The sequence below is a fragment of the Streptomyces sp. SAS_270 genome, assembly GCF_052543295.1.
On the sequence record NZ_JBMNDS010000016.1, the window covers coordinates 1 to 56621 of the forward strand.

Sequence of the window (56621 nt, forward strand, 5' to 3'; positions counted from 1 at the left end):
GGCCGGAACCATGAGGTTCCGGCCACCCCGGCGGTACGTTTCTGCAGAGGCCCCTGGGTCAGCCCTCGTCGTGCGAGACGGCGCGGCGCGCGTCCGCGTCCAGCACGCCCCAGCTGATCAGCTGCTCGGTGAGGACCGAGGGCGACTGGTCGTAGATGACCGCGAGTGTGCGCAGGTCGTCCTGGCGGATCGACAGCACCTTGCCGTTGTAGTCACCGCGCTGGGACTGGATCGTCGCCGCGTAGCGCTGGAGGGGGCCTGCCTTCTCGGCCGGCACATGGGCCAGCCGCTCAAGGTCCAGGACCAGCTTCGGCGGCGGCTCGGCGGCCCCGCCCGGCGTGGTGCCCGGCAGCAGTTCCTGTACGGGAACCCCATAGAAATCCGCCAGCTCGGCAAGTCGCTGTACGGTGACGGCGCGGTCGCCGCGCTCGTACGAACCGACCACGACCGCCTTCCAGCGTCCCTGGGACTTCTCCTCGACGCCGTGGAGGGAAAGGCCCTGCTGGGTGCGGATGGCCCGGAGCTTGGCCCCGAGCTGTTTGGCGTATTCGCTGGACATATAGCTCCCCGGACACTGGAACATTTGCGGCACAGCCGCGTGGCTGGTAACTCACTGTGAGGTTACGCAGCGTTACTCTTCCCCGTCAAGCCGAATGGTCCGGACCGACCCTTCCGTGGGAGTCGCGCGTGCCCTGGGACCAGGCGGGTGATCAGGGACGTTGTCGGGCTGGTACCGTGGATGGCGCAATTCCGACGTCCTTTAATGATCCGTCCCGTGAGGCGGAGAAGGAGGTCCGTTTTTTATGGACTCAGAGCAGGACAAGCAGCAGTACGAAGCCGATGCGCGGCCCGTTCTCGAAGGCCCCGACATCGCGCGGGTGCTGACCCGCATCGCCCACGAGATCGTCGAGCGCGCCAAGGGCGCCGACGACGTGGTGCTCCTCGGCATTCCGACCCGAGGCGTCTTCCTGGCCCGCAGGCTGGCCGACAAGCTCGAAGAGATCACCGACCGCAAGATCCCGGTCGGCTCCCTCGACATCACCATGTACCGCGACGACCTGCGCATGCACCCGCCGCGTGCGCTGGCCCGCACCGAGATCCCCGGTGACGGCATCGACGGCCGGCTGGTCGTCCTCGTCGACGACGTGCTCTTCTCGGGCCGCACCATCCGCGCCGCGCTCGACGCGCTCAACGACATCGGGCGCCCGCGCGCCGTGCAGCTCGCGGTCCTCGTCGACCGGGGCCACCGCGAACTGCCCATCCGCGCCGACTACGTCGGCAAGAACCTCCCCACGTCGTTGCGGGAGACGGTCAAGGTCCAGCTCGCCGAGGAGGACGGTCGCGACACCGTGCTGCTCGGTGCGAAGCGGACCTCCCCGGGCGAGCAGTAACCACCCGAAGGCGTACGTCTCCGCCGTACGCCCCTGCGCGCCCGTATGCCCGAAACCTCCCTGAACTGCCTTACGGAGCCTGACAGATGCAGCGTCATCTCATCTCGGCCGCCGACCTCACCCGCGACGACGCCGTCCTCATCCTCGACACCGCCGAGGAAATGGCCCGGGTCGCCGACCGGCCGATCAAGAAGCTGCCGACCCTGCGCGGCCGCACCGTCGTCAACCTCTTCTTCGAGGACTCCACCCGCACCCGGATCTCCTTCGAAGCCGCCGAGAAGCGCCTCTCCGCGGACGTCATCAACTTCACCGCCAAGGGCTCCTCGGTGTCGAAGGGCGAGTCCCTGAAGGACACCGCCCAGACCCTCGAAGCCATGGGCGTCGACGCCGTCGTCATCCGGCACGGCGCCTCCGGAGCCCCGTACCGGCTCGCCACCTCCGACTGGATCGACGCCGCCGTCATCAACGCGGGCGACGGCACCCACCAGCACCCCACGCAGGCCCTGCTCGACGCCTTCACCATGCGCCGCCGCCTCGTCGGCCGGGACGCCGGGATCGGCCAGGACCTCGACGGCAAGCGCATCACGATCGTCGGTGACGTGCTGCACAGCCGCGTCGCCCGCTCCAACGTCGACCTGCTGCACACCCTCGGCGCGCAGGTCACGCTCGTCGCCCCGCCCACCCTGGTGCCCGTCGGCGTCGAGTCCTGGCCCTGCGAGATCTCCTACGACCTCGACAGCACGCTCTCCAAGTCCGACGCGGTGATGATGCTGCGCGTGCAGCGCGAGCGGATGAACGCGGCGTTCTTCCCGACCGAGCGCGAGTACTCGCGGCGCTACGGCCTGGACGGCGACCGCATGGCGAAGATGCCCGAGCACGCCATCGTGATGCACCCCGGCCCGATGGTGCGCGGCATGGAGATCACCGCCGAGGTCGCCGACTCGGACCGCTGCACCGTCGTCGAGCAGGTCGCCAACGGCGTCTCGATCCGGATGGCCGTCCTGTACCTGCTGCTCGGTGGCAACGAGCCCGCCGTCACCCACACCCGTACCGAGGAGAAGTAAGAACATGAGCAAGATCCTTATCCGTGGTGCGAAGGTGCTCGGCGGCGAGCCGCAGGACGTCCTGATCGACGGCGGCACGATCGCCGAGGTGGGCGCCGGGCTGTCCGCCGAGGGCGCCGAGGTCGTCGAGGCCGACGGCAAGGTGCTCCTCCCGGGCCTCGTCGACCTGCACACGCATCTGCGCGAGCCGGGGCGCGAGGACTCCGAGACCGTGCTGACCGGCACGCGCGCCGCCGCGAGCGGCGGCTACACCGCCGTGTTCGCCATGGCCAACACCTTCCCCGTCGCCGACACCGCCGGCGTGGTCGAGCAGGTCTACCGGCTCGGCCAGGAGCACGGCTACTGCGACGTACAGCCCATCGGCGCCGTCACCGTCGGCCTGGAGGGCAGGAAGCTCGCCGAGCTGGGCGCCATGCACGAGTCGGCGGCCGGCGTCACGGTCTTCTCGGACGACGGCAAGTGCGTGGACGACGCCGTGATCATGCGCCGGGCGCTGGAGTACGTGAAGGCCTTCGGTGGCGTCGTCGCCCAGCACGCGCAGGAGCCGCGGCTGACGGAGGGCGCCCAGATGAACGAGGGCGTCGTCTCCGCCGAACTGGGACTCGGCGGCTGGCCCGCGGTGGCCGAGGAATCGATCATCGCCCGGGACGTCCTGCTCGCCGAGCACGTCGGCTCCCGCGTCCACATCTGTCACCTCTCGACCGCCGGATCCGTCGAGATCGTGCGCTGGGCCAAGTCCCGCGGCATCGACGTGACGGCCGAGGTCACCCCGCACCACCTCCTGCTCACCGACGAGCTGGTGCGCTCCTACAACCCGGTCTACAAGGTCAACCCGCCGCTGCGCACCGAGCGCGACGTCATGGCCCTGCGCGAGGCGCTCGCCGACGGCACCATCGACATCGTCGCCACCGACCACGCCCCGCACCCGCACGAGGACAAGGACTGCGAGTGGGCCGCCGCCGCCATGGGCATGGTGGGCCTCGAAACCGCGCTGTCCGTCGTCCAGCAGACGATGGTCGAGACCGGCCTGCTCGACTGGGCCGGCGTCGCCGACCGGATGTCCGTCAAGCCCGCGCGGATCGGCGGAGCCACGGGCCACGGCCGCCCCGTCTCGGTTGGTGAGCCCGCCAACCTCGTGCTGGTCGACACGGCATACCGTGGGGCCGTGGACCCCGCGGGCTTCGCCTCGCGCAGCCGCAACACCCCCTACGAGGGCCGTGAGCTGCCGGGCCGTGTCACGCACACGTGGCTGCGGGGCAAGGCCACGCTCGTCGACGGGAAGCTCGCGTGACATCACTGCATCTGACGTACCTCGCCGCGGAACAGAAGTCGGCGGAGGTGACGGACTGGTCGGCGCGCATCGGTTGGCTGGTCGGCCTCGCCCTGTTCATCGCGCTCGTCTACTGGCTGATGCGCGAGGGCTGGAAGTGGCGGGGCACGCTCCAGAGCGACCTGCCCGAGCTGCCCACCGCGCCGTCCGAGCCCGGTGCGGCGAAACTGACGATGAGCGGCCGCTACCACGGCTCCACCACCGCCGGGCAGTGGCTCGACCGCATCGTGGCGCACGGCCTGGGCACCCGCAGCCGGGCCGAGCTCACGCTGACGGACGCGGGTCTGGACGTCGTACGCCCCGGGGCGAGCGACTTCTTCATCCCGGCCGAGGCACTGCGCGAGGCCCTGCTCGGCAAGGGCATCGCCGGGAAGGTTCTCAGCGAGGGCGGCCTGCTGGTCGTCACCTGGGAGCACGGCGACAAGCTGATCGACTCCGGGTTCCGCTCCGACCGGGCGGCCGAGCACAACGAATGGGTCGACACCCTGAACAGCATGATCAACAAGGTCAACACGACGGAAGGCGCATGATGACGACCTCCACCAGGGGAGCCGTGAAGACTCCCGCCGTACTCGTCCTGGAGGACGGCCGGACCTTCCGCGGCCGCGCCTACGGGGCCGTGGGGGTGACCTTCGGCGAAGCGGTGTTCTCCACCGGCATGACCGGCTACCAGGAGACCCTCACCGACCCGTCGTACCACCGCCAGGTCGTCGTGATGACCGCCCCGCACGTCGGCAACACCGGCGTCAACGACGAGGACCCCGAGTCGCAGCGCATCTGGGTCGCCGGATACGTCGTACGCGACCCCGCGCGCGTGCCCTCCAACTGGCGCTCGCGCCGCTCCCTCGACGAGGAGCTGGCCAAGCAGGGCGTCGTCGGGATCTCCGGCATCGACACCCGCGCCCTCACCCGCCACCTGCGCGAGCGCGGCGCCATGCGCGTCGGCATCTTCTCCGGCAACGCGCTGCCCGACGAGGGCACCATGCTCGCCGAGGTGCGCCAGGCGCCCGAGATGAAGGGCGCGAACCTCGCCGCCGAGGTCGCCACCAAGGAGACGTACGTCGTCCCCGCGATCGGCGAGAAGAAGTTCACCGTCGCGGCCGTCGACCTGGGGATCAAGGGCATGACCCCGCACCGGATGGCCGAGCGCGGCATCGAGGTGCATGTGCTGCCCGCCACGGCGACCGTCGAGGACATCTACGCCGTCAACCCGGACGGCGTGTTCTTCTCCAACGGTCCCGGCGACCCGGCCACCGCCGACCACGCCGTCTCTGTCATGCAGGGGGTGCTGGAGCGCAGGACCCCGCTCTTCGGCATCTGCTTCGGCAACCAGATCCTCGGTCGCGCCCTGGGCTTCGGCACCTACAAGCTGAAGTACGGCCACCGCGGCATCAACCAGCCGGTGCAGGACCGTACGACCGGCAAGGTCGAGGTCACCGCGCACAACCACGGCTTCGCCGTCGACGCCCCGCTCGACAAGGTGTCCGAGACCCCCTACGGCCGCGCCGAGGTCTCCCACGTCTGCCTGAACGACCAGGTCGTCGAGGGCCTCCAGCTCCTCGACCAGCCGGCCTTCAGCGTCCAGTACCACCCCGAGGCGGCAGCGGGCCCGCACGACGCCGCCTACCTGTTCGACCGCTTCACGTCTTTGATGAGCACCGTCCCGATGGAGGGCCAGCGTGCCTAAGCGCACCGATATCCAGTCCGTCCTGGTCATCGGCTCCGGCCCGATCGTCATCGGCCAGGCCGCCGAGTTCGACTACTCCGGAACCCAGGCCTGCCGCATCCTGCGCGCCGAGGGCCTGAGGGTCATCCTGGTCAACTCCAACCCGGCGACGATCATGACCGACCCGGAGATCGCCGACGCGACCTACGTCGAGCCGATCACCCCGGAGTTCGTCGAGAAGATCATCGCCAAGGAGCGCCCCGACGCGCTGCTGCCCACCCTGGGCGGTCAGACCGCGCTCAACACCGCCATCTCCATGCACGAACAGGGTGTACTGGAGAAGTACGGCGTCGAGCTGATCGGCGCCAACGTCGAGGCGATCAACAAGGGCGAGGACCGCGACCTCTTCAAGGGCGTCGTCGAGGCCGTCCGCGCGAAGATCGGACACGGCGAGTCCGCCCGCTCGGTCATCTGCCACTCCATGGACGACGTCCTCGGGGGCGTCGAGACGCTCGGCGGGTACCCCGTCGTCGTCCGCCCCTCCTTCACCATGGGCGGCGCCGGTTCCGGCTTCGCGCACGACGAGGAGGAGCTGCGCCGCATCGCCGGACAGGGGCTCACGCTCTCCCCGACCACCGAGGTGCTCCTGGAGGAGTCCATCCTCGGCTGGAAGGAGTACGAGCTGGAGCTGATGCGCGACAAGAACGACAACGTCGTGGTCGTCTGCTCCATCGAGAACTTCGACCCGATGGGCGTCCACACCGGCGACTCCATCACCGTCGCGCCCTCGATGACGCTGACCGACCGCGAGTACCAGCGGCTGCGTGACATCGGCATCGCGATCATCCGCGAGGTCGGCGTCGACACCGGTGGCTGCAACATCCAGTTCGCGATCAACCCCGAAGACGGCCGCGTCATCGTCATCGAGATGAACCCGCGCGTGTCGCGCTCTTCGGCGCTCGCCTCGAAGGCAACCGGTTTCCCGATCGCCAAGATCGCCGCCAAGCTCGCCGTCGGCTACACCCTCGACGAGATCCCGAACGACATCACGGAGAAGACCCCGGCGTCGTTCGAGCCGACCCTCGACTACGTGGTCGTGAAGGCCCCGCGCTTCGCCTTCGAGAAGTTCCCCTCCGCCGACTCCACGCTGACCACGACCATGAAGTCGGTCGGCGAGGCCATGGCGATCGGCCGCAACTTCACCGAGGCGCTGCAGAAGGCGCTGCGCTCCCTGGAGAAGAAGGGCAGCCAGTTCACCTTCGTCGGCGAGCCCGGCGACAAGAAGCAGCTCCTCGAAGAGGCCGTCCGGCCGACCGACGGGCGCATCAACTCCGTCATGCAGGCCATCCGCGCGGGCGCCACGCCCGAGGAGGTCTTCGAGGCGACGAAGATCGACCCGTGGTTCGTCGACCAGCTGTTCCTGATCAAGGAGATCGCGGACGAGCTCGCCGCGGCAGAGCGGCTGGATGTCGAACTCCTCGCGGAGGCCAAGCGGCACGGCTTCTCCGACGTCCAGATCGCCGACATCCGCGGACTGCGCGAGGACGTCGTGCGCGAGGTCCGGCACGCGCTGGGCATCCGCCCGGTCTACAAGACGGTCGACACCTGCGCTGCGGAGTTCGCGGCGAAGACGCCGTACTTCTACTCGTCCTACGACGAGGAGACCGAGGTCGCCCCGCGCGAGAAGCCCGCGGTGATCATCCTGGGTTCCGGCCCGAACCGCATCGGCCAGGGCATCGAGTTCGACTACTCCTGCGTCCACGCCTCCTTCGCGCTGAGCGACGCGGGCTACGAGACCGTGATGGTCAACTGCAACCCGGAGACCGTCTCCACGGACTACGACACCTCCGACCGCCTGTACTTCGAGCCGCTCACGCTGGAGGACGTGCTCGAGATCGTCCACGCGGAGACGCTGGCCGGCCCCGTCGCGGGCGTGGTCGTCCAGCTCGGCGGCCAGACCCCGCTGGGCCTGTCGCAGGCGCTCAAGGACAACGGCGTACCGGTCGTGGGCACCTCTCCCGAGGCGATCCACGCCGCCGAGGACCGGGGCGCCTTCGGACAGGTGCTCGCTGAGGCGGGCCTCCCGGCCCCCAAGCACGGCACCGCGACCACCTTCGCGGGCGCCAAGGCCATCGCCGACGAGATCGGCTACCCGGTCCTCGTCCGGCCGTCGTACGTCCTCGGCGGCCGCGGCATGGAGATCGTGTACGACGAGTCCCGTCTGGAGTCGTACATCGCCGAGTCGACCGAGATCAGCCCCTCCCGGCCGGTCCTGGTCGACCGCTTCCTCGACGACGCCATCGAGATCGACGTCGACGCCCTCTACGACGGCGAGGAGCTCTTCCTCGGCGGCGTCATGGAGCACATCGAGGAGGCCGGCATCCACTCCGGCGACTCGGCGTGCGCGCTGCCGCCGATCACCCTCGGCGGGTTCGACATCAAGCGGCTGCGGGCCTCGACCGAGGCCATCGCGCGCGGTGTCGGCGTCCGCGGACTGATCAACATCCAGTTCGCACTGGCCGGGGACATCCTGTACGTCCTCGAAGCCAACCCGCGTGCCTCGCGCACCGTCCCCTTCACCTCGAAGGCGACCGCGGTGCCGCTGGCGAAGGCCGCCGCCCGCATCTCGCTCGGCACGACCATCGCAGAACTGCGCGCCGAGGGCCTGCTCCCGGCGAACGGCGACGGCGGCACCCTGCCGCTCGACGCGCCGATCTCCGTCAAGGAGGCCGTCATGCCGTGGTCGCGCTTCCGCGACATCCACGGGCGCGGCGTCGACACCGTCCTCGGCCCGGAGATGCGCTCCACCGGCGAGGTCATGGGCATCGACTCCGTGTTCGGCACGGCGTACGCCAAGTCGCAGGCGGGGGCGTACGGGCCGCTGCCGACCAAGGGCCGCGCCTTCATCTCGGTCGCCAACCGTGACAAGCGCTCGATGATCTTCCCGGCGCGCGAACTGGTCGCCCACGGGTTCGAGCTGCTCGCCACGTCCGGCACGGCCGAGGTGCTCAAGCGCAACGGCATCAACGCCACGGTCGTGCGCAAGCAGAGCGAGGGTGAGGGGCCGAACGGCGAGAAGACCATCGTCCAGCTCATCCACGACGGCGATGTCGACCTCATCGTCAACACGCCGTACGGCACGGGTGGCCGCCTCGACGGCTACGAGATCCGCACGGCGGCCGTCGCGCGGTCCGTGCCGTGCCTGACCACGGTCCAGGCGCTCGCCGCCGCCGTCCAGGGCATCGACGCGCTCAACCGCGGCGACGTGGGCGTGCGCTCACTGCAGGAACACGCCGAGCATCTGATCGCAGCCCGCGACTAGCAGCCCTGAGGGGGACACCGGAAACGGTGTCCCCCTCTTCATGAGGCCTCTTTTCATACGGCTTCTTTGAGGACATTGATCATGTACAAGCTCTTCTTCAACGTCGTCTTCAAGCGGATGGACCCGGAGCGGGCGCACCACCTCGCCTTCCGCTGGATCGGGCTCGCCGCCCGCGTCCCCGTGCTGCGGACGTTCGTCGCCGCCGCGCTCGCGCCGCGCCACAAGGAGCTGCGCACCGAGGCCTTCGGGCTGCGGATGCACGGCCCGTTCGGGCTCGCGGCCGGGTTCGACAAGAACGCCGTGGCGATCGACGGGATGTCGATGCTGGGCTTCGACCACATCGAGATCGGCACCGTCACGGGCGAGCCGCAGCCCGGCAACCCCAAGAAGCGCCTGTTCCGCCTCGTGGCGGACCGCGCGCTGATCAACCGCATGGGATTCAACAACGAGGGTTCGGAGGCCGTGGCGGCCCGCCTGGCGGCTCGTGAGGCGGTCTTCACGACCGTCGTGGGCGTCAACATCGGCAAGACCAAGGTCGTCCCCGAGGACGAGGCCGTCGGCGACTACGTGAAGTCGACCGAGCGCCTGGCCCGGCACGCCGACTACCTCGTGGTCAACGTCAGCTCGCCCAACACCCCCGGCCTGCGCAATCTCCAGGCCACCGAGGCGCTGCGCCCGCTGCTGAGCGCTGTTCGCGAGGCAGCCGACCGCGCCGTCACCGACCGCCGCGTCCCGCTCCTGGTCAAGATCGCGCCCGACCTCGCCGACGAGGACATCGACGCGGTCGCCGACCTCGCCGTCGAACTCGGCCTGGACGGGATCATCGCCACGAACACCACCATCGCGCGCGAGGGGCTCGGCCTGAAGTCCGCGCCCTCGCTGGTCAAGGAGACCGGCGGCCTCTCCGGCGCGCCGCTGAAATCCCGCTCCCTGGAGGTCCTGCGCCGCCTCTACGCGCGCGTGGGCGACCGGATCACCCTGGTGGGTGTCGGCGGCATCGAGAACGCCGAGGACGCCTGGCAGCGCATCCTCGCCGGCGCCACGCTGGTGCAGGGCTACAGCGCCTTCATCTACGAGGGCCCCTTCTGGGCCCGCGCCGTTCACAAGGGGCTCGCCGCGCGCCTGCGCACGAGCCCGTACGCCACCCTCGCCGACGCGGTCGGCGCCGATGTGAGGAAGCCGACGTCATGAGTGTTCTGGAATCCTTCGGCGCCCGGCTGCGCCGCTCCATGGACGAGCGCGGGCCCCTGTGCGTCGGCATCGACCCGCACGCCTCCCTGCTCGCCGACTGGGGCCTGAACGACGACATCGCGGGCCTGGAACGCTTCAGCCGCACGGTCGTCGAGGCCATGGCCGACCGGGTCGCCGTCCTCAAGCCGCAGAGCGCGTTCTTCGAGCGCTTCGGATCGCGGGGCATCGCCGTCCTGGAGAAGTCGGTCGAGGAGGCGCGGGCGGCCGGGGCCCTGGTCGTCATGGACGCCAAGCGCGGCGACATCGGCTCGACCATGGCCGCGTACGCGGAGACCTTCCTGCACAAGGACGCGCCGCTGTTCTCGGACGCGCTCACCGTGTCGCCGTACCTCGGCTACGGCTCGCTGAAGCCCGCCGTGGACCTGGCGCGCGAGAGCGGCGCGGGCCTGTTCGTGCTGGCGCTGACCTCCAACCCGGAGGGCGGCGAGGTGCAGCACGCGCTGCGCACGGACGGCCGCAACGTCGGGGCGACCATGCTGGGCCACCTCGCCGCCGAAAACGCGGGAGAGACGCCCCTGGGGTCCTTCGGCGCGGTCGTCGGTGCCACGCTCGGCGACCTGTCCTCCTACGACCTGGACATCAACGGCCCGCTCCTCGCGCCCGGCATCGGCGCGCAGGGCGCCACGCCGGCCGATCTCCCGGGGGTCTTCGGCGCGGCGGTGCGCAACGTCGTGCCGAACGTGAGCCGGGGTGTCCTGCGGCACGGACCCGACGTCGTCGCGCTGCGTGCGTCCGCGGACCGCTTCGCGGAGGAGATCAGGACCGCCGTGGCGGCCGCCTGAGACCTCCACGGAGACCGTCCGAACCCCTTGGCGGTCGTTCGGGAGCTGTTCGAGAGTCCTCCGATGAGTGCCTCCGAAGTGGCTTGAGTCTGAATACATCCTCAAATCCGGGGCAGTATGTCAGAAATGTCCGGCTCCAGGGAGGCTGACCAGGACTTTTCCGCTGTTCTCGCTGACTCTGGCGCACTTGCCCGCTAGTCTCCGTCGAGTGGGGGCGCCTCCCACGCCCTTAACGCAGTGGGGGAGAACGGGCAAGCGTGTGTTGCTCGTGGCTCCCCAGGTGTGGGGCGACTAGGTTCCTCACCGGTCCGTATCCGACAAGTTCGACATCCGAGGTGACGTAGGCGTGGCTCTTCCGCCCCTTACCCCTGAACAGCGCGCAGCCGCGCTCGAAAAGGCCGCCGCGGCTCGCCGGGAGCGGGCCGAGGTCAAGAATCGACTCAAGCACTCCGGCGCCTCCCTTCACGAGGTCATCAAGCAGGGTCAGGAGAACGACGTCATCGGCAAGATGAAGGTCTCCGCTCTCCTGGAGTCCCTGCCGGGCGTGGGCAAGGTCCGCGCCAAGCAGATCATGGAGCGACTGGGTATCTCCGAGAGCCGTCGTGTACGCGGCCTCGGTTCGAACCAGATCGCCTCCTTGGAGCGTGAGTTCGGCAGCACCGGCGCCTGAGTCCTGGGCATCCGGTATTTGCTGGAATAATCGCTGCATGAGTGAACGTCCGCGGCTGACCGTGCTCTCCGGCCCCTCAGGGGTCGGCAAGAGCACGGTCGTCGCTCATATGCGCAAGGAACACTCCGAGGTCTGGCTCTCGGTGTCGGCGACGACCCGCAAGCCTCGCCCCGGTGAGAAGCACGGAGTCCACTACTTCTTCGTCAGTGACGAGGAGATGGACAAGCTGATCGCCAACGGCGAGCTGCTGGAGTGGGCCGAATTCGCCGGCAACCGTTACGGGACGCCGCGCGCGGCCGTGCTGGAGCGGCTGGAGCGCGGTGAGCCGGTGCTCCTGGAGATCGACCTCCAGGGCGCGAGGCTGGTCCGCGACTCCATGCCCGAGGCCCAGCTCGTGTTCCTGGCTCCGCCCTCCTGGGACGAGCTGGTGCGCAGGCTCACCGGGCGGGGCACCGAACCGCCCGAGGTGATCGAGCGCCGCCTGGACGCGGCCAAGGTCGAGCTGGCGGCCGAACCCGAGTTCGACACCACCCTGGTCAACACCTCCGTCGAGGACGTAGCGCGCGAGCTGCTAGCCTTGATGGCAGTTGTGTGATCGTTTTCGATCTCATCCCACCTTTCGGAAGGCAGAGCGTGTCCTCTTCCATCACCGCTCCCGAGGGCATCATCAACCCTCCGATCGACGAGCTCCTCGAGGCCACCGACTCGAAGTACAGCCTCGTGATCTACGCCGCCAAGCGCGCCCGCCAGATCAACGCGTACTACTCGCAGCTCGGCGAGGGCCTCCTCGAGTACGTCGGTCCGCTCGTCGACACCCACGTCCACGAGAAGCCGCTCTCGATCGCCCTGCGCGAGATCAACGCGGGTCTGCTGACGTCCGAGGCCGTCGAGGGCCCCGCGCAGTAGTCGTTCGTTCACGTCATGGCAGGCCCGGCAGCGCGACTGCCGGGCCTGTGGTGTGTCATGGAGTCGTAGCTTCTACGAGTGTGGGGAGGCCCGGTGGGCAAGCCGAAGGTCGTGCTGGGAGTCAGCGGTGGCATCGCCGCGTACAAGGCGTGCGAGCTGCTGCGCAGACTGACGGAGTCGGGTCACGACGTCCGCGTGGTGCCCACGGACGCCGCCCTGCACTTCGTCGGCGCCGCCACGTGGTCCGCGCTCTCCGGCAACCCCGTCTCCACCGAGGTCTGGGACGACGTGCACGAGGTCCCGCACGTCCGCATCGGCCAGCACGCCGACCTGGTGGTCGTGGCCCCGGCCACCGCCGACATGCTCGCCAAGGCCGCGCACGGCCTCGCCGACGACCTGCTCACCAACACCTTGCTCACCGCTCGCTGTCCGGTGGTCTTCGCTCCCGCCATGCACACCGAGATGTGGGAGCACCCGGCCACCCAGGAGAACGTGGCGACGCTGCGCCGCCGCGGTGCCGTCGTCATCGAGCCCGCCGTCGGCCGCCTGACCGGCGTCGACACGGGCAAGGGCCGGCTGCCCGATCCGGGGGAGATCTTCGAGGTCTGCCGCCGGGTGCTCGCGCGCGGCGCCGCCGAGCCGGACCTCGTCGGCCGGCACGTCGTCGTCAGCGCCGGCGGCACCCGCGAGCCGCTCGACCCGGTCCGCTTCCTCGGCAACCGCTCCTCCGGCAAGCAGGGCTACGCCCTCGCCCGTACGGCAGCCGCGCGCGGCGCCCGGGTCACCCTGATCGCGGCGAACACCGGGCTGCCGGACCCGGCCGGTGTGGACGTCGTCCAGGTCGGGACGGCCGTGCAACTGCGCGAGGCGGTCCTGAAGGCGGCCCCGGACGCCGACGCCGTGGTGATGGCGGCGGCGGTGGCGGACTTCCGCCCGACGACGTACGCGGCCGGAAAGATCAAGAAGAAGGACGGCCAGGAGCCGGAGCCGATCGTCCTGGTCCGCAATCCGGACGTCCTCGCCGAGATCTCGGCGGACCGGGCCCGGGAGGGCCAGGTCGTCGTCGGATTCGCCGCCGAGACGGACGACGTCCTCGCCAACGGCCGTACGAAACTGGAGCGCAAGGGCTGCGATCTCCTCGTGGTGAACGAGGTGGGGGAGCGCAAGACCTTCGGTGCCGAGGAGAACGAGGCAGTGGTGCTGGGCGCCGACGGAAGTGAGACCCCGGTGCCGTACGGGCCCAAGGAAGCCCTGGCCGACACCGTGTGGGATCTGGTCGTGCCCCGCCTCCGCTGAAGGCCTCATCCGCCTCACGCGGCGCCACAACCGCGTGAAATCGGGCGTGGCGCCCCTGGCGGAGACCGATCGCGATTCGGCAGAATGCTGCGTGTCGCAGGTCACAGCGTTCCGAGAGGTGACATACGTGAGCCTGTCGGCGGGCGTGACCGATAAACTGTTCTCGGACGACGCCGGGCGCAGCTCCCGTCTCGTCCGCCAATGATCAGCCAGCAGCCGCTGCAACCACAGGGAGCGTTGTGTCCCGTCGCCTGTTCACCTCGGAGTCCGTGACCGAGGGTCACCCCGACAAGATCGCTGACCAGATCAGCGACACCATTCTCGATGCGCTTCTGCGTGAGGACCCGACGTCCCGGGTCGCCGTGGAGACGTTGATCACCACCGGCCTGGTGCACGTGGCCGGTGAGGTCACCACCAAGGCGTACGCGCCGATCGCACAGCTCGTGCGCGACAAGATCCTCGAGATCGGTTACGACTCCTCGAAGAAGGGCTTCGACGGCGCGTCCTGCGGCGTCTCCGTCTCCATCGGCTCGCAGTCCCCGGACATCGCGCAGGGTGTCGACACGGCGTACGAGAAGCGTGTCGAGGGCGACGAGGACGAGCTGGACAAGCAGGGCGCCGGCGACCAGGGCCTGATGTTCGGGTACGCGACGGACGAGACCCCGGAGCTGATGCCGCTCCCGATCCACCTCGCGCACCGCCTCGCGCGCCGCCTCTCCGAGGTCCGCAAGAACGGCACGATCCCCTACCTCCGTCCCGACGGCAAGACGCAGGTCACCATCGAGTACGACGGTGACAAGGCGGTCCGCCTCGACACGGTGGTGGTCTCCTCGCAGCACGCGAGCGACATCGACCTGGAGTCGCTGCTCGCCCCCGACATCCGCGAGTTCGTCGTCGAGCACGTGCTGGGGCAGCTCGTCGAGGACGGCATCAAGCTGGACACCGAGGGCTACCGCCTGCTGGTCAACCCGACCGGCCGCTTCGAGATCGGCGGCCCGATGGGCGACGCCGGCCTGACCGGCCGCAAGATCATCATCGACACGTACGGCGGCATGGCCCGCCACGGCGGCGGTGCCTTCTCCGGCAAGGACCCGTCCAAGGTCGACCGCTCCGCGGCGTACGCGATGCGCTGGGTCGCCAAGAACGTCGTCGCCGCGGGCCTCGCCTCCCGCTGCGAGGTCCAGGTCGCCTACGCCATCGGCAAGGCCGAGCCCGTCGGCCTGTTCGTCGAGACCTTCGGTACGGCCAAGGTCGACGCGGAGAAGATCGAGACCGCCATCTCCGAGGTCTTCGACCTCCGCCCGGCGGCCATCATCCGCGACCTCGACCTGCTCCGCCCGATCTACTCCCAGACCGCCGCGTACGGCCACTTCGGCCGCGAGCTGCCGGACTTCACCTGGGAGCGGACGGACCGGGTGGAGGCACTGCGCAAGGCTGTGGGCCTGTAGGGCTCAGCCGCACGGTACTTCGAGGCCCGGCTTCCCTTCGGGGGTGCCGGGCCCCGGTGTTTCACAGCGCCGTGGCGTGCCTTCGATCCGTCGGCGGCCGGCCCTCGCGGGGGCTTCGCTGTCAGTGCGGTCTGGTAGGAATGTTGCTGTGAGCAGCGCGGATGGGCGGGGTGAGGGTGGGGCGGAAGGTGCGCCGCCCGAGCAGCTTGCGTTGATCCGGGAGAGCGTGCGCAAGGCGAAGGAGCCGAGGGCGAAGCCGCGGACGTGGCGGGGGGCCGCGCTCGCGAAACAACTGCCGGTCGCGCGGGTTCTCGTCGACAAGGGCGTGCTGCATCTTGATCGGTACTTCGACTACGCCGTGCCCGAGGAGCTCGACGCGGACGCGCAGCCGGGGGTGCGGGTGCGGGTGCGGTTCGGGGCCGGGCGGCATCGGGTGCGGGAGGGGCGGCGTGAGGGCGGCGGGCTGATCGACGGGTTTCTGGTGGAGCGGCTCGCCGAGTCCGACTACCCGGGGCCGTTGGCCGCCCTTGCCCAGGTCGTTTCCCCCGAGCCGGTGTTGAGCGAGGAGTTGCTGGGTCTTGCCCGGGCCGTCGCCGATCGGTATGCCGGGAGCCTTGCCGATGTGCTGCAGCTGGCCGTGCCGCCGCGGAACGCCCGGGCGGAGCAGCGGCCCTCGCCCGCACCGCTCCCGGCGCCCGCCGTGCCCGAGCCGGGGTCCTGGGCTCGCTATGAGCGGGGAGCCGCCTTCCTGGCAGCCCTGGCGGACGGGGGCGCGCCGCGGGCGGTGTGGAACGCCCTGCCCGGCCCCCAGTGGTGTGACGAGCTGGCTCGGGCTGTTGCGGCGACCCTTTCCTCCGGGAGGGGCGCGCTCGTCGTCGTACCCGATGGGCGGGTCGCCGCACGGGTCGACGCCGCGCTGACCGCCGTGCTGGGCGAGGGACGGCATGCGCTGCTGACCGCCGACGCCGGGCCCGAGAAGCGCTATCGGGAGTGGCTGGCGGTGCGCCGTGGCGCCGTGCGGGCCGTGGTCGGGACGCGGGCCGCGATGTTCGCGCCCGTTCAAGACCTCGGGCTGGTCGCCTTGTGGGACGACGGCGACGGCAGCCACAGCGAGCCGCACGCCCCGCAGCCGCATGCGAGGGATGTGCTGCTGCTGCGCGCCGCCCAGGACAAGTGCGCCTTCCTGCTGGGGAGTTGGAGCTGCACGGTCGAAGCGGCGCAGCTCGTCGAGAGCGGTTGGGCCCGGCCCCTGGTCGCCCTGCGGGAGCAGGTGCGGGCGGCCGCGCCGCTCGTGCGGACCGTGGGGGACGGGGATCTGGCGCGGGACGAGGCCGCCAGGGCCGCGCGGCTGCCCTCGCTCGCCTGGCAGGTCGTACGGGAGGGGCTGCGGCACGGGCCGGTGCTGGTGCAGGTGCCGCGGCGTGGGTATGTGCCGCGGATGGCCTGTGCGCAGTGCCGGGCGCCCGCCCGGTGCCGGCACTGCGCCGGGCCGTTGGAGGCGCACGACGCCGAGGCGCTGCGGTGTGCGTGGTGCGGGCGGGACGAGGCGGCCTGGCACTGCCCGGAGTGCGGCGGGTTCCGGCTGCGGGCGCAGATCGTGGGAGCGCGGCGGACCGCCGAGGAGCTGGGGCGGGCGTTTCCGGCCGTTCCGGTGCGGACGTCCGGGCGTGAACAGGTGCTGGACACCGTGTCGGATGTGCCCGCGCTCGTGGTGAGTACACCGGGCGCCGAACCCGTCGCCGAGGGCGGATACACGGCCGCGTTGCTGCTCGACGGCTGGGCGATGCTAGGGCGGCCCGATCTGCGGGCCGGTGAGGAGGCGCTGCGGCGGTGGATCGGGGTCGCGGCGCTCGTGCGTCCCCAGGCGGCCGGCGGCACCGTGGTCGTCGTCGCCGAGCCGACGCTGCGGCCCGTTCAGGCGCTGGTGCGGTGGGATCCGGTCGGGCATGCGGTACGGGAACTGGCCGAGCGGGCCGAGCTCGGGTTTCCGCCGGTGTCGCGGATGGCGGCCGTGTCCGGGGCGCCGGAGGCTCTGGCCGGGTTTCTCGCCGCGGTCCAACTGCCCGGCGATGCCGAGGTGTTGGGGCCCGTGGCGCTGCCCGTCACGGATGCCGGGCGACCGCGCCGGGCGGGTGCGCCGCCCACGGGTGAGCACTGGGAGCGGGCGCTCATCCGGGTGCCGCCGGGCAGCGGTGCCGCGCTTGCGGCCGCGTTGAAGGCCGCTCAGGCGGCACGGATGGCGCGTGGGGGAGATGAGCCCGTACGGATTCGGATCGATCCGCCGGACATCGGGTGAGGGGCCTTGTGCGGGGGCCGGGTGCGCAGGGGTGGGTCCGGTGGGTCTGCCTCCAGGGTCGGCCCAGCGGCCCTGGGAGGCAGACGAGAGGGCGGGTCAGCCGTTGCGGGGACCAGGGAAAGCGGTGGGCCTCGGCTCCTCGCGGAGCGTCGGGCTGCCTGCCGTCGGCTGGGTCGGCATCGAGCGGGCCGCGGGAACCGTGGGTACCGCGGGAATGCCGGTGTTGACGGCGACCGTACGGCTGCCCAACGGCTCCGTAGCGCGCTCCGCCTCCGCGGCGGCCTGAGCGGCGGCCCGGCGCGCCCCGTAACGGCGGTGCACCGCCTGCTTGGTCACCCCGAGGGCGGAGCCCACCGCGTCCCACGAGAAACCCAGTGAACGGTCGAAGTCCACGGCGGCTGTGACCAGGGTCTCGACACTGTCCCGCAGCTCCTGGGCGAGGCGGACCGTCGGGGCGGGGGCGCGTCCGTAGACGACGAAGCCCGTGGACGGGCCGGAGCGGCGCGGGCGGTAGACGTTGCCCAACTGGGCGGTGAGCGTGCGCAGTGCGTCCACCTGCCGGCGGACCCGCTCGATGTCCCGCACCAGCAAGTGCAGGCTGGCCCGAGCCTGGGCGTCGTGGGTTGCGTGGTCGGCCATGAACAAGCCTCTCGAACCGGCGTTGAAAAGGATCGGGCCGCGATTGCGGCCCGTTGTGGTCAACTCTTTCTTGACCAACGCATTTCCGGGTGAGTGGTCACGCTGGAGGGGCGTAAGGGCATATGCACGGGGCGCGCGGCGTTCCGTACGCCCCCGGCAGGGCAGGCGTGTTCGAGCCCCGGCCTTCGGCCGGCCCCGGTGTTTTCGCACCGCACCGCCCGTGCGGCCCGAGGCCCACGGTTCCTCGACGCCCCCGCCCCATAGACTGGGGTGCTGCCCGTCGCTCTTACGCGCAGGGCGTGTCACGATTCCCGCCCGAGAGGCCAGTCGACGCCCATGAAGCTTGTCTTCGCAGGTACCCCCGAGGTTGCCGTTCCCGCTCTGGACGCCCTGATCGCCTCCGGGCGCCATGAGGTGGCCGCCGTGGTCACCCGGCCCGATGCGCCCGCCGGGCGGGGGCGGCGGCTGGTGGCGAGCCCGGTGGCCGAGCGGGCGGCGGAGGCCGGGATCGAGGTGCTGAAGCCGGTGAAGCCGCGGGACGAGGAGTTCCTCGCGCGGCTTCGGGAGATCGCGCCGGACTGCTGCCCCGTTGTCGCCTACGGTGCCTTGCTGCCCCGGGTCGCCCTCGACATCCCCGCCCACGGGTGGGTCAATCTGCACTTCTCGCTGCTGCCCGCCTGGCGTGGCGCCGCCCCCGTACAGCACTCGATCATGGCGGGGGACGAGATCACGGGGGCCTCCACCTTCCTCATCGAGGAGGGCCTCGACTCCGGGCCCGTCTACGGGACGGTCACCGAGGAGATCCGGCCGACCGACACCAGCGGCGATCTGCTCACCCGGCTGGCGTTCGCCGGGTCCGGTCTGCTGGCCGCGACGATGGACGGGATCGAGGACGGGAGCCTCAAGGCCGTGCCGCAGCCCGCCGACGGCATCAGCCTCGCGCCGAAGATCTCCGTCGAGGACGCCCACGTCGACTGGTCCGCCCCGGCGCTGCGCGTGGACCGCGTCGTGCGCGGCTGCACACCGGCGCCCGGCGCCTGGACCCTCTTCCGCGGTGAGCGGCTCAAGCTGATCCACGTCGTGGCGGTGCAGGACCGCACGGACCTCGCCCCGGGCGAGCTGTCCGTCGGCAAGAACAACGTGTACGTCGGGACCGGATCGCACGCCGTGGAGCTGCTGTGGGTGCAGGCCCAGGGCAAGAAGCCGATGCGCGCCGCCGACTGGGCCCGCGGCGTCCGCATCGCCCCCGGTGACGTGGTCGGCACCTGACGAGAGGCGGAACGCGCGGCTGAGGACGGGGCGGTGGCGGTACCCGCGCAGCGGTCGGTACCGAGAGGTGGTCGCCGGGCCCACACGCCGTACGCTGGACGCACACGTCATCCCGGATCCGGAGCACCTTTTTCGTGAGCGAGCAGTCCCGTCCGGCGCGCAAGCCCGGCAAGCCCTACCGCCGTCCCCAGAAGGACCCGGTCCGCTTCCTCGCCTTCGAGGCGCTGCGGGCCGTGGACGAGCGGGACGCGTACGCGAACCTCGTCCTGCCCCCGCTGCTGCGGAAGGCGCGCGAGAAGCGCCAGAAGGAGGGGCAGAAGTTCGACACACGGGACGCGGCGCTCGCGACCGAGCTGGTGTACGGGACGCTGCGCCGCCAGGGCACCTACGACGCCGTCATCAAGGCGTGCATCGACCGGCCGCTGCGTGAGGTCGACCCGCCCGTGCTGGACGTGCTCAGCCTCGGCGTGCACCAGCTGCTGGGCACCCGCATCCCCTCGCACGCCGCCGTCTCCGCGTCCGTGGAGCTGGCCCGGGTCGTGCTGGGCGACGGGCGGGCCAAGTTCGTCAACGCCGTGCTGCGGAAGGTCGCGCAGCAGGATCTCGACGCGTGGATCGAGCAGGTCGCGCCGCCGTACGAGGACGATCCCGAGGACCACCTCTCCGTGGTGCACTCGCACCCGCGCTGGGTCGTCTCGGCGCTCTGGGACTCCCTCGGGGGCGGGCGTGCGGGGATCGAGGACCTCCTCGAAGCAGACAACGAGCGGCCCGAGGTGACGCTCGTCGCCCGGCCCGGCCGCTCCACCGCCGGTGAACTCCTGGACGTGCTGGGCGAGGAGGCGTCGCTGCCGGGCCGCTGGTCGCCGTACGCCGTGCGGCTGAGCGAGGGCGGCGAGCCCGGCGCCATCGAGGCCGTACGCGAAGGCCGTGCCGGTGTGCAGGACGAGGGCAGCCAGCTCGTCGCGATCGCGCTCGCCAACGCTCCGCTCGACGGGCCCGACAAGGCGTGGCTGGACGGCTGCGCGGGACCCGGCGGCAAGGCGGCCATGCTGGCGGGGCTCGCCGCCGAGCGCGGCGCGGTGCTGCTGGCCTCCGAGAAGCAGCCCCACCGGGCCGGTCTGGTGGCCAAGGCGCTCGCCGGGAACCCCGGGCCCTACCAGGTGATCGCGGCCGACGGCACCCGTCCGCCGTGGCGGCCCGGCACCTTCGACCGTGTCCTCATGGACGTGCCCTGCACGGGTCTCGGCGCGCTGCGCCGCCGGCCCGAGGCCCGCTGGCGCCGCCGCCCCGAGGACCTGGACGGCTTCGCGCCGCTCCAGCGCGACCTGCTGCGCACGGCGCTCGACTCCGTACGGGTCGGCGGCGTCGTCGGGTACGCGACGTGCTCGCCGCACCTCGCCGAGACCCGCGCGGTCGTCGACGACGTCCTCAAGCACTACGACGGCGGCAGCGCCGACCTGATCGACGCCCGCCCGCTCATGCCGGGCGTACCGGCCCTGGGCGAGGGCCCCGACGTACAGCTGTGGCCGCATCTGCACGGGACGGACGCGATGTATCTCGCCCTCATCCGCCGGACGGCTTGACCCGCTCGTCACGGGCCTCGGCGGAGCTCGCGGCCTTCCCGCCGTCCTCGTGTGCCAGCCGGTGCGGCCACCACACCTTCGGGCCCACGTCGAGGAAGAGCGAGGTGACGAGGACCGAGCGGACGATGAAGGTGTCCAGCAGGACACCGAGGGCGACCGCGAAGCCGATCTCCGCGAAGCCCACCATCGGGAGGGTGCCGAGGGCGGCGAAGGTGCCCGCGAGCACCAGGCCCGCGGAGGTGATCACCGCGCCGGTCGCGGCCAGGCCCGTCACGACGCCCGCACGGGTGCCCTGGCGGCCCGCCTCCTCATGGATCCGGGTGGTCAGGAAGATGTTGTAGTCGATGCCCAGTGCCACCAGGAACACGAAGACGAACAGCGGGAAGGCGACGTCCTCGCCCGCGTAGTCGAAGACGTGACGGAAGGCGAGGGCGCTCAGGCCCAGCGCGGTGGCCAGGGAGAGCATGACCGTCCCGATCAGCAACAGGGGAGCCACCAGGGCGCGCAGCAGGATGCCCAGGACGAGGAAGACCACCGCGAGGACGAGCGGGATGACCAGCAGGTTGTCGTGGGTCTGGGCGGTCTCCATGTCCAGCAGGGCCGCCGTCCCACCGCCCACCCGCGCGTCGGCATCGGGTACGGCGTGCGCGGCGTCGCGGACCCGCTCCACGGTCGCCTTCGCGGCGTCGCTGTCGGCGGGGTCGCGCATGGTCGCTTCGAACAGCACCTGGCCGTTGTGCTCGGGTGCGGTGCCGGGTGGCACGCCGATGCTCGTCGCCACGACGCCGCGGTCCGCCGCGACCGCGCGGCCCACCTGTTCGCCCTGCGCCCTGTTCGCCACGATCACCAGCGGATCGCCGCTGCCCGCCGGGAAATAGCGTGCGGAGACCTCCTGCCCGACGATCGAGTCCGGCCTGCCGGTGAACGCGTCCGCGTTGGCGATGCCCGCGGCGCGGAGCTGCAGGAGGCCGAGGGACAGCAGCCCCAGCGCCAGCGCGGTGGCGACCCAGACGACCCGGGGGCGGCGCGCGAAACGCCGGCCCATGCGCGCCCACACGCCCCGCTCGGTCGGGTCGGGGGTGCCGAGGTGCGGGATGGCCGGCCAGAAGATCCAGCGGCCGCAGACCAGCAGCAGGGCGGGGAAGAGCGTGAGCATGGCGAGCAGGGCGATCGCCACGCCGATCGCGGCGACCGGGCCCAGGCCTCGCGTCGAGTTCATCTCGGCGACCAGGAGCACCAGCATGCTCAGCACGACGGTGGCTCCCGAGGCGAGCACGGCGGGCCCGGCCCGGTTGAGAGCGAGCGCCATCGCCTCGTGCCGGTCCTCGTGGCGGCGCAGCTCCTCCCGGTAGCGGGCGACCAGCAGCAGCGCGTAGTCGGTGCCCGCGCCGAAGACGAGCACGGTGAGGATGCCCGCGCTCTGCCCGTTGACCGTCAGGCCCGCGTGTTTCGCCAGGAGATAGATCAGCGCCTGGGCGGTGAACAGTGCGGCGACCACGCCGAGCAGTGGGACGAAGATCAGGGTCGGGCTGCGGAAGGTGAACAGCAGCATCACGATGACGACGGTCATCGCGGAGAACAGGAGCGTGGTGTCGATGCCCTCGAAGGCCTTGGAGAAGTCGGCGGACGTACCGCCGGGACCGGTGATGTGCACGGCGAGCCCGCCGCCGCCCTTGCCGACCTGGTCGCGGATGGAGTCGACCGCGGGCGCGATGCGCTGCCAGCCCTGCGCGTCCATCGTGATGGGCACGTAGATCTGCGCCGCGCGCGGCGCCACCTTGCGGTCGTAGACCGGGCCGCGGGTCTCCGCGCCGCGGATGCCGTGGTCGTGCAGCGCCTTGACCTGCTGGACGTCCTGGGCGATCTGCTGCCGGTCCTTGGCCGTCAGTCCGTCGGCGCGCGCGTACACGACGACCGCGGGGATCTGTTCGGGCCGGAACTCGTTGGAGATGTCGAGGACTTGGGTGGATTCAGCGGAGCCCGGCAGCCAGGACTGCGCGTCGTTGTCCTGCGCGTCGTTCAGCTTCATGCCGAGCGGTGCCGCGACGACGAGCACCACCAGCCACAGGATCACGATCAGCCACTTGGAACGCCGTCCGCACACAAACCGGATGGCTGCCTGCTTCCAGGCATCAAGCCGCCTCATGGCCACCCCCGTAGTCGTCCCTGCCTCTTACGCGGAGCCGGTGGGCGGCCCAGCATGGCATGCGGACCCCGTGGACAACATCCGCAGAACGGCCTAGGTCCGGACCGGGGCGGGCAACCGGTCCCGGGCATGGCAGGCTTGGGGCATGGCCGTGCAGATCAACCCCAGTATCCTGTCCGCCGACTTCGCCCGCCTCGCCGAGGAGGCGAAGTCGGTCGAGGGAGCCGACTGGCTCCACGTAGACGTCATGGACAACCATTTCGTCCCGAACCTCACCCTCGGTGTGCCGGTCGTAGAGTCCCTGGCGCGTGCGACGGACACACCGCTGGACTGTCATCTGATGATCGAGGACGCCGATCGGTGGGCGCCCCAGTACGTAGAAGCGGGGGCCGGTTCCGTCACCTTCCATGCCGAGGCGGCCGCCGCGCCGGTGCGGCTCGCCCGGGAGATCCGGGCCAAGGGTGCCCGGGCCTCGATGGCGCTGAAGCCGGCGACCCCGATCGAGCCGTACGAGGATCTGCTGCCCGAGCTCGACATGCTGCTGATCATGACGGTCGAGCCCGGTTTCGGCGGCCAGTCGTTTCTTGACATCATGCTCCCGAAGATCCGCCGCACCCGCGAGTTGATCAGCAAGCACGGTCTTGAGCTGTGGCTTCAGGTCGACGGCGGCGTCTCGGCCGCGACCATCGAGCGGTGCGCGGAGGCGGGAGCCGATGTCTTCGTCGCCGGGTCGGCCGTGTACGGCGCCTCGGACCCCGCTCAGGCGGTCCGTGCGCTGCGCGAGCAGGCCGCCGCGGTGACCACCAAGGCGGCGTGGGCGTGCGACCACTGAACCAAGGGAACGTGAACGCCGCCCATCAGGGCTGATCAAGTCCGCCGCATCTGCAAGGATGAACGGCGTATCCAGAGTGTGAACAGCAGTGAGGAGAGCGCCGTGTCGGGTTTGTCGGCGGGCCGGTCAGCCATGCGGATGGGACCCGCTGAGCTGGTGCAGGCGGCGGCCATGGCCCGCCGCTTCTACCTTGAGGGCAAGTCCAAGATCCAGATCGCCGAGGAGTTCGGCGTCAGCCGCTTCAAGGTGGCCCGGGTCCTGGAGACCGCTCTTGAACGGGATCTCGTCAGGATCGAGATCCGAGTCCCGGCCGAGCTGGACGCAGAGCGCTCCGACGCGCTGCGCGCCCGCTACGGCCTCAGGCATGCCGTCGTGGTCGAGTCCCCGACCGACGCCGAGGAGACCTCTCCCGACCCGGAGAACCTCGGCGAGGTCGCCGCGGACCTGCTCGGCGAGCTGGTCAACGAGGGCGATGTGCTCGGGCTCGCCTGGGGCCGCTCCACCATTCACATGGCGGCGGCCCTCGACCGGCTGCCCCCGTGCACGGTGGTGCAGCTGACGGGTGTGTACGACGCGGGGACCGCGGAGCGCGGCTCCGTCGAGGCCGTACGCCGGGCCGCCCAGGTGTCTGGCGGTGACGCGCACCCCATCTACGCGCCGATGCTGCTGCCCGACGCGGCCACCGCGGCCGCGCTGCGCAACCAGACGGGCATCGCCCGCGCCTTCGAGTACTTCGACAAGGTGACGGTCGCCTGCGTCTCCATCGGCTCCTGGGAGCCCGGCATCTCGACGGTGCACGACATGCTCAGCGACGAGGAGCGCGCGCACTACGCCTCGCTCGGTGTCGCCGCGGAGATGTCCGCGCACCTCTTCGACACCGAGGGCCGCCGGGTCGGGCGGGACCTGGGCGAGCGGTGCATCACGGTCGAGGCCGACCGGCTGCGCCGTATCCCCGAGGTCGTCGCGATCGCGGGCGGACAGCGCAAGGCCGCCGCCATCGACGCGGTGCTCCGCTCCGGGTTGGTCACCAGCCTGGTGACGGACACCTCGGCCGCGGACTACCTGATGACGGCGGGACCGACGCCGCGTCCGGCGCTCAACCGGGCGGACCCGGACGGGCCCTGACAGCGGGCTTCACGGGGGCGGGCATGACAGCATCGGCGACATGGTGCTGCGGTCCGTTCCCCGTGTGCTCGCGGGGTTGCTGGTATGTCTCGCCGTCCTGCTGACCGGGTGTTCCTCGTCGACGGACGCCGCCACCGGTTCCTCCTCTTCCGCCTCGGCGCCCGCCCGGGTCCCGGACGGCACGGGAACCGTCGCGGCGTCCGCGCTTCCGGCCGAGGCCCGCCAGACGCTCGCCCTCATCGACCAGGGCGGGCCCTTCCCGTACGCCAGGGACGGCGTCGTCTTCGGGAACTTCGAGCGGGAACTGCCCAGCCACCAGCGCGGCTACTACCACGAGTACACGGTGCGGACGCCCGGCTCGCGGGACCGGGGAGCCCGGCGCATTGTCACCGGGCAGGGCGGTGAGATCTACTACACCGATGATCACTACAAGTCGTTCAGGGCGGTACTGAGATGACGGACGACGGGGCGGACCGGCACGTGGTCACGCTCGACCTCGACGGAGTCGCGGACAAGGCGGACTTCATGGAGCGCTGTGCGCGGGCGCTCGGGCTGCCGGAGTGGTTCGGGCGGAACTGGGACGCGCTCGCCGACAGCCTCGCCGACCCCGGGGTCTGGCCCGCGGTTGCCGCGGAGCGGGAGCTGCTCGTGGTCGTCACCGGGTGGCAGGGCTATGCGAAGGCGCGGCCCGACGAGTGGAAGGTCGCGCGGGAGGTGTTCTCCGAGGCCGCGGACCGCACGGCGCCGCTGACCGTGGCGCTGGCTCTTGGAGGATCCCACCAGTAGTGACCTGACCAGCCTGGATGATCCGGGCGGGCATCGCATTCCAGCCGACATGGGACAATGAAGTACGTGCTCTTCCCCCTGGCTGACCTGTCCGGGGGTCACCTCGAACGACTGGGATGTGCAGCACGTGCGTTTCCTCAATGACATCCAGCCCCCGTACGACCTGACGTACGACGACGTCTTCATGGTCCCGAGCCGCAGTGCGGTCGGCTCCCGTCAGGGCGTGGACCTCTCCTCCCCGGACGGCACGGGCACCACAATCCCGCTGGTCGTCGCCAACATGACCGCCATCGCGGGCCGCCGGATGGCCGAGACCCTCGCCCGCCGCGGCGGCCTCGTGGTCATCCCGCAGGACATCCCGATCGAGGTCGTCACCGAGGTCATCTCCTGGGTCAAGGGACGCCATCTGGTGCTCGACACCCCGATCGTCCTCGCCCCTCACCAGACCGTCGCCGACGCGCTGGCCCTGCTGCCGAAGCGGGCGCACAACGCGGGCGTCGTCGTCGACGAGGACGGCCGCCCGGTCGGCGTGGTCACCGACGCCGACCTCACCGGCGTGGACCGCTTCACGCAGCTGTTCGAGGTCATGTCCCGCGACCTGCTGCTCCTCGACGCGGACATCGACCCGCGCGACGCCTTCAACAGGCTCGACGGCGCCAACCGCCGCTACGCGCCCGCCGTGGACGCGGACGGCAAGCTCGCCGGGATCCTCACCCGCAAGGGCGCCCTGCGCGCCACGCTGTACACCCCCGCCACGGACGCCGACGGCAAGCTGCGCATCGCGGCCGCCGTGGGCATCAACGGCGATGTCGCGGGCAAGGCCAAGCAGCTGCTCGACGCGGGAGTCGACACGCTCGTGATCGACACCGCGCACGGCCACCAGGAGTCGATGATCAGCGCGATCCGGACGGTGCGGGCGCTCGACCCGCAGGTTCCGATCGTCGCGGGCAACATCGTCGCCGCCGAAGGCGTTCGCGACCTGATCGAGGCGGGCGCCGACATCATCAAGGTCGGTGTCGGTCCCGGTGCCATGTGCACCACCCGCATGATGACCGGCGTCGGCCGGCCGCAGTTCTCGGCCGTGCTGGAGTGCGCCGCCGAGGCCAGGAAGTACGGCAAGCACGTCTGGGCGGACGGCGGCGTCCGCCACCCGCGCGACGTCGCGATGGCGCTCGCCGCGGGTGCGTCCAACGTCATGGTCGGCTCCTGGTTCGCGGGGACGTACGAGTCGCCGGGCGACCTCCAGCAGGACGCGGGCGGTCGCCTCTACAAGGAGTCGTTCGGCATGGCGTCGGCCCGAGCGGTCAAGAACCGCACCAGCGACGAGTCGTCCTACGACCGCGCCCGCAAGGCCCTGTTCGAGGAGGGCATCTCCACCTCCCGCATGTTCCTCGACCCGGCCCGCCCGGGCGTCGAGGACCTGATCGACTCGATCATCGCGGGCGTCCGTTCCTCGTGCACCTACGCGGGCGCCAACTCCCTGGAGGAGTTCGCCGAGAACGCGATCGTCGGCATCCAGAGCGCGGCGGGGTACGCCGAGGGCAAGCCACTGCACGCCAGCTGGAACTGACGCGCCTCCTTCTCGCGTACGGCCCCTGCGGTGCGACCGCGGGGGCTGTCGCGCATCCGGTCATGTTCGTCAGGTCCCCTTTACGTCAAGGGGATCTGACGGCATGTTGGAAGGATGACGACACCGGAGAGCATCGAGCCGCAGTACACCCTGCTGACCGCCGTGGCCCGCCTCGACGAACTGCGCGTACGGGAGTCGCTCGCCGGGGCCGGGAGCGACGCCGAGGCGCTCGACCGCACCGGGCTCCTCGAACTCCTCGCGCTGAGCGAGGTCGTGGCCCGCAAGGCGGCGTACGGCCGTCAGCTCACCATCCGCGCGGCCCGCGAGGCCGGCGCCTCCTGGTCCCAGATCGGCGCCGCCCTCGGCACCAGCAAGCAGGCGGCCTGGGAGGCCCACACCCGCTGGATCGACACGCAGGCGGCGGTCCACGGGCAGCCCGGTCGGATGGGGTTCGACGAGGCGGATGTGGCGCAGGCGCGGGCGGTGGCCGGAAGCCCGGACGAGGACTGAGCGGGGCGGGTGGGCAGGGGTGAAGGCGCCGCGCAACGAACATCCGCCGGAATGCGATGAACGCAACGATCTTGCGGAGATGCGCAAGGTTGCTGCATTACGCCCGTGAAGGCATCGCTCATAGGGTCGAGCGCTGTACGTGGTGTGGCGGGGACCCCGCTCGGTGGGTCTCCGTTGCCAGGGGGCGCTGCCGGTCCCCGTCTCCCTGACCGGCAGCGATGAAGGAGCCGATGCGTGCTCGACCAAGGCGCACCCCCGCAGTCCCGCAGTCATCCCGCCCCACCGTCCCCGGGCGTCGGTACGCGTCTCATGCGACGCAAGCCCGTGGAACGCCTGGTCGCCGAGGGTGGCCAGGGCGAGGGAGGCACCCTGCGGCGCTCTCTCGGCCTGTGGCAGCTGACGATGATCAGCATCGGTGCCACCCTCGGCACCGGGATCTTCGTCGTCCTCGGAGAGGCCGTCCCCAAGGCCGGACCCGCGGTCACCCTGTCCTTCGTGATCGCCGGACTCACGGCGCTCTTCTCGGCCCTGTCCTACGCCGAACTGGCGGGCACCATCCCGGTCGCCGGGTCCTCGTACTCGTATGCGTACGCAACGCTCGGCGAGCTGATCGCGTGGATCTGCGGCTGGTGTCTCGTCCTGGAGTACGGCGTGTCCGTCGCCGCCGTCGCGGTCGGCTGGGGCGAGTACCTCAACGAACTGCTCGACGGCACGATCGGCGTCACCATCCCGGACGCGCTGTCCGCGCCGCCCGGTGACGGGGGCATCTTCAACCTGCCCGCGCTCATCGTGGTGCTGCTCGCCATGGCGTTCCTGCTGGGCGGCGCGAAGGAGTCCGCGCGCGCCAACACGATCATGGTGCTCGTGAAGATCGCCGCGCTGGTGCTGTTCTGCGCGATCGGCATCCAGGGCTTCCGCTCCGGCAACTACGAGCACTTCATGCCGCTCGGCATGGCGGGCGTCAGCGCCGCCGGTGCCACGCTGTTCTTCTCCTACATCGGCTTCGACGCCGCCTCCACCGCCGGTGAGGAGGCCAAGAACGCGCAGCGCGACCTGCCGCGCGCGATCATGCTCTCGCTGGTCATCGTGACCGCGCTCTACGTCGTCGTCGCGGCCGTCGCCGTCGGCGCGAAGCCCTGGCGGCGCTTCAACGACTCCGAGGCCGCGCTCGCCGGGATCATGAAGGACGTAACCGGCCAGACCTTCTGGGGCACGCTGCTCGCCGCCTGCGCCGTCATCGCCATCGCCAGCGTCGTCCTGACCGTGCTCTACGGCCAGACCCGCATCCTCTTCGCCATGGCCCGCGACGGACTCGTGCCCAAGGTGTTCGCGCGGGTCCACCCGAAGACGGGCGCACCGCGCGCCAACACCGTCATCGTGTCGCTGTTCTGCGGGGTGCTCGCCGCCGCCGTCCCGCTGGGCCAACTGGCCGACGCCACCAGCATCGGCACGCTCTTCGCCTTCGCGCTCGTCAACGTCGCCGTCGTGGTGCTGCGCCGGACCCGCCCGGACATGCGGCGCACCTTCCGGGTGCCGCTGTCGCCGGTGCTGCCCGCGATCGGCTTCGCGCTGTGCGTGTGGATGATGGGCAGCCTCTCGGCCATCACCTGGGAGGTCTTCGGAGTCTGGATGGCCGTCGGGCTCGTGTTCTACTTCAGTTACGGCTACCGGCGGTCCCGGCTGGCCGCCCCCGACAGCACCGCAGTACCCGCACAGAAGTGAACCACCCACCTTGCTGAACGATCTCGACGAACGCATCGTGCACGCCCTCGCCGAGGACGCCCGACGCTCCTATGCCGACATCGGGCACCTCGTCGGCCTGTCCGCGCCCGCCGTGAAGCGGCGCGTGGACCGGCTGCGGGCCACCGGCGCCATCACCGGTTTCACCGTCCGGGTGGACCCCGCGGCGCTCGGCTGGGAGACCGAGGGGTTCGTCGAGATCTACTGCCGGCGCAACACCTCGCCGGAGACCATCCAGCGGGGCCTGGAGCGCTACCAGGAAGTCGTGGCCGCCTCCACCGTCACCGGGGAGGCGGACGCGGTCGTCCAGGTCTTCGCCTCGGACATGCGCCACTTCGAGCGGGTCCTGGAGCGGATCGCCGGGGAGCCGTTCGTGGAGCGGACGAAGTCCGTGCTGGTCCTTTCACCGCTGCTGCGACGGTTCTCCGCGGGCTCGCCGACCTAGTACGCCGACCTGGTGCGTCTGCGTAGTGCGCAGGCGTAGTACCTCGACGTACTACGCCCGCCTCACTCGGCTGTTTTCCGCGCCAGCGCGTTGTTCTCTATCGAGTTGTGCACGCTGAAGCTCACGGCGTCCGAGCGGTAGCGGTCGTCCGACCACTCCACCGGGCGCCCTTCGCGTGTCGTGGTGACACGGCGGACCCGCAACAGCGGGCTGCTGCGGCGCACCCCGAGCAGCTCGGCGTCCCGGGCGCCCGCCGCCACCGCGTCGATGACATGCTCGCCGTACGCGAAGACCAGGCCCTCGTCCTCGAACAGCCGCTGCGTCACCGAGGGGCACTGCGGCTCGATGCGCTCGACGGCGGGGGAGATCCAGTCCGCGTACACGGTCCGCTCCAGCAGTACCGGCTCCCCGTCGAGACCCCGCACGCGCAGCACGTGCAGCACCCGTGTGCCCGCCGCCAGCTGAAGGCGCACACAGTCCTCCGAGGTCGCCGGCCGGTACTCCGAGACGACCACCTGCCCCGTCGCCTCGCGCCCCATCGCGCGCGCCCACTGCGCGAAGCTGCGCAGCTCGGCGAAGCTCTGGCTGCGGCGGCTGGCCAGCACCACCCGGCGGGCGCCCTGCCGCGACCCGATGAGCCCTTCGGCGGTCAGTGCCGCGACCGCCTGGCGGACGGTGCCGCGCGAGACGCCGTAGTCGGCCGCGAGCTCCGTCTCGGCCGGCAGCAGATCGCCGACCGTGTACTCCTCGCGGTCGATCGCCCGCCGCAGCTCGTCGGCGATCTCCTCGTGTCGCGCCGGCATGCTTCCCCTCTGATTCGGTCTCTGTGCACAGCGTGATCAGCCTAATCGAGATCGGAGCGTGATCAGGGCGCCCCGGGATTGTGCAGGGAATAGGGGCTCAGGGTTTCGCCAGAGTTTACGAACAGGACACCGGCGGAGGGCGTACTGAGGCCAACTTGTTCAGACAAGTTCGCTGTGCCTCCTGAAATCCCTCGTGCGTCCCCCTGGAGAGACCGTGACCGTGTCCCTGCCGAGAACAGCCGTCATCGGCGGCTCACTCGCCATCGCCGCAGCCTTCGCCCTCAGCGCGTGCGGCGCGGCCCCCGACAACGCGTCGACCACCGCCGACGGCAAGAGCGCCGCCACCGCGACCTCCGCCAAGGACTTCGGCGGAATGGACGCGCTGGTCAAGGCGGCCAAGAAGGAAGGCGCGCTGCACGCGATCGCGCTGCCCCGCGACTGGGCCAACTACGGAGCCCTCCTCGACGGGTTCAAGAAGAAGTACGGCATCAAGGTCGAGGTCGAGAACCCGGACGGCTCCAGCCAGGACGAGATCAACGCCGTGACGTCGAGGAAGGGACAGGACCGCACCCCGGACGTCCTCGACCTCGGCAGCTCCTTCGCGCTGAGCGCCGCACAGCAGGGCCTGCTCGCGCCCTACAAGCCGGCCGGCTTCGGTGACATCCCCGAGGGCCAGAAGGACCCGAAGGGGCAGTGGTTCAACGACTACGGCGGCTACATCTCCATCGGCTGCGACGCGAAGCGAGTCAAGACCTGTCCGACGACCTTCGCGGACCTGCTCAAGCCGCAGTACAAGGGCCAGGTCGCCCTCAACGGCAACCCCACCAAGTCGGGTTCGGCCTTCGGCGGCGTATGGGCGGCCTCGCTGGCCAGCGGAGGCTCCTTCGACGACATCCAGCCCGGCCTGGACTTCTTCGCCAAGCTGAAGAAGAACGGCAACTACACGCCCGTCGAGTCGACCCCGGCCACCGTCGAGAAGGGCGAGACCCCGATCAGCATCGACTGGGACTACCTGAACGCCGGGTACGCCGAGGAGTTCACGTCCAAGGGCGTCGACTGGAAGGTCGCGGTCCCCTCCGACGGCAAGTTCTCCCAGTACTACTCCCAGGCCATCAACAAGGACGCCCCGCACCCGGCGGCCGCCCGTCTGTGGCAGGAGTACCTCTACAGCGCCGAGGGCCAGAACCTCTGGCTCAAGGGGTACGCCCGCCCGGCCCTGATGACCGCCATGGAGAAGGCCGGCACGCTCGACAAGACCGCCGCCGCCAAGCTCCCGAAGGTGTCGGGCACGCCGAGCTTCCCGACCGAGGCCCAGCAGAGCAAGGCCAAGGGCGTCCTCGCCCAGGGCTGGGGCAAGGCCGTCTCCGGATGACCGCCGTCCTCACCGAGGCCGACGTGGCGCCCGCCGCTGCTCCCCAGCAGCAGCGGCGGCGCCGCGCCCCCGGCTGGCTCGCCGTCGTCCCGCTGCTCGTCTTCGTCGCGATCGCCTTCGGGATCCCCGCCCTGGCCATGCTGAACGGCGCCTTCACCGTCAAGGACCAGGCCACCGGCGCCACTTCGTACACGGCGTCCAACATGACGGACTCCGTGCAGGGCGCCTACCTCACCGCCCTCCTCGGCAGCGTCAAGCTCTCCGCCGTCTCCGCCGGACTCGCGGCCGTGCTCGGACTGCCGCTCGCCCAGGCCGTGGTGACCTCCCGCTCCCGCGCACTGCGCGAGGCCGTGCTCACCGCCTCCGGGGTCCTCGCCAACTTCGGCGGCGTCCCGCTCGCCTTCGCCTTCGTCGCCACCCTCGGCAACGCCGGTGTGCTCACCACCCACCTCGGCCTCAAGGACCACGGCTGGGACCTCTACAGCTTCTGGGGCCTGGTCCTCGTCTACCTCTACTTCCTGATCCCGCTGATGGTCCTCACCATCACGCCCGCCCTCGACGGACTGTGCACCCAGTGGCGCGAGGCGGCGCAGAACAACGGCGCCACCGGTGTCCAGTACTGGCGGCACGTGGCGCTGCCGGTCCTGGCACCCTCCCTGCTCGGCGGCCTCGTTCTCCTCTTCGGCAGCGCCTTCGCCGCGTACGCCACCGCCGCGGCCATGGTGGGCAGTTCGGTCCCGCTGGTCACCCTGCAGATCGCCGACGCCATCTCCGGCAACGTCCTGGTCGGCCAGGAGAACGTGGCGCTCGCCCTCAGCCTCGACATGGTCCTCATCGCGGGCCTGGTCATGGCCGTCTACCTGCCCCTGCAACGACGGAGTGCACGATGGCTCGCCTGAATCCGTGGCGCTGGGCCGTCCTCGCCTGCGCCGCCGTCTACTTCCTGGTCCCGCTCGCCGCGTCCGTGATCTTCACGGTCGACGTGCCGGGCGGGGTCAGCTTCGACGCCTACCGGCAGATCGTCTCGGCCGACGGTTTCACCTCCAGCCTGGTGCTCTCGCTGGAACTGGCCGCCGCCACCATCGCGGTGGTGCTGCTGCTGATGGTGCCCGCCATGGTCGCGCTGCGGCTCGGCGCGCCCCGGTTGCGTCCCGTCGTCGAGGTCGTCTGCTCGCTGCCGCTGGTCGTGCCGCCCATCGCGTTCGTCGCCGGCATCAGCACGATCCTGAAGTGGGGGCCCGAACACCTTTCCCGTACGCCGCTGTTCGAGACGTTCGTCGCGATCCAGAACCCGGACTTCCCCTTCGTCCTCGTTCTCGCCTACGTCGTGATGGCGCTGCCCTTCGTGTACCGGGCGCTGGACGCCGGGCTGCGCGCCATGGACGTGCGCACGCTGGTCGAGGCGGCGCGCAGCTGCGGGGCGAACTGGCCGCAGGCCCTCGTGCAGGCGGTACTGCCCAATCTGCGCGGCGCGCTGCTCAACGCCTCCTTCCTCACCCTGGCGCTGGTGCTCGGCGAGTTCACCGTGGCGCAGCTGCTCGGCTTCCGGCCCTTCGCCGTGTGGATCTACACCGTCGGCAGCTCGCAGGCCCAGCTGTCCGTCGCCGTCTCCGTGCTCAGCCTGCTCGTCACCTGGGCACTGCTCCTCGCGCTCGCCGGCCTCGGCGGACGCTCCCGTACCGCCGCATCCCGGGGATGAACGCATGACCACCACCACGCTTGAGAAGACGGCCGTCGGCAAGGCGGCCACCGTCGAATTCCGGGGCCTGCGCCGGGAGTTCGGCCCGACCGTCGCCCTCGACGGCCTCGACCTGATCGTCCAGCCGGGCGAACTGCTCGCCCTGCTCGGCCCGTCCGGCTGCGGCAAGACCACCGCGCTGCGCATGCTCGCCGGATTCGAGCACCCCGACTCCGGCCAGGTGCTGGTCGACGGCGAGGACGTCACGCGCGTCCCGGCCCACCGCCGCGACGCCGGGATGGTCTTCCAGGCGTACAGCCTCTTCCCGCACCTCAGCGCAGTCGACAACGTGGGCTTCGGACTGCGGATGCGCAAGGTCCGTACGGCCGAACGGCGCACCCGGGCCGCCGAGTTGCTCGACCTGGTGGGACTCGCCGACAAGGGCGAGCGGTTCCCGCACCAGCTCTCCGGCGGCCAGCAGCAGCGTGTCGCGCTGGCCCGCGCGCTCGCTCTGCGCCCGCGCGTCCTGCTGCTCGACGAACCCCTGTCGGCGCTCGACGCGAAGGTGCGGCTCACCCTGCGCGAGGAGATCCGCCGCCTCCAGCAGGAACTCGGCATCACCACCCTGTTCGTGACGCACGATCAGGAAGAGGCGCTGTCCATGGCGGACCGGGTCGCCGTGATGCGGGCCGGACGGCTCGAACAGTGCGCCGCCCCCGCCGAGTTGTACGGCCGGCCGGCCACCGCCTTCGTCGCCGAGTTCGTCGGCACGATGAGCCGGATTCCGGGACGGCTGTCCGACGGGGCGGTCGAGGTGCTGGGACAGCGGCTGCCGGTCGACGGGGAAGCGCCGGCCGGCCCGGAGGTGGACGTGCTGGTGCGGCCCGAGGCCGTGCACATCGCGGCCTACGACCAGGGCACCGCGCGCGTCGTCGCCACCGCCTTCCTGGGCGCCGCGACCCGCGTGACCGTACGACTCCCCGACGCGACCGAGGTCAAGGCCGACCTGCCGACCCACGACGCCGTCATGCTGGGCGCCGGTGCCGCCGTGACGGTGACGCTGCCCGAGCGACCGGTGCTGGTCGCCGAGCGCACGCACTGAACCCCACCCGCCGACCGAGAGAGAGCACCGTGACCCACCGCACCACCCCCCAACCCACCCTCCAGGCCGTTCTGTTCGACATGGACGGCACGCTCGTGGACACCGAGCGGCTGTGGTGGGAGGCGGTGGACCTGGTGGCCGCCGGGCTCGGCAGACCGCTCGGCGAAGCCGATCAGCCGGAGGTGCTGGGGCGCCCGGTCGAGCACACCGCCGCCTGGCTGGGGCGCGGCACGGGTGCGGCGGCCGAGGCGATCGCCGGGGAGCTGCACCGGGAGTTCGCCGAGCGTGTGCGTACCGGCATCGTGCCGCGCCCCGGTGCGCTCGGCCTGCTCGACGCCCTCGCCCGGGACGGCGTACCGACCGCGCTGGTCACCGCGTCGCCGCGGGCGGTCGCCGACACCGTCCTCGAAGCCCTCGGAGCCGAACGCTTCGCGGTCTCCGTCACCGCCGACGACACCGAGCACACCAAGCCCGCCCCGGATCCCTACCTCGCGGCCTGCCGTGCCCTCGGAGTGGATCCGGCAGGCTGCGTGGCCGTCGAGGACACCGGGACGGGGGTCGCCTCGGCCGAGGCGGCGGGCTGCGCGGTGCTCGCCGTGCCTTCGCTCGCACCGATCGGCCCGGCGCCCGGACGGACCGTGCTGGCCAGCCTGGAGGAGGTGGACCCGGCCCTGCTGCGGGCCCTGGTCGTGCCCCGGGAAATCCGCGTCATGAGCTGGAACCTCTGGCTCGGCGGCACACCGGTCGACGACCACCGGGCCAAGCAGCTCAAGGTGATCCTGGAGACCGGCGCCGATGTCGTGGGCCTCCAGGAGACCGGCGGCACCGCGGCCCAGGAACTCGCCGAGGCCCTCGGCTGGCACCACCACCGGGCCGGCGAGAACCTCGGCGTCCTCAGCCGCTACCCGATCACCGCCCGCCTCGGCGACCCGGACGTCGGCTTCTACGGAGCTGCCGGCGCGCGCATCCGCATCGGCGCGACGCGGGAGGTGGACGTCTGGACCGCCCACCTCCACTACACGCCGTACGGGCCCTACGAGTCCGCCTTCGACGGCCTCCCGGCGGGCGAACTGATCGCCCACGAGGAGGTCAGGCTCGCCCAGATGCGGGACACGCTGCGGCGGATCGCCGAGTCGTGCGACGAGAGCACCCCCGTGGTTCTCGTGGGCGACTTCAACGCGCCCTCGCACCTGGACTGGCCGCACGTGACCTGGCCGGTCACCAAGGCGGCCGAGGAGGCGGGACTGCGCGACTCCTACCGCGAGGCGCACCCCGACCCGGTCGCCCACCCCGGCCCCACCTGGTCGCCGATCCACGCGGAGCACGAGGACGGCAGCGGGCGCCCCGAGCCACAGGACCGGATCGACTACGTCCTGCACCGCGGCCTGAAGGTGCTCGACTCCCGCACCTTCGTCAGCGGCACCCCGCGTCCCTGGCCCGACGTGGCGGACAACGACTGGCCGTCGGACCACGCGGCCGTGATCACGACCTTCCGGACCGACTAGAACTTCGGCTGCCAGGGCACCACCGTGAAGTCGCCGGTGCCCTGCTTGACCCTCTCGAAGGGCGCCGAGCTGACGCACTTGGGCAGGTCCTTGGTCTCCGCCGGATTACCGACCGACGCCCAGCTGTAGCCGAGGCGGTCGTGGCGGCCGAGGTCGTGGACGGTGACACCGACCCGTTTGCCCTTGGCTCCGGGCAGGTCGGACTCGGTGATGACACCGGAGACCACGGCCACCTTGCCGCCGGTGACCAGGCAGTCGACCTTGGCCTTGGCATACGCGCCGTCGCCGTTCAGGTAGTGGCTGAAGCGGAACGTGCCCGTTGCCTTCGACGGGTCGTCGTTGTCCTTGGCCGCCAGATGGGCGTCGAAGGAGAAGGTGATGTCGTCGCCCGCTACGCGGTACAGCTTGGCGGTGCCGGTGAGCGCGGCGGCCTCGCGCCGGTGATGGTCGTTTCCGTTCGAGGCCACGGCGGATCCCGCCGCCCCGGCGGTGAACAGTACGGCGGTGATGAGCACGGCGATCCCCGTACAACGGGTGACGCGGTTCATGGCGGTCCTTTCCGCAGGTGAGAGGGACAGCCACTACTGTTCCGCCGATGCCCGCCGGGTACATCGGGCCGCGGACGTCACCCGGCCTCCGCCGCCCGGCGGGGACGCCGCCGTGACCTACGCCTCCAGGAGGACCCGGGGTACGTCTCGGGGCGCGCAACGAATCGCCGTCGGGGCGGTGGTGCACGCAACGAATCGTTCACCGGCGCGCAACGGCTCCTTCTTGTCCGGCCCAGCCCGGCGACCGTACCGTCTATCTGGGCCCGTCCGGCCCCCACCAACCCCTCCGTACCGGTGAGGCACACGCATGCGCACAGCCCTGCTCCAGAGCTCCGGCCGCCCCGGCTCCGTCGCCGTGAACCTGAAGGTTCTCGACGAGGCCGCGGGCCGCGCCGCCGCCGCGGGCGCCGGGCTCCTGGTGGCACCGGAGATGTTCCTGACCGGGTACGCGATCGGCGACGACATCGCCCACCTCGCCGAGAGCGCCGACGGGGAGTCCGCCGACGCGATCGCCGAGACCGCCGGCCGGCACGGCGTCGCGATCGCCTACGGCTACCCGGAGCGCTCCGCGGACGCGGTCTTCAACTCCGTCCAGCTGATCTCCGCCGACGGCAGCCGCCTCGCGAACTACCGCAAGACCCACCTCTTCGGCGGCTTCGAGCGCGATCACTTCACGCCCGGCGACCAGCCCGTCGTCCAGGCCGAGCTGGGTGGTCTCCGCGTCGGGCTCATGATCTGCTACGACGTCGAGTTCCCGGAGAACGTCCGCGCGCACGCCCTCGCCGGCACCGACCTCCTCCTGGTGCCCACCGCGCAGATGCACCCCTTCCAGTTCGTCGCCGAGTCCCTCGTCCCGGTGCGCGCCTTCGAGAACCAGATGTACATCGCGTACGTCAACCGGGTCGGCCAGGAGGGGGAGTTCGAGTTCGTCGGCCTCTCCGCGCTCGCCGGTCCCGACGGAGTCGCGCGCGCCCGGGCGGGCCGCGGCGAGGAGTTGGTCCTCGCCGACGCCGACCCGGTTGCTCTCGCGGCCTCGCGCGAGGCGAACCCGTATCTGCAGGACCGCCGCCCCGGTCTCTACGGGTCCCTGATCTGACGAGCGGTCAACCAGCCTTCCCCTCACCAGCTTTCGCGCAAGGAGTCCGTACCCCATGACGTCCACCGTGCCCAACGCCGTCCAGCACGCCGACGTGCAGCAGCCGCCGATCACCATGTTCGGCCCGGACTTCCCGTACGCGTACGACGACTTCCTCGCGCACCCCGCGGGCCTCGGCCAGATACCGGCGACCGAGCACGGCACCGAGGTCGCCGTCATCGGCGGCGGCCTGTCCGGCATCGTGGCCGCGTACGAGCTGATGAAGATGGGCCTGAAGCCGGTCGTCTACGAGGCGGACCAAATCGGCGGCCGGCTGCGCACCGTCGGCTTCGAGGGCTGCGACCCGGCGCTGACCGCCGAGATGGGGGCGATGCGCTTCCCGCCGTCCTCCACGGCGCTGCAGCACTACATCGACCTGGTGGGCCTCGAAACCCGGCCGTTCCCCAACCCCCTTGCGGAGTCGACGCCTTCGACGGTCGTCGACCTGAAGGGCGAGTCGCACTACGCGACCTCCGTCGACGACCTGCCGCAGGTCTACCGCGACGTGATGAACGCGTGGAACGCCTGCCTGGAAGAGGGCGCCGACTTCTCCGACATGAACCAGGCCATGCGCGAGCGCGACATCCCGCGCATCCGCGAGATCTGGGCGAAGCTCGTCGAGAAGCTCGACAACCAGACCTTCTACGGCTTCCTGTGCGAGTCGGAGTCCTTCAAGTCCTTCCGGCACCGCGAGATCTTCGGCCAGGTCGGCTTCGGCACCGGCGGCTGGGACACCGACTTCCCCAACTCCATCCTGGAGATCCTGCGCGTCGTCTACACCGAGGCCGACGACCACCACCGCGGCATCGTCGGCGGCTCCCAGCAGCTGCCGACGCGCCTGTGGGAGCGCGAGCCCGAGAAGATCGTGCACTGGGCCTACGGCACCTCGCTGGCGACCCTGCACGTCAACGGGCAGCCGCGCCCCGCCGTGACGCGCCTCAACCGCACCTCCGGCAACCGGATCACGGTGACGGACGCGAACGGCGACATCCGTACGTACCAGGCGGCGATCTTCACCGCCCAGTCCTGGATGCTGCTCTCCAAGATCGCCTGCGACGACTCGCTCTTCCCGATCGACCACTGGACGGCGATCGAGCGTACGCACTACATGGAGTCGAGCAAGCTCTTCGTCCCCGTGGACCGGCCGTTCTGGCTGGACAAGGACGAGGTCACGGGCCGCGATGTCATGTCGATGACGCTCACCGACCGTATGACGCGCGGCACCTACCTCCTCGACGAGGGCCCGGACAAGCCCGCCGTCATCTGCCTCTCGTACACGTGGTGCGACGACAGCCTGAAGTGGCTGCCGCTGTCCGCGAACGAGCGGATGGAGGTCATGCTGAAGTCGCTCGGCGAGATCTACCCGAACGTCGACATCCGCAAGCACATCATCGGCAACCCGGTGACCGTCTCCTGGGAGAACGAGCCCTACTTCATGGGCGCGTTCAAGGCCAACCTGCCCGGCCACTACCGCTACCAGCGGCGCCTGTTCACGCACTTCATGCAGGACCGGCTCGCCGCGGACAAGCGCGGCATCTTCCTCGCCGGCGACGACATCTCCTGGACCGCGGGCTGGGCGGAGGGCGCCGTCCAGACCGCGCTGAACGCGGTCTGGGGCGTCATGCACCAGCTGGGCGGCACCACCGACCCGACCAACCCCGGGCCCGGCGACGTCTACGACGAGATCGCGCCGGTCGAGCTGCCCGAGGACTGACAGGCCGTCAAATCCCGGCCGCGCGCGCCTTCTCGTACACCTCGGCGGCGACCTCCTTGAGCTCCTCGGCGTCGCGTGTGGAGCCCTGGAGGTCGATCAGGATCTCGTCGAGACCGACCTCGGCGTGTGCGGCCAGGTCGTCGACGATCTGGTCGACGCTGCCGCGGAAGGGGGCCCGGTCGGCGCCGTCGTACCCCTTGGCCTGGTAGCGCGCATTGGTGCGCAGGGCCGTCAGTATCGGCTCGGTGCGGCCGCGCTCGGCGGCCAGCTCCTGGAGGCCGCGCCACTGCGCGGCGAGTGCCTCGGCGCCCATCCCCACCGGCAGCCAGCCGTCGGCGTGGTCGACCAGACGGCGCTGGGCCTTCTTCGAGCCCGCCGCCAGCAGGATCGGGATCGGCCGGGCGGGCTTGGGGCCGACGGCGGCCGAGGCGATCTTCGTGAGGTGTCCGTCGTACGACACCGGGTCCGGGCCCCACACCGCGCGGCACACCTCGATCAGCTCGTCCAGCGCCTGCCCGCGCTCCTCGAACGGCCGTACCGACGCGGCCGCGTACTCGTCGTGGGACCAGCCCGTGCCGAAGCCCGCGAGGACCCGGCCGCCGCTCGCGGAGTCCAGTGCGGCGAGGGACTTGGCGAGCTGGAAGGGCACGTGCAGCGGGGCGATCAGGACGCTGCTGCCGAGCCGGGCCCGCTCGGTGGCCGCGGCGGCGAGCGTGAGGGTGACCAGCGGCTCGGCCACGCCGCGGTAGCTGTCCGGCCAGGGGAGGCCCTCGATCCCGTACAGGCCCTGGGTGGCGGGCTCGGGGAACAGCGCCCGCTCGTACACCCAGAGGCTCTCGTAGCCGATGTTCTCGGCGGTGCGCGCCACGTCGGGCACGTCGCGTCCGAGGTCGTACTGCCTGTTCTGGGGAAGTCCGAGTCCGAGCCTTGTCGCCATGCCCACCGCTCCTTCGACACGTGGTCAGATCATGTCGAACGTACAACGTTCACCGAGGAGTTCGGGCGATCTTGGGTGGGAACCGGCCACCAGGTGTCCGGATCAGTCCGGCAGCGGCGTGAGCAGCATGCGGCCCGCGAAACCGACCGCCCCGTCGAGGCGCTGTCCGAACTCCTCCGCAAGATCGGGCAGTCCGCGCAGGGCCCACAGGGCCCGGGCCGCCGACCAGGTCGCCTCGCGGGCCCGCTCCAGGCTCCAGGAGCCGAGCAGATGGGTGAGCGGGTCGGCGATCTGGAGGACGTCGGGGCCCGGCATCAGATCTTCGCGGATGCGCTCCTCCAACGAGACGAGGACATCGCCCACGCGGTCGAACTCGTCCTCCAGGTCTGCCGGTTCGCAGCCGAGCGTACGGCAGGCGTCCACCACCGCGAGCGCCAGATCGTGCCCGATGTGCGCATTGATGCCCGCGAGCGCGAACTGCAGCGGACGTACTCCGGGATGACGACGGAACTGCAGCAGCGGCCGCCAGCAGGCGGGCGGCCACCCCTCCTCGGCCACGTTCAGATAGCGCTCCGCGAACCGCACGTCCAGCGTGATCGCCGCCTCGGTGTCCGCGAACTCCCCGGCGTCCAGGCGCCGGTCGATCTCCTCCGTGACGGCGAGGTAGACACGGTTGAAGACCGCGATCCCGTCCCGCTCCGGGAGGGCGGCGGCCAGGGCGCGCATGCGGAGGACGACGGTGTCCATTGCGTATACGGAAGGGGTGAACTGTTCCAACTGCGCCATGGGGGCAGGGTCCCAGTCCTAGGCTGGCCGCACTGCCGCCGGGCCGGACGCTTCCCCAGAACGGGGGAACGCGGCCGCGGCCGGAGGGGGGAGCGCAGGTGTCAGGCTTACGCGCCCAGCGCCTGGCCGCACGCAGGGCCGAGCGCAGGCGGGCCGCCCGGCGCAGCGCCATGGTCGCTGCCGCCTCGCTCGTGGTCGCGGTCGGCAGCGCGACCGGGGTGATGTCCGCCCTCGCCGACGGCCGCCCGTCGACCGACGCCAGGCCTCTGGTGACCCGCTCGCCGAGCCTGCGACCACAGCCCGCTGTGCCCACGCCCTCGCCGTCGAAGACCCCGGCCTCGCCCTCCCCTTCGACGGTCAAGTCCTCGGCGAAACCGCGCCCCGAGCCCGCCAGGACCACTCCGCGGGAGACGGCGAACGGCTCCGCGCGGCTCTACCGCCACTCCGACTCCCAGGTCCTGGACTGGGTCTCCTCCCATCCCGGCGACGCGCGGCGAGCGGTCATCGCCTCCCGGATCGCCGACCGCCCCGCCGCCGTCTGGTTCGCGGACTTCACGCCGTCCGCCATCACCGGCCGCGTCAGGGCGGTGACCTCGGCCGCCGCCGCGCAGGGCCGCGTCCCGGTCGTCGTGCCGTACGCCATACCCCAGCGCGACTGCGGCGGCGCCTCGGAGGGCGGGGCGCCCGACCTCACCGCGTACGACGGCTGGATGGACCGTTTCGCGGCGGGCCTCGGCGCCGGCGAGGTCATCGTGATCCTGGAGCCCGACTCCATCGCCCAGTCCGACTGCCTCACCACGGGCGAACGGGCCGACCGCTTCGCCTCGTTGGCCCGCGCGGGCCGCGTCCTCAAGGCCGCGGACCCGCAGGCCCGGGTCTACTTCGACGCGGGCCACTCCGACTGGAACCCGGCCGCCCAGCAGGCCGCCCTCCTCAAGCAGGCGGGCGCCGCCTCGGCCGGCGCCTCCGACGGCGTCTTCACCAACGTGTCCAACTTCCACCGCACGAGCGCGGAGATCGCCTACGCCCGTCAGGTGCTGTCCGCGCTGGGCGGCCCGGCGAGCCTGGGGGCCGTCGTCGACACCAGCCGCAACGGCAACGGCGCCCCGGCCGACGGCGAGTGGTGCGATCCGGACGGCCGGAAGATCGGACAGGCGCCGACCCTGCGGACCGGTGAGGCACGGATCGACGCCTATCTCTGGGTCAAGCTGCCGGGCGAGTCCGACGGCTGCAAGGGCTCGCCGGGGGCCTTCTCGCCCGCGTACGCCTACGAGTTGGCGCGCTGAGAGGCTGCGTCGGACTCGGTGTCGTAGGACGAGGTGCCTTCGTCCAGCAGCGGTTGCTGCGACTTGAGGTGCGCCGGGGCCATCGCCCGCAGGGCGTGGTAACCGGTGATCACCACGAGCGTGCCGAGCGCGATGCCGCTGAGCGAGAAGGTGTCGGTGAACTTCATGGTGACGCCGCCGACGCCGATGATGATGCCCGCGGCGGCCGGCACCAGGTTCAGCGGATTGCGCAGGTCCACCCGGGCGTTGAGCCAGATCTGCGCGCCGAGCAGGCCGATCATGCCGTACAGGATGACGGTGATCCCGCCGAGCACCCCGCCCGGGATCGCGGCGACGATCGCACCGAACTTCGGGCAGACGCCGAAGAGGAGAGCGAAGCCGGCGGCGGCCCAGTACGCGGCCGTGGAGTAGACGCGGGTCGCGGCCATCACGCCGATGTTCTCCGAGTACGTGGTGTTGGGCGGGCCGCCGACCGCGGTGGAGAGCATCGAGGCGACGCCGTCCGCGGAGATGGCGGTGCCCAGCTTGTCGTCCAGCGGATCGCCGGTCATCTCGCCGACCGCCTTGACGTGTCCGGCGTTCTCGGCGACCAGCGCGATGACGACGGGCAGCGCCACGAGGATCGCCGACCACTGGAAGGACGGCCCGTGGAAGGAGGGCAGGCCGATCCAGTCCGCGTTGCCGACACCGGACAGATCAAGGCGCCAGTGGTCGGTGAGCTTTCCGCTCGCGTCGACCGAGTGGATCTTCCCGAAGATCCGGTCGAACGCCCATGAGATCCCGTACCCGAAGATCAGCCCCAGGAAGATCGCGACCCGCGACCAGAAACCGCGCAGGCATACCACGGCCAGACCGGTGAACAGCATCACCAGCAACGCCGTCCACTGGTCCTGCGGCCAGTACGTCGAGGCGGTGACCGGCGCGAGGTTGAAGCCGATCAGCATGACGACGGCGCCGGTGACGATCGGCGGCATCGCGGCGTGGATGATCCGCGCCCCGAACCGCTGGACCGCGAGCCCCACCAGGAACAGCACGGCGCCCACGACGAGGACCGCGCCCGTCACGGTCGCACTGCTGCCGCCCTGCGCGCGGATCACCGCCGCGACACCCACGAAGGAGAGCGAGCAGCCGAGGTAGCTGGGCACCCGGCCGCGGGTCGCGAGCAGGAAGATCACGGTCGCTGCGCCGGACATCATGATCGCCAGATTGGGGTCCAGGCCCATGAGGACCGGTGCGACGAACGACGCCCCGAACATGGCCACCACGTGCTGGGCGCCGAGCCCGATCGTGCGCGGCCACGAGAGGCGTTCGTCGGGGCGGACCACCGCTCCGGGTGCGGGCGTGCGCCCGTCGCCGTGCAGTTTCCAGCGGACGCCGAGATCCATGGTGGGGGTTCGCTTTCCTCGTACGTGAAGCTTTGTCCGGACCATTGTCATGTGCACCTGGCGGTCCTACGCTCGCACGGTCCCACTCATGAACTCTGTTCACATACCTGTATCCCTGATGGGAGTGCTGGATGAGTGCAAGACCCCGCTTCCGGATTCTGCTGACGGCCGCGGCCGTGTGCGCGGCCGTCGCCGTCGCCGTCCCCTCCGCTCCGGCCCCGGCCGCCGCTGCGGCGCCTGTGGCGCCGAAGGTGCCGGGCACCGTCGTCCTCGACGGCACCCGGCTCCAGCAGGCGAAGGTCCGCCTGGACCAAGGAGACCCCCAACTGAAGGGAGCGCTGCGGGACTTGACCGCGCGCGCCGACAACTGGCTCGGCCAGGGCCCCTGGACGGTCGTCGACAAGCCGAGACCCGCCCCGGGCGGTGACGTCCACGACTACCTCAGTCAGGCCCCGTACTGGTGGCCCTCGCAGCCCAAGTCGGCCGACAATCCCTGGGGTTGCCCCTACGTCCAGCGCGACGGGCAGCGCAATCCCGAGGTCGACACGGGCACCGACCGCCAGGACGCCGAGAAGGTCTTCGACTCGACATACGAACTCTCCCTCGCCTGGTACTACACCGGCAGAAAGCAGTACGCCGAGAAGGCCGCCGCCGTCCTGCGGACCTGGTTCCTCGACCCGGCCACGCGGATGAACCCCGAGCTGGAGCACGGCCAGTTCATCCCCTGCAAGTACGACGGCCGGGCCATCGGCATCATCGACTTCTCACAGTCCTACACCAGCGTCCTGGACGCGATCGCCCTGCTGAACACGGGCGCTCCCGGCTGGTCGAAGAGTGACCGGACGGCGATGCGCGCCTGGAACGCCGACTTCCGCGACTGGCTGGCGGACAGCGCCTTCGGCAAGGAGGAGGGCGCCGCCAAGAACAACCACGGCACCTTCTACGACCTCCAGCTCGCCGCCCTCGCGTACGCCACCGGCGACAGGGATCTCGCCCGGCGGACCGTCCTGGACTCCCGTGCCCGGCGGATCGACCTGCAGATAGCCGCCGACGGGAGCCAGCCGCAGGAACTGGCCCGCACCCGCAGCTGGCACTACTCGACCTTCGACCTGGTCGCCTACACCCGGCTCGCCGCCATCGGCCGGCATGTCGGCGTGAACCTCTGGACCTACCGGGGGCCGGACGGGCAGAGCCTGTTCGGAGCGGTCGACTACCTGCTGCCCGCCGCCACGGGGGCCCGGCCGTGGCCGTATCCGGAACTCGAGTTCCACCGTTACGCGGCGAGCGACGTCGTCCACGCCGCCGCCGACGCGGGGGACAGGGCGGCCAAGACCGCCGTCCCGAAGCTGGAGGCACCGCCGGGCGGCGACCTGTGGGCGCTGCGGCCCGCCGCTGAGCAACTGGACTCGATAGCGGGCTGAGCCCGGACGGAGCGGGGGCCCTCACGGGCCAGGGCTCCTGAGCGTCAGCTCGGGATGGAGCCGCGGTTTTCAGCCACCGCACTCCCGTCCCGTACTTCTCAGGAGCCCCACCCGTGACCGCCGCCGCACCCCGCGTCGTTGAGCGACCTGTTCAGGAGCGCGGGCCGGAAACCGCCGCGCTCGGGGAGCTGATCCTCGGACGGTCGCGATCGCCCGCGCGCAGCACGCCCGCGAAGACGGCGAGCCCGGACGCCAGCACCGTGACCAGGATGAACGACACCATCAGGCTCGTCGTCTGGGCCAGTCCGCCGATCACGCTGGGGGCGACCAGGCCCGAGGTGTACGTCACGGTCGCGACGCCCGCGATGGCCTGGCTCGGGTTCGGACCACTGCGTCCTGCCGCGGCGAAGCAGAGCGGGACGACGACCGCGATGCCGAGGCCCATCAGCGCGAAGCCGGTCATGGCCACCGCCGGGTTCCCGGCCACCACGACGAGCAAGCCGCCCAGCGTCGCGAGGAATCCACCCGTGCGGACCGTGCGCACCGTGCCGAAGCGGTTCACCACCGCGTCGCCCACGATCCGGGCGACCGCCATGGTGAGCATGAAGCCCGTCGTGCACGCGGCCGCGAGGCCGGCGGAGCTGCTCAGGCGGTCCCGCAGATACACCGCCGACCAGTCGAGGCTGGCGCCCTCGGCGAACACCGCACAGAACCCGACCGCGCCGATGAGCAGCGCCGACCTCGGCGGCAGCGCGAACCGCGGGGGCGGCTCCTCGTCCTCGGTGGCCCTCAGGTCGAACACCCACCGGCAGGCGATCAGGCCCAGCACCGTCAGCACCGCGGCCGCCAGCGCATGGTGCACCCGTGCGTCGGAACCCAGGTGCGCGGCGAGCGTGCCTGCTGCCGAGCCGACCAGGGCACCCGCGCTCCACATGCCGTGCAGCCCGGACATGATCGACTTGCCGAGGCGGTTCTCGACCTCGACGCCCAGGGCGTTCATCGCGACGTCCGCCATGCCCGCCGTGGCGCCGTAGGTGAACATCGCGACGCACAGTGTGAGCAGGTTCGGCGCGAGGGAAGGGAGGGTCAGGGCCAGCGTCCAGAGCGCGAGCAGGCCGCGCAGGGCCGTACGGCTGCCGAAGCGGTGGCTGATCCGGCCGGCGAGCGGCATCGAGACGGAGGCGCCGAAGGCCGTGAAGGCGAGGGCGAACCCGAGCTGGCCCGTACCCACCGAGGCGTGGTCCTGGATCCACGGCACCCGGGTCGCGAAGGAGCCGGTGACCGCGCCGTGCACCGCGAACACGGTGGCCACCGCGTACCGGGCCTGCTTCACCTCGCGCTGGTCGTAGACCACATCACTCATCTTCCGGCCCCTCCCGGCTCTGCTTCCCGTGCTGACGCCGTAAACTATCAGGAACCCTGCCTGATAGATAGGCGATAAGGTGCCACCCTCGGGCCGACGGCGGTACGGCCCGCGTGATCTGGGAGGATCCCCGGCATGCCCGCACCCGCGTCCCCGAGCACGGCCCGAGCCATCAACGACCGGCTCGCCCTGCGGCTGCTCCAGCAGGAAGGCCCCCTGACGGCCGGGCAGTTGAAGCAGCTCACCGGACTGTCCCGGCCCACGGTCGCCGACCTGGTCGAGCGCCTCGCGGCCGCCGGGCTGATCGCGGTGGTGGGGGAGTCGGGGGAGCAGCGGCGCGGACCGAACGCCAGGCTCTACGGCATCGTCGCCGACCGGGCGTACCTCGCCGCCCTCGACGTCCGTACCGAGAGCGTCTCCGTGGTGGTCTCCGACCTGCTGGGTGCGGAGCTCGCCCGGGCTTCGGTGCCCATCGCGGACGACGCCGGTACGGGGCCCGCCGTCGAGCAGGCGGTCGCCCTCGTGGAGCGCGCCGCGAAGGAGGCGGGGGCCGAGCGGCTGCACACCGTCGGGATCGGCGCGCCCGGCCTCATCGACCCCGCCACCGGCGAACTCCGCGACTCCTCGGGCCTGCCCCAGTGGCACCGCCGGCTGGTCGCCGCCCTCCAGGAGCGGTTGCCGGCCCGGGTGATCGTCGAGAACGAGACCAACCTGGCCGCCCTCGCCGAACAGCGCGACGGCGCCGCCCGCGACCGTGACACCTTCGTCCTGCTCTGGCTCGGCCACGGCACCGGCGCCGCCGTCGTCCTCGACGGTTCCCTCCGCCGCGGTGCCTCCGGCGGCACCGGCGAAATCGGCTTCCTCCCGGTCCCCGGCACGACCACCCTCCCCTCGGCGACGGACTGCGAAGGCGGCTTCCACTCCCTCGCCGGGGCCGCGGCGATCGCCCGGCTCGCCATGGAACACGGGCTCACGGCGGAGCCGACGGCACATGAGCCGCGCGCGGCGGCGCTGGTGCGGGAGGCGGTGGACGGCGCCGACGGAGCCCCCGCCGCCGCCCGCTTCCTCGACGCCCTGGCCGACCGCGTCGCCATCGGCGCCGCCTCGGTCGTCGCCGTGCTCGACCCCGGCTGCGTTGTCCTCGGCGGTGAGGTAGGGCAGGCGGGCGGCGACGTACTCGCCGCCCGAGTCGAGCAGCGGCTTGCCCGCATGTCGCCCTTGCCGGCCGAGGTCCGGGCAAGCGCCCTGGGCGGCAACGCTGTCCTACGCGGCGCGTTGCTGACGGCCCGGGACGGCGCCCAGGACGAGCTGTTCGCACCGCCACAGCGATAGCCTCCCGCCGCTGGGTTTGCCGGCGGCGCAGGGCTTCCGGTGGGCTGCTGAGCGACGCCGGCGGTAGCGCCCGATAGGGGCGCGGGGAACTGCGCGACCAGCCACAACCCACCTGCGGTCGGCGCACCGGCCTGCCCGTGTGGACGCTGAGCTGCACCGGCGTGGGCTGCTGAGTAACGCCGGCGGTAGCGCCCGATAGGGGCGCGGGGAACTGCGCGACCGGCCACGACGGGCCCGCGGTCGGCGCACGGCCTGCCCGTGGGGGCGGCCCGCCAAGTGGCGAGCGCGGCGCCAGCCGGAAAGCGCCCCCGGCGAACCCCCGCGCCGGTCCCCAGAACGCCCCCGGCGAGACCCGTCACCGCCCGTCGGCACCCCGCGCAGCCAGGTACTCCTCGAACGTCCCCTTGCCCACGGCCCGCTCCGGCGCCAGATGGCCGCCGGCCCGGAAACCGCGAACGGCCTTGCCCGGCAAGGGGACGCTGACGATGGGCCGCCTGCGGCCGGTCGCGCGGAGGTAGGCGTGGGCCAGTTCCCGGAGCGTACGAACCTCAGGGCCGCCCATGTCCTCGACGCGACCCGCGGGTGCGCCGACAGCGAGTTCGGCCAGGCGGACCGCGACCTCCGCGACCTCGATCGGCTGGTCACCGATCCCCGCCGGAAGCAGCATCACCGGCAGTTTCGCGAGCGACCGGAAGAGCATCACCGGGAGGTCGTGGAACTGCGTCGTGCGCAGGATCGTCCAGCCGAGCCCCGACTCCTGGACGACCCGCTCGACCGCCAGCTTGGTCCTGTAGTAGCCGAGCGGCACCACGTCCACGCCGACGATCGAGATGTAGACCAGGTGGGAGACGCCTGCCGTGCGGGCGGCTTCGATCAGATGCGCGGCCGCCTCCTCGTCACCCCCGCGCTGCGTGGTGGCGCAGTGCACGACGGTGTCCACGCCCTCGACGGCGGTGTCCAGCGCGCCGCCGCCCTCGCGCAGATCCACGGCGTACGGCTGGGAGTGCCGGCTGAGCACCCGCACCTCGTGACCTTCCGCGCGCAGTCGTTCGGCGACGAGCCGGCCGAGGGTTCCGGTGCCGCCGGTCACCAGGATCGTGGTCATGCTGTTGAGTCCTTTCCATGTCAGGCGCTCCCGTCCGGAGCACCCGCTGTCAGCCGGGACCGCACAGCGCCCGCGGATGTGACAGCGCCCGGCCGCCTAGGGGGTGCTTTGAAAGTCCCGCACAGCACCCGCGGCGCCCGGCACGCGCCCCCGCCGCACCGGCCGAAGTCCCAAGTACGTCCAGTACGAGGGCCTTCGTCCGGCACGCCGAGGGCGCGCACCGAACACCGCGGGCACCGCACAGGACTTTCAAAACACCCCCTAGCCGAGCTGCCGCTCCACGAACCCCAGCTTGTCGGGGTTGACCACCGCCCGCACCCGCACGATCAGCCCGGCGCGGACCTCGAACGCCACCACCGCCATCAGCCGCTCGCCCGCCCATCCCAGCAGCGCCGGGCCGCCGTTGACCTCGGCCGTCGTGAGGTCCAGGCCCGCGGCGAGGCGCCCCGCGCCGCGCTCCAGGAACCGCAGGACCTTCTCGCGGCCCTCGATCGGCAGCCGTGCCGCGGTGACCTTGCCGCCGCCGTCGCTCCACCAGGTCACGTCGGCCGCGAGAAGCTTCTCCAGACCGGTCAGATCGCCTTCGCGGGCCGCGGTGACGAAGGACGCCACGAGCCCTTCCTGCTGCTCGGGCGAGGGCCGGAAACGAGTCTCGGGCGCGGTGATGCGCCGCACCGCCCGCCCGTAGACCTGGCGGCAGTTGGCCTCGCCGAGGTCGAGCACCCCCGCGATCTCACGATGGCTGTACGCGAAGGCCTCCCGCAGCACGTACACCGCACGCTCGGTCGGTGTCAGCCGTTCGAGCAGGAGCAGCAGTGCCAGGGACACGGCGTCGCGCTGCTCGGCCGACTCCAGGGGCCCGAGCGTGCCGTCCGAGGTGAGTACCGGTTCCGGCAGCCAGGGCCCGGCGTACTCCTCGCGCCGGGCGCGGGCCGAGGTGAGCCGGTTGAGGCAGAGGTTGGTGACCACCTTGGCCAGCCAGGCGCCGGGCTGCTCGATTCGCGCCGGGTCGGCCCCGCTGAAGCGCAGATACGCGTCCTGCACGGTGTCCTCGGCGTCCGCGGCCGAGCCCAGCATCCGGTACGCCAGCCCGAAGAGGCGCCCCCGATGGCTCTCGAACACGTCGGCCGGCTCCGTCGAAGTCACGTCGCCAGCCTGGCAGAAGCCGGGTGGAGGCCCGGCGGCGGGGCAAGGGCCTCCGTCACCGCCGCCGGACCGATCGTGGGGGTGGGCGCGACCACGTGATGATCGCCGACCCTAAGTGGACTAGACCAGCCCGTCAATAGGTATGGACCATTGTCAAGCAGTCGTGGTGGCGCGGTAATTGGCCGAAGTCCGACTGGCGCAGAAGTCCATCGACGGGTCCTGTGAGCCAGCCCACAGGCATGCGACCGTATGCACCTCGATCAGCCGTGGCACACTGGCCCTGTACCAGAAGCAGCGCACTCCGGGGTCGGTGAAAGTCCGAACCGGCGGTTACAGTCCGCGACCCGGTCGCTTCCAGCGGCCGGTTGACCAGGTGAAATTCCTGGACCGACGGTTAAAGTCCGGATGGGAGGCAGTGCGCGGCGGGCGGGCATTCGTGCGCGCTGCCGTCTGTTTCGACCTGTCCTGCGGGACAGGTCCCATTCGGCATCGCCATCGGTGTGTCGTCCGTTCATTCTGTCGTCATCGACAGGCCCCGGAGTCCGTGCCCCATGAGGCAGGAGGACCCGGGAAGTGTTCACCGGAATCGTCGAAGAGCTGGGTGAGGTCACCGCCGTCGAGAATCTCGACGACGCCTCGCGTTTCCGTCTGCGTGGCCCCGTAGTCACGCAGGGCGCGCAGCACGGCGACTCCATCGCCGTGAACGGCGTCTGTCTCACGGTCGTGGAACACGAGGGCGACGAATTCACCGCCGACGTCATGGCGGAGACCCTCAACCGCTCCAGCCTCGGCGCCCTCGCCGTCGGCTCCCGCGTCAACCTGGAGCGCCCGATGGCCCTGGGTGCGCGCCTCGGCGGGCACATCGTGCAGGGGCACGTGGACGGCACGGGCACGGTCATCGAGCGCAAGCCGTCCGAGAACTGGGAGATCGTGAAGGTCTCCCTCCCCGCGGACCTCTCCCGCTACGTGGTCGAGAAGGGCTCCATCACCGTCGACGGCATCAGCCTCACCGTCGTCGACGCCGGCCCCGACTACTTCACCGTCAGCCTCATCCCGACGACCCTCGACCTGACCACGCTCGGCCTGAAGCAGCCCGGCGACCCGGTCAACCTGGAGGTCGACGTCGTGGCCAAGTACGTCGAGCGTCTCCTCGGCGACCGCGCCGTCCCCGTCGCAGCCGAGGGGGCCTCGAAGTGAACTGGCTCAACTCCGAGGCGTTCACCCTCTTCGGGCAGCACATCAAGTGGTCCGACATGATCGGCAACGTGATCGGTCTGATCGGTCTGGCCTTCGGCTGGCGGCGCTCCATATGGAGCTGGCCCGTCCAGTTCCTCTCCGGAGTCATCCTCTTCGCGGCCTTCGCCACCGCCCACCTCTCCGGCAGTGCCGGCAAGCAGGTCGTCGTCATGATCGTCGCTGTCTACGGCTGGTGGCAGTGGAACCGCGGCAAGGGGCAGGCGCAGGACGGCGGCATCGCCGTCCGGTTCGCCACCTGGCGCGAACGCGCCGTCATGGCCGGTGCCGCCGCCGTCGGCACCGTCGCGGTCGCCCTCCTGTTCAAGGCGTACCCGACGCTCTCCTGGGACCCGTGGCCGGACGCGTACATCTTCGTCGGCACGATCGTCGCCATGTACGCCCAGGCGCGCGGCATGGTCGAGTTCTGGTTCGCCTGGCTGCTGGTCGACCTCGTGGGCGTCCCGCTCAACTTCGCCAACGGCTTCGCCTTCTCCGGTTTCGTCTACGTCCTCTACGGCGCGCTCGTCCTGTGGGGCCTGCGCGACTGGTGGCTGCGCTCCCGCGAGGCCGGGCAGCCCGTCCTGGAAGGAGCCCCGGCATGACTACCGCGCCGGTTCTGTACAGCACAGACAACATCGAGGACTTCGCGCTCGACCCGGTCGAGCAGGCCATCGCCGACATCGCGGCCGGCCGCCCGGTCGTGGTCGTCGACGACGAGGACCGCGAGAACGAGGGCGACCTCGTCATCGCCGCGGAGAAGGCCACCCCCGAGATCGTCGCCTTCATGATGAGCGAGTGCCGCGGCCTGATCTGCGCGCCCATGGAGGCCGACGAACTGGAGCGCCTGCGCCTGCCGCAGATGGTCGAGGACAACACCGAGTCGATGAAGACGGCGTTCACCGTGTCGGTGGACGCGTCCGCCGCGCACGGTGTGACCACCGGCATCTCGGCCTCCGACCGCGCCACCACGCTCCAGCTCCTCGCCGCCGGCGCGGCCCAGGCCGACGACTTCGTCCGCCCCGGCCACATCTTCCCGCTGCGCGCCAGGTCCGGCGGAGTGCTCGTGCGCAACGGCCACACCGAGGCCGCCGTGGACCTGGCCCGGCTCGCCGGACTGCGACCCGCGGGCGCGATCGTCGAGATCGCCGGCGAGGACGGCCGCATGCTGCGCCTGCCCGAGCTGATCCCGTTCGCCCGCAAGCACGGGCTGACGATCATCTCCATCGAGGACCTGATCGCCTACCGCCGCACCGCGGAGCCCACCGTCCGCCGCGAGGCCAAGACCCAACTGCCCACCGCCTTCGGCGAGTTCACGGCGTACGGCTACCGCTCCACCGTCGACGGCGTCGAGCACGTCGCCCTCGTCCACGGCGAGATCGGCGACGGCACGGACGTCCTGGTCCGGGTCCACTCCGAGTGCCTCACGGGCGACGTCTTCCACTCCCTGCGCTGCGACTGCGGCCCCCAGCTGGAAGCCTCCCTGGAACGCATCCAGGCCGAGGGCAGGGGAGTGGTGGTCTACCTGCGCGGCCACGAGGGGCGCGGCATCGGGCTGCTGTCCAAGCTGCGCGCGTACGAGCTCCAGGAGCGCGGCCGCGACACCCTCGACGCCAACCTGGAGCTGGGCCTGCCCGCCGACGCCCGCGACTACGCGGCCGGCGCGCAGATCCTGGAGGACCTGGGCGTGCGCAGCCTGCGTCTGATGACCAACAACCCCGAGAAGACCGACGCGCTCGTACGGCACGGACTCAAGGTCACCGACCGGGAGCCGATGCCCGTACAGGCGGGCGAGCACAACATCCACTACCTGCGCACCAAGCGGGACCGGATGGGGCACGACCTGCCCTGGCTGGACACGGCCCCCGTGTCCACCTGCGGCAACCAGTAACAGCACGAGCAGCACGAACAGCACGAAGAACACCGAGGAGAGACGTGAGCGGCAAGGGTGCACCCGAACTGTCCGTACGCAACTGCGGCGACCTGCGCGTCGCGGTGATCGCGGCACAGTGGCACGAAAAGGTGATGGACGGCCTCGTCGACGGCGCGCTGCGCGCCCTGCACGAGCTGGGGATCGACGAGCCGACCCTCCTCCGGGTCCCGGGCAGCTTCGAGCTCCCCGTCGTCGCCAAGGTCCTCGCGGGCCGCGGCTACGACGCGATCGTCGCGCTCGGCGTCGTCATCCGCGGCGGGACCCCGCACTTCGAGTACGTGTGCCAGGGCGTCACCCAGGGCCTCACCCAGGTATCCATCGACACCGGAGTGCCCATCGGCTTCGGTGTGCTGACCGTCGACACCGAGGAGCAGGCCCTCGACCGCGCGGGAATCGAGGGCTCGAACGAGGACAAGGGGCACGAGGCGGTGACGGCGGCGGTGGCGACGGCGGCCACCCTCCGCTCAGTATCTGAACCGTGGCGATAGGCCGGCCGGCACACGCGTAAAGTGAGCGCCACCATGTCCAATAAGACGTTCGAGGAGCTCTTCACCGAGCTCCAGCACAAGGCCGCCAACGGCGACCCCGCCACCTCCCGCACCGCAGAGCTGGTCGGCAAGGGGGTCCATGCCATCGGCAAGAAGGTCGTCGAAGAGGCCGCAGAGGTCTGGATGGCCGCCGAGTACGAAGGCAAGGAAGCAGCCGCCGAGGAGATCTCGCAGCTGCTCTACCACGTCCAGGTGATGATGGTCGCTCGCGGCATCTCGCTCGACGACGTGTACGCCCACCTCTGAGCCGTCACCGCAATTCCCGCACCGTACGCACGAACGAAGGAAGCCGACCTCATGCTGCGCATCGCCGTCCCCAACAAGGGTTCCCTGTCAGGCCCCGCGGGGGAGATGCTGCATGAGGCCGGCTACCAGCAGCGCCGCGAGTCCAAGGAACTGCGCATCGTCGACCCGGTCAACGACGTCGAGTTCTTCTACCTCCGCCCCCGCGACATCGCGATCTACGTCTCCTCCGGTCGCCTCGACATCGGCATCACCGGCCGCGACCTGCTCATCGACTCCGGAGCCAGCGCCGAGGAGATCCTCCCGCTCGGCTTCGCCCGCTCCACCTTCCGCTTCGCCTCCAAGCCCGGCACCGCCCAGGGCATCGAGGACCTCGGGGGCCTGACCGTCGCCACCTCCTACGAGGGAATCGTCGCCAAGCACCTCGCCGACCACGGCGTCGACGCCTCCGTCGTCCACCTGGACGGCGCCGTCGAGACCGCCATCGAGCTCGGCGTCGCCGAGGTCATCGCCGACGTGGTGGAGACCGGTACCTCGCTGCGCAACGCGGGCCTGGAGGTCTTCGGCGAGCCGATCATGAAGTCCGAGGCCATCGTCATCCGCCGGGTCGGCGCGGAGGCCGAGGAGCCCAAGGTCCAGCAGTTCCTGCGCCGTCTGCAGGGCGTCCTGGTCGCCCGGACCTACGTGATGATGGACTACGACTGCCGCGCCGAGCACCTGGAGCGGGCCGTCGCGCTCACCCCGGGCCTGGAGTCGCCCACCATCTCGCCGCTGCACAACGAGGGCTGGGTCGCCGTCCGCGCCATGGTCCCCGCCAAGGAAGCCCAGCGGATCATGGACGACCTGTACGAGCTCGGTGCGCGGGCCATCCTGACCACGGCCATCCACGCCTGCCGGCTCTGAGGGAACCGCGTCCCATGTCCGATCTGCCCAGCCTCCCCGTCACCTTCCGGCCGGGGCGCACCCGCGCGGTCCTGCTCAGCGCGGGCGCGGCCATCTTCGTGGTCATCACCACGGTCGCCCTGCTGCTCGAAACCCTCGGCCCGGGGGAGCGCCTCAGCTTCGTCTTCACCGCGGCGCTGCTCCTCGGGGTGCTCGTCCTGCTCGCCCGGCCCAAGGTCGTCGCCGACGAGAACGGCGTCACCGTCGTCAACATCGCCGGCAGCCGGCACCTGGAGTGGGAGGAAATCCTCCAGGTCAACCTGCGCCCCGGCGACCCCTGGGTGTTCCTCGACCTCAGCGACGGCACCAGCCTGCCCGCGCTCGGCATCCAGCCCGGCATCGCCCGGCAGCGCGCCATCGAGGACGCCCGCGCCCTTCGCGCGCTCGCCGAGGCCCGCGCGATCGGAGACCCTGAGCAACATCAGGGTTAACTCTCAGCCCTCCGCCCTGACGTACAGGCCCATGTCTTGATTAATCTGGTGGCGGAGGCGTTTTCCACACGCCTCCGCCCTTGATGTCGCGACCCGTACGTCAAAGGCCCCCTGCTACCCGAGGAGTGACTCCCTCCAGCGATGGACGGATCGTCCTGTAGTACCTGCGCCGCCCCCTTCCGACATAGCGCGGCCCGCTTCAGCGGCCACGCGGAGGCGGCGGCATCATGACCATCCCCCTGCTGCTCCTCGGGGCGGCGTTCCTGCTGATCCTCGCCAACGGCTTCTTCGTGGCGGCCGAGTTCGGCCTCGTCACGGTGGAGCGGCCCGAGGCCGAGAAGGCCGCGGCCGAGGGCGACCGACGGGCCCTGACCGTCGTGAACTCGCTCAAGGAGCTGTCCTTCCAGCTCTCCGGCACCCAGCTCGGCATCACCATCACCTCACTCGTCGTCGGCATGCTCGCCGAACCGGCGCTCGCCGAACTCCTGCACGGCCCGTTCACCGCGATCGGCCTCCCCGAAGGCGCCGTGTCCGGGATCGCCGTGGTCGTCGGCATGCTGCTGGCCTCGGCCGTGCAGATGGTCGTCGGCGAACTCGTGCCCAAGA

General features: G+C 71.1%; 53 protein-coding genes and 1 riboswitch (1 of these 54 running past the window's edge). Of the genes, 42 read left to right on the forward strand and 11 right to left on the reverse strand.

From position 1 onward, the window contains the following. Nucleotides 1-58 precede the first annotated feature (58 nt). Nucleotides 59-559 (reverse strand): transcriptional regulator BldD, encoded by a 501-nt coding sequence (bldD, locus tag ACN6LB_RS13585; RefSeq protein WP_067366005.1) that lies wholly within the window; start codon nucleotides 557-559, stop codon nucleotides 59-61. A gap of 244 nt (nucleotides 560-803) precedes the next feature. Between bldD and pyrR the strand changes: the two genes are divergently transcribed. The 14 genes from pyrR to ACN6LB_RS13655 all read left to right on the forward strand — a co-directional run bounded on the left by pyrR (nucleotide 804) and on the right by ACN6LB_RS13655 (nucleotide 17422). Beyond that, nucleotides 804-1391, forward strand: coding sequence for a bifunctional pyr operon transcriptional regulator/uracil phosphoribosyltransferase PyrR (gene pyrR, locus ACN6LB_RS13590; RefSeq protein ID WP_356139949.1), 588 nt, complete (start codon nucleotides 804-806; stop codon nucleotides 1389-1391). Between the two features lie 86 nt (nucleotides 1392-1477). After that, on the forward strand, nucleotides 1478-2455 hold the full coding sequence (locus ACN6LB_RS13595) for an aspartate carbamoyltransferase catalytic subunit (protein WP_356139948.1): 978 nt from the start codon (nucleotides 1478-1480) through the stop codon (nucleotides 2453-2455). 4 nt (nucleotides 2456-2459) lie between these two features. Continuing rightward, nucleotides 2460-3746, forward strand: coding sequence for a dihydroorotase (locus ACN6LB_RS13600; RefSeq protein ID WP_356139947.1), 1287 nt, complete (start codon nucleotides 2460-2462; stop codon nucleotides 3744-3746). Continuing rightward, a complete protein-coding gene (locus ACN6LB_RS13605) occupies nucleotides 3743-4315 on the forward strand; it encodes a PH-like domain-containing protein (RefSeq protein WP_445026012.1) in 573 nt (190 codons plus the stop codon). Before ACN6LB_RS13600 ends, ACN6LB_RS13605 begins: the two co-directional genes overlap by 4 nt. Further along, a complete protein-coding gene (carA, locus tag ACN6LB_RS13610) occupies nucleotides 4315-5472 on the forward strand; it encodes a glutamine-hydrolyzing carbamoyl-phosphate synthase small subunit (protein ID WP_445026102.1) in 1158 nt (385 codons plus the stop codon). Before ACN6LB_RS13605 ends, carA begins: the two co-directional genes overlap by 1 nt. Continuing rightward, nucleotides 5465-8773 (forward strand): carbamoyl-phosphate synthase large subunit, encoded by a 3309-nt coding sequence (carB, locus tag ACN6LB_RS13615; protein WP_445026013.1) that lies wholly within the window; start codon nucleotides 5465-5467, stop codon nucleotides 8771-8773. The genes carA and carB overlap by 8 nt, the downstream gene beginning before the upstream one ends. Before the next feature lie 81 nt (nucleotides 8774-8854). Next, entirely contained in the window at nucleotides 8855-9964 is a 1110-nt protein-coding gene (locus tag ACN6LB_RS13620; protein ID WP_445026014.1) for a quinone-dependent dihydroorotate dehydrogenase, read from the forward strand. Further along, complete coding sequence (gene pyrF / locus ACN6LB_RS13625; RefSeq protein ID WP_445026015.1) at nucleotides 9961-10806, forward strand: orotidine-5'-phosphate decarboxylase; 846 nt, start codon at nucleotides 9961-9963, stop codon at nucleotides 10804-10806. The genes ACN6LB_RS13620 and pyrF overlap by 4 nt, the downstream gene beginning before the upstream one ends. 346 nt (nucleotides 10807-11152) lie before the next feature. Further along, nucleotides 11153-11476, forward strand: coding sequence for an integration host factor (locus ACN6LB_RS13630; RefSeq protein WP_026246651.1), 324 nt, complete (start codon nucleotides 11153-11155; stop codon nucleotides 11474-11476). Between the two features lie 37 nt (nucleotides 11477-11513). After that, nucleotides 11514-12071, forward strand: coding sequence for a guanylate kinase (gmk, locus tag ACN6LB_RS13635; RefSeq protein WP_445026016.1), 558 nt, complete (start codon nucleotides 11514-11516; stop codon nucleotides 12069-12071). Between the two features lie 38 nt (nucleotides 12072-12109). Further along, nucleotides 12110-12382 (forward strand): DNA-directed RNA polymerase subunit omega, encoded by a 273-nt coding sequence (gene rpoZ, locus ACN6LB_RS13640; protein ID WP_003982715.1) that lies wholly within the window; start codon nucleotides 12110-12112, stop codon nucleotides 12380-12382. A 93-nt stretch (nucleotides 12383-12475) separates the two neighbouring features. Further along, nucleotides 12476-13678 (forward strand): bifunctional phosphopantothenoylcysteine decarboxylase/phosphopantothenate--cysteine ligase CoaBC, encoded by a 1203-nt coding sequence (coaBC, locus tag ACN6LB_RS13645; protein WP_445026017.1) that lies wholly within the window; start codon nucleotides 12476-12478, stop codon nucleotides 13676-13678. 239 nt (nucleotides 13679-13917) lie between these two features. Beyond that, the gene (gene metK / locus ACN6LB_RS13650) at nucleotides 13918-15126 is read left to right on the forward strand and encodes a methionine adenosyltransferase (protein ID WP_445026018.1); all 1209 of its coding nucleotides are present in this window, start codon (nucleotides 13918-13920) and stop codon (nucleotides 15124-15126) included. A gap of 148 nt (nucleotides 15127-15274) precedes the next feature. Continuing rightward, nucleotides 15275-17422, forward strand: a complete 2148-nt coding sequence (locus ACN6LB_RS13655; protein WP_445026019.1) for a primosomal protein N' — start codon at nucleotides 15275-15277, stop codon at nucleotides 17420-17422. Nucleotides 17423-17518: 96 nt separating this feature from the next. Here the strand turns inward: ACN6LB_RS13655 and ACN6LB_RS13660 are convergent, their stop codons facing one another. Continuing rightward, complete coding sequence (locus ACN6LB_RS13660) at nucleotides 17519-18061, reverse strand: hypothetical protein (RefSeq protein WP_356139938.1); 543 nt, start codon at nucleotides 18059-18061, stop codon at nucleotides 17519-17521. A gap of 336 nt (nucleotides 18062-18397) precedes the next feature. Between ACN6LB_RS13660 and fmt the strand changes: the two genes are divergently transcribed. Next, nucleotides 18398-19330, forward strand: a complete 933-nt coding sequence (fmt, locus tag ACN6LB_RS13665) for a methionyl-tRNA formyltransferase (protein ID WP_356139937.1) — start codon at nucleotides 18398-18400, stop codon at nucleotides 19328-19330. Nucleotides 19331-19464: 134 nt separating this feature from the next. Next, nucleotides 19465-20913, forward strand: coding sequence for an RsmB/NOP family class I SAM-dependent RNA methyltransferase (locus ACN6LB_RS13670; protein WP_445026020.1), 1449 nt, complete (start codon nucleotides 19465-19467; stop codon nucleotides 20911-20913). Here the strand turns inward: ACN6LB_RS13670 and ACN6LB_RS13675 are convergent. Next, nucleotides 20894-23059 (reverse strand): MMPL family transporter, encoded by a 2166-nt coding sequence (locus ACN6LB_RS13675; RefSeq protein ID WP_445026021.1) that lies wholly within the window; start codon nucleotides 23057-23059, stop codon nucleotides 20894-20896. The genes ACN6LB_RS13670 and ACN6LB_RS13675 overlap by 20 nt on opposite strands. A gap of 145 nt (nucleotides 23060-23204) precedes the next feature. Between ACN6LB_RS13675 and rpe the strand changes: the two genes are divergently transcribed. The 8 genes from rpe (at nucleotide 23205) to ACN6LB_RS13715 (ending at nucleotide 30067) form a co-directional block, all read left to right on the forward strand. Further along, complete coding sequence (gene rpe, locus ACN6LB_RS13680; protein ID WP_445026022.1) at nucleotides 23205-23891, forward strand: ribulose-phosphate 3-epimerase; 687 nt, start codon at nucleotides 23205-23207, stop codon at nucleotides 23889-23891. Nucleotides 23892-23969: 78 nt separating this feature from the next. After that, nucleotides 23970-25016 (forward strand): sugar-binding transcriptional regulator, encoded by a 1047-nt coding sequence (locus tag ACN6LB_RS13685; protein ID WP_445026023.1) that lies wholly within the window; start codon nucleotides 23970-23972, stop codon nucleotides 25014-25016. Nucleotides 25017-25056: 40 nt separating this feature from the next. Continuing rightward, nucleotides 25057-25473, forward strand: coding sequence for a ribonuclease domain-containing protein (locus ACN6LB_RS13690; RefSeq protein ID WP_445026024.1), 417 nt, complete (start codon nucleotides 25057-25059; stop codon nucleotides 25471-25473). After that, a complete protein-coding gene (locus ACN6LB_RS13695; RefSeq protein ID WP_356139931.1) occupies nucleotides 25470-25802 on the forward strand; it encodes a barstar family protein in 333 nt (110 codons plus the stop codon). The genes ACN6LB_RS13690 and ACN6LB_RS13695 overlap by 4 nt, the downstream gene beginning before the upstream one ends. A gap of 127 nt (nucleotides 25803-25929) precedes the next feature. Beyond that, nucleotides 25930-27372: a GuaB1 family IMP dehydrogenase-related protein gene (locus ACN6LB_RS13700; protein ID WP_356139930.1), complete on the forward strand. Its 1443-nt coding sequence runs from the start codon at nucleotides 25930-25932 to the stop codon at nucleotides 27370-27372. A gap of 114 nt (nucleotides 27373-27486) precedes the next feature. Further along, entirely contained in the window at nucleotides 27487-27882 is a 396-nt protein-coding gene (locus ACN6LB_RS13705; RefSeq protein ID WP_445026025.1) for a hypothetical protein, read from the forward strand. 234 nt (nucleotides 27883-28116) lie between these two features. Then, nucleotides 28117-29604, forward strand: a complete 1488-nt coding sequence (locus ACN6LB_RS13710; protein ID WP_445026026.1) for an amino acid permease — start codon at nucleotides 28117-28119, stop codon at nucleotides 29602-29604. A gap of 10 nt (nucleotides 29605-29614) precedes the next feature. Continuing rightward, on the forward strand, nucleotides 29615-30067 hold the full coding sequence (locus ACN6LB_RS13715) for an Lrp/AsnC family transcriptional regulator (RefSeq protein WP_356139927.1): 453 nt from the start codon (nucleotides 29615-29617) through the stop codon (nucleotides 30065-30067). 62 nt (nucleotides 30068-30129) lie between these two features. On the opposite strand, the gene ACN6LB_RS13720 is transcribed toward ACN6LB_RS13715, so the two are convergent. Then, nucleotides 30130-30870: a GntR family transcriptional regulator gene (locus tag ACN6LB_RS13720; protein ID WP_445026027.1), complete on the reverse strand. Its 741-nt coding sequence runs from the start codon at nucleotides 30868-30870 to the stop codon at nucleotides 30130-30132. 214 nt (nucleotides 30871-31084) lie between these two features. Here ACN6LB_RS13720 and ACN6LB_RS13725 point away from each other — a divergent pair, with 214 nt between their 5' ends. The 5 genes from ACN6LB_RS13725 to ACN6LB_RS13745 are packed head-to-tail and all read left to right on the forward strand — an operon-like array spanning nucleotide 31085 to nucleotide 36527. Then, the gene (locus tag ACN6LB_RS13725; RefSeq protein WP_445026028.1) at nucleotides 31085-32242 is read left to right on the forward strand and encodes an ABC transporter substrate-binding protein; all 1158 of its coding nucleotides are present in this window, start codon (nucleotides 31085-31087) and stop codon (nucleotides 32240-32242) included. Next, complete coding sequence (locus ACN6LB_RS13730) at nucleotides 32239-33141, forward strand: ABC transporter permease (RefSeq protein WP_445026029.1); 903 nt, start codon at nucleotides 32239-32241, stop codon at nucleotides 33139-33141. The genes ACN6LB_RS13725 and ACN6LB_RS13730 overlap by 4 nt, the downstream gene beginning before the upstream one ends. Continuing rightward, complete coding sequence (locus tag ACN6LB_RS13735) at nucleotides 33129-33941, forward strand: ABC transporter permease (RefSeq protein WP_445026030.1); 813 nt, start codon at nucleotides 33129-33131, stop codon at nucleotides 33939-33941. The genes ACN6LB_RS13730 and ACN6LB_RS13735 overlap by 13 nt, the downstream gene beginning before the upstream one ends. 4 nt (nucleotides 33942-33945) lie before the next feature. Further along, on the forward strand, nucleotides 33946-35022 hold the full coding sequence (locus tag ACN6LB_RS13740; RefSeq protein ID WP_445026031.1) for an ABC transporter ATP-binding protein: 1077 nt from the start codon (nucleotides 33946-33948) through the stop codon (nucleotides 35020-35022). Between the two features lie 29 nt (nucleotides 35023-35051). After that, entirely contained in the window at nucleotides 35052-36527 is a 1476-nt protein-coding gene (locus tag ACN6LB_RS13745) for an HAD-IA family hydrolase (RefSeq protein ID WP_445026032.1), read from the forward strand. On the opposite strand, the gene ACN6LB_RS13750 is transcribed toward ACN6LB_RS13745, so the two are convergent. After that, entirely contained in the window at nucleotides 36524-37075 is a 552-nt protein-coding gene (locus ACN6LB_RS13750) for a Repetin (protein ID WP_445026033.1), read from the reverse strand. The two genes, ACN6LB_RS13745 and ACN6LB_RS13750, sit on opposite strands and share 4 nt — an antisense overlap. A gap of 307 nt (nucleotides 37076-37382) precedes the next feature. On the opposite strand from ACN6LB_RS13750, the gene ACN6LB_RS13755 reads away from it, so the two are divergent. Together ACN6LB_RS13755 and ACN6LB_RS13760 are read left to right on the forward strand one after the other, a co-directional pair. After that, nucleotides 37383-38171 (forward strand): carbon-nitrogen hydrolase family protein, encoded by a 789-nt coding sequence (locus ACN6LB_RS13755; RefSeq protein ID WP_445026034.1) that lies wholly within the window; start codon nucleotides 37383-37385, stop codon nucleotides 38169-38171. A 55-nt stretch (nucleotides 38172-38226) separates the two neighbouring features. Further along, complete coding sequence (locus ACN6LB_RS13760; protein ID WP_445026035.1) at nucleotides 38227-39924, forward strand: flavin monoamine oxidase family protein; 1698 nt, start codon at nucleotides 38227-38229, stop codon at nucleotides 39922-39924. A gap of 7 nt (nucleotides 39925-39931) precedes the next feature. Here ACN6LB_RS13760 and ACN6LB_RS13765 read toward each other — a convergent pair whose 3' ends face one another. Next, entirely contained in the window at nucleotides 39932-40861 is a 930-nt protein-coding gene (locus tag ACN6LB_RS13765) for an LLM class F420-dependent oxidoreductase (RefSeq protein WP_445026036.1), read from the reverse strand. Nucleotides 40862-40963: 102 nt separating this feature from the next. Then, the gene (locus tag ACN6LB_RS13770; protein ID WP_445026037.1) at nucleotides 40964-41647 is read right to left on the reverse strand and encodes a DUF5995 family protein; all 684 of its coding nucleotides are present in this window, start codon (nucleotides 41645-41647) and stop codon (nucleotides 40964-40966) included. A 170-nt stretch (nucleotides 41648-41817) separates the two neighbouring features. On the opposite strand from ACN6LB_RS13770, the gene ACN6LB_RS13775 reads away from it, so the two are divergent. Further along, entirely contained in the window at nucleotides 41818-42933 is a 1116-nt protein-coding gene (locus ACN6LB_RS13775) for a glycoside hydrolase family 6 protein (protein ID WP_445026103.1), read from the forward strand. On the opposite strand, the gene ACN6LB_RS13780 is transcribed toward ACN6LB_RS13775, so the two are convergent. Further along, on the reverse strand, nucleotides 42915-44318 hold the full coding sequence (locus tag ACN6LB_RS13780) for a uracil-xanthine permease family protein (protein WP_445026038.1): 1404 nt from the start codon (nucleotides 44316-44318) through the stop codon (nucleotides 42915-42917). The two genes, ACN6LB_RS13775 and ACN6LB_RS13780, sit on opposite strands and share 19 nt — an antisense overlap. A gap of 131 nt (nucleotides 44319-44449) precedes the next feature. Between ACN6LB_RS13780 and ACN6LB_RS13785 the strand changes: the two genes are divergently transcribed. Next, complete coding sequence (locus ACN6LB_RS13785; protein ID WP_445026039.1) at nucleotides 44450-45739, forward strand: alginate lyase family protein; 1290 nt, start codon at nucleotides 44450-44452, stop codon at nucleotides 45737-45739. A gap of 151 nt (nucleotides 45740-45890) precedes the next feature. On the opposite strand, the gene ACN6LB_RS13790 is transcribed toward ACN6LB_RS13785, so the two are convergent. Continuing rightward, on the reverse strand, nucleotides 45891-47102 hold the full coding sequence (locus ACN6LB_RS13790; protein WP_445026040.1) for an MFS transporter: 1212 nt from the start codon (nucleotides 47100-47102) through the stop codon (nucleotides 45891-45893). 135 nt (nucleotides 47103-47237) lie between these two features. On the opposite strand from ACN6LB_RS13790, the gene ACN6LB_RS13795 reads away from it, so the two are divergent. Beyond that, nucleotides 47238-48434 carry an ROK family transcriptional regulator gene (locus ACN6LB_RS13795; protein WP_445026041.1) on the forward strand — a complete coding sequence of 399 codons (1197 nt, stop codon included), beginning with the start codon at nucleotides 47238-47240 and terminating at the stop codon, nucleotides 48432-48434. Between the two features lie 355 nt (nucleotides 48435-48789). On the opposite strand, the gene ACN6LB_RS13800 is transcribed toward ACN6LB_RS13795, so the two are convergent. Both ACN6LB_RS13800 and ACN6LB_RS13805 read right to left on the reverse strand, forming a co-directional pair. Then, nucleotides 48790-49539, reverse strand: coding sequence for an SDR family oxidoreductase (locus ACN6LB_RS13800; protein WP_445026042.1), 750 nt, complete (start codon nucleotides 49537-49539; stop codon nucleotides 48790-48792). A gap of 261 nt (nucleotides 49540-49800) precedes the next feature. Continuing rightward, entirely contained in the window at nucleotides 49801-50685 is an 885-nt protein-coding gene (locus ACN6LB_RS13805; RefSeq protein WP_445026043.1) for an RNA polymerase sigma-70 factor, read from the reverse strand. A gap of 292 nt (nucleotides 50686-50977) precedes the next feature. Further along, nucleotides 50978-51108: riboswitch (FMN riboswitch) on the forward strand. 150 nt (nucleotides 51109-51258) lie between these two features. Here ACN6LB_RS13805 and ACN6LB_RS13810 point away from each other — a divergent pair. The 8 genes from ACN6LB_RS13810 to ACN6LB_RS13845 all read left to right on the forward strand — a co-directional run. Next, nucleotides 51259-51882 (forward strand): riboflavin synthase, encoded by a 624-nt coding sequence (locus ACN6LB_RS13810; protein ID WP_445026044.1) that lies wholly within the window; start codon nucleotides 51259-51261, stop codon nucleotides 51880-51882. After that, nucleotides 51879-52523: a nicotinamide mononucleotide transporter family protein gene (locus ACN6LB_RS13815; RefSeq protein ID WP_445026045.1), complete on the forward strand. Its 645-nt coding sequence runs from the start codon at nucleotides 51879-51881 to the stop codon at nucleotides 52521-52523. The genes ACN6LB_RS13810 and ACN6LB_RS13815 overlap by 4 nt, the downstream gene beginning before the upstream one ends. Beyond that, a complete protein-coding gene (locus ACN6LB_RS13820; RefSeq protein ID WP_445026046.1) occupies nucleotides 52520-53809 on the forward strand; it encodes a bifunctional 3,4-dihydroxy-2-butanone-4-phosphate synthase/GTP cyclohydrolase II in 1290 nt (429 codons plus the stop codon). The genes ACN6LB_RS13815 and ACN6LB_RS13820 overlap by 4 nt, the downstream gene beginning before the upstream one ends. A 44-nt stretch (nucleotides 53810-53853) precedes the next feature. Next, nucleotides 53854-54339: a 6,7-dimethyl-8-ribityllumazine synthase gene (gene ribH / locus ACN6LB_RS13825; protein ID WP_356143255.1), complete on the forward strand. Its 486-nt coding sequence runs from the start codon at nucleotides 53854-53856 to the stop codon at nucleotides 54337-54339. Between the two features lie 33 nt (nucleotides 54340-54372). Beyond that, nucleotides 54373-54645, forward strand: a complete 273-nt coding sequence (locus ACN6LB_RS13830; protein ID WP_020117406.1) for a phosphoribosyl-ATP diphosphatase — start codon at nucleotides 54373-54375, stop codon at nucleotides 54643-54645. A 51-nt stretch (nucleotides 54646-54696) separates the two neighbouring features. Beyond that, a complete protein-coding gene (hisG, locus tag ACN6LB_RS13835) occupies nucleotides 54697-55545 on the forward strand; it encodes an ATP phosphoribosyltransferase (protein WP_356143253.1) in 849 nt (282 codons plus the stop codon). 14 nt (nucleotides 55546-55559) lie between these two features. Then, the gene (locus tag ACN6LB_RS13840; protein WP_356143250.1) at nucleotides 55560-56015 is read left to right on the forward strand and encodes a PH domain-containing protein; all 456 of its coding nucleotides are present in this window, start codon (nucleotides 55560-55562) and stop codon (nucleotides 56013-56015) included. A 227-nt stretch (nucleotides 56016-56242) separates the two neighbouring features. Continuing rightward, on the forward strand, nucleotides 56243-56621 hold the start of the coding sequence (locus ACN6LB_RS13845) for a hemolysin family protein (RefSeq protein ID WP_356143248.1). Its footprint extends 947 nt past the window's final position; the window shows 379 of its 1326 coding nt (coding positions 1-379); the start codon lies at nucleotides 56243-56245; the stop codon falls past the right edge of the window.

Excerpts from the sequence above, each read along its gene's own strand:
- bldD (WP_067366005.1), bottom strand. The coding sequence starts at position 559 with ATGTCCAGCGAATACGCCAAACAGCTCGGGGCCAAGCTCCGGGCCATC.
- pyrR (WP_356139949.1), top strand. The coding sequence starts at position 804 with ATGGACTCAGAGCAGGACAAGCAGCAGTACGAAGCCGATGCGCGGCCC.
- ACN6LB_RS13595 (WP_356139948.1), top strand. The coding sequence starts at position 1,478 with ATGCAGCGTCATCTCATCTCGGCCGCCGACCTCACCCGCGACGACGCC.
- ACN6LB_RS13600 (WP_356139947.1), top strand. The coding sequence starts at position 2,460 with ATGAGCAAGATCCTTATCCGTGGTGCGAAGGTGCTCGGCGGCGAGCCG.
- carA (WP_445026102.1), top strand. The coding sequence starts at position 4,315 with ATGACGACCTCCACCAGGGGAGCCGTGAAGACTCCCGCCGTACTCGTC.
- ACN6LB_RS13620 (WP_445026014.1), top strand. The coding sequence starts at position 8,855 with ATGTACAAGCTCTTCTTCAACGTCGTCTTCAAGCGGATGGACCCGGAG.
- pyrF (WP_445026015.1), top strand. The coding sequence starts at position 9,961 with ATGAGTGTTCTGGAATCCTTCGGCGCCCGGCTGCGCCGCTCCATGGAC.
- gmk (WP_445026016.1), top strand. The coding sequence starts at position 11,514 with ATGAGTGAACGTCCGCGGCTGACCGTGCTCTCCGGCCCCTCAGGGGTC.
- ACN6LB_RS13660 (WP_356139938.1), bottom strand. The coding sequence starts at position 18,061 with ATGGCCGACCACGCAACCCACGACGCCCAGGCTCGGGCCAGCCTGCAC.
- fmt (WP_356139937.1), top strand. The coding sequence starts at position 18,398 with ATGAAGCTTGTCTTCGCAGGTACCCCCGAGGTTGCCGTTCCCGCTCTG.
- ACN6LB_RS13675 (WP_445026021.1), bottom strand. The coding sequence starts at position 23,059 with ATGAGGCGGCTTGATGCCTGGAAGCAGGCAGCCATCCGGTTTGTGTGC.
- rpe (WP_445026022.1), top strand. The coding sequence starts at position 23,205 with ATGGCCGTGCAGATCAACCCCAGTATCCTGTCCGCCGACTTCGCCCGC.
- ACN6LB_RS13690 (WP_445026024.1), top strand. The coding sequence starts at position 25,057 with ATGGTGCTGCGGTCCGTTCCCCGTGTGCTCGCGGGGTTGCTGGTATGT.
- ACN6LB_RS13695 (WP_356139931.1), top strand. The coding sequence starts at position 25,470 with ATGACGGACGACGGGGCGGACCGGCACGTGGTCACGCTCGACCTCGAC.
- ACN6LB_RS13705 (WP_445026025.1), top strand. The coding sequence starts at position 27,487 with ATGACGACACCGGAGAGCATCGAGCCGCAGTACACCCTGCTGACCGCC.
- ACN6LB_RS13720 (WP_445026027.1), bottom strand. The coding sequence starts at position 30,870 with ATGCCGGCGCGACACGAGGAGATCGCCGACGAGCTGCGGCGGGCGATC.
- ACN6LB_RS13730 (WP_445026029.1), top strand. The coding sequence starts at position 32,239 with ATGACCGCCGTCCTCACCGAGGCCGACGTGGCGCCCGCCGCTGCTCCC.
- ACN6LB_RS13735 (WP_445026030.1), top strand. The coding sequence starts at position 33,129 with ATGGCTCGCCTGAATCCGTGGCGCTGGGCCGTCCTCGCCTGCGCCGCC.
- ACN6LB_RS13740 (WP_445026031.1), top strand. The coding sequence starts at position 33,946 with ATGACCACCACCACGCTTGAGAAGACGGCCGTCGGCAAGGCGGCCACC.
- ACN6LB_RS13750 (WP_445026033.1), bottom strand. The coding sequence starts at position 37,075 with ATGAACCGCGTCACCCGTTGTACGGGGATCGCCGTGCTCATCACCGCC.
- ACN6LB_RS13755 (WP_445026034.1), top strand. The coding sequence starts at position 37,383 with ATGCGCACAGCCCTGCTCCAGAGCTCCGGCCGCCCCGGCTCCGTCGCC.
- ACN6LB_RS13760 (WP_445026035.1), top strand. The coding sequence starts at position 38,227 with ATGACGTCCACCGTGCCCAACGCCGTCCAGCACGCCGACGTGCAGCAG.
- ACN6LB_RS13765 (WP_445026036.1), bottom strand. The coding sequence starts at position 40,861 with ATGGCGACAAGGCTCGGACTCGGACTTCCCCAGAACAGGCAGTACGAC.
- ACN6LB_RS13770 (WP_445026037.1), bottom strand. The coding sequence starts at position 41,647 with ATGGCGCAGTTGGAACAGTTCACCCCTTCCGTATACGCAATGGACACC.
- ACN6LB_RS13775 (WP_445026103.1), top strand. The coding sequence starts at position 41,818 with ATGGTCGCTGCCGCCTCGCTCGTGGTCGCGGTCGGCAGCGCGACCGGG.
- ACN6LB_RS13780 (WP_445026038.1), bottom strand. The coding sequence starts at position 44,318 with ATGGATCTCGGCGTCCGCTGGAAACTGCACGGCGACGGGCGCACGCCC.
- ACN6LB_RS13785 (WP_445026039.1), top strand. The coding sequence starts at position 44,450 with ATGAGTGCAAGACCCCGCTTCCGGATTCTGCTGACGGCCGCGGCCGTG.
- ACN6LB_RS13790 (WP_445026040.1), bottom strand. The coding sequence starts at position 47,102 with ATGAGTGATGTGGTCTACGACCAGCGCGAGGTGAAGCAGGCCCGGTAC.
- ACN6LB_RS13795 (WP_445026041.1), top strand. The coding sequence starts at position 47,238 with ATGCCCGCACCCGCGTCCCCGAGCACGGCCCGAGCCATCAACGACCGG.
- ACN6LB_RS13800 (WP_445026042.1), bottom strand. The coding sequence starts at position 49,539 with ATGACCACGATCCTGGTGACCGGCGGCACCGGAACCCTCGGCCGGCTC.
- ACN6LB_RS13820 (WP_445026046.1), top strand. The coding sequence starts at position 52,520 with ATGACTACCGCGCCGGTTCTGTACAGCACAGACAACATCGAGGACTTC.
- ACN6LB_RS13830 (WP_020117406.1), top strand. The coding sequence starts at position 54,373 with ATGTCCAATAAGACGTTCGAGGAGCTCTTCACCGAGCTCCAGCACAAG.
- hisG (WP_356143253.1), top strand. The coding sequence starts at position 54,697 with ATGCTGCGCATCGCCGTCCCCAACAAGGGTTCCCTGTCAGGCCCCGCG.
- ACN6LB_RS13840 (WP_356143250.1), top strand. The coding sequence starts at position 55,560 with ATGTCCGATCTGCCCAGCCTCCCCGTCACCTTCCGGCCGGGGCGCACC.